Source organism: Kitasatospora sp. NEAU-69, assembly GCF_057158765.1.
On record NZ_JBWXUE010000048.1, the window covers coordinates 1 to 54,160 of the forward strand.

Here is a 54,160-nt window from a genome sequence, read left to right on the forward strand (position 1 = left end):
TCCTTCGATAAGGAAGCGATCAGGAACACCACAGGTCAGACGGCCATCCACCTGGAATTCCGGGGTTCTGATCCACTCTATGTGGAGCGATGACGGAGCGTCATTCACCTGTGGAAGGATCATCGTTCGTGTGACTGCAGCGTGCTCTGGACGGCCTTCTCCCATCTCTCGACGGTGACCGTGGAGGGGGTCGTGGTCGACGCCACCGCGGTGACCCTCTCGGCGCGGACCGCCACCGCGCGGGCCACTTGCCCGGGGTGCGGTGTGGCTTCGGGGCGCGTCCATGGCGGGTACCGGCGGCAGCTGGCGGATGTATCGGTGTCCGGCCACAAGACCGTGATCGACCTGTTGGTGCGGCGTTTCATATGCTCGGCCGTGGAGTGCCATCGCAGGACTTTCGTCGAACAGGTGGAAGGGCTCACCGAGCGGTTCGCGCGCCGCACGTCCACCCTGCGACGGGCACTGGAGCGGATCGCGCTGGCGCTGGCCGGCCGCCCTGCGGCCCGGCTGGCCGCGCACCTGTCCATCGAGACGAGCGCGAACTCCCTGCTCAGACTACTGCGGAGGCTTCCCGACGGGCCGGTCGGCACCGCGCCGCGGGTCCTGGGGGTGGACGACTTCGCGTTCAAGAAGGGCCACGTCTACGGAACGATCCTGCTGGACATGGAGACGGGCGAGCGCGTCGACGTGCTGCCCGACCGGAGGGCGGAGACGTTCACCGCGTGGCTGCGCGAGCACCCCGGCGTCGAGATCGTGTGCAGGGACCGGGCCAGCGCCTACGCGGAGGCTGTCCGCTCGGCAGTACCGGGAGCGGTGCAGGTCGCGGACAGGTTTCATTTGTGGAAGAACCTCTGCGAGGCCGCCGAGAAGTGCGTCGCCGCACACCGCGCCTGCCTGGCGGAAGCCACCGAAGAATCACCACCGGACGAACCGACGGCCGGTCCCGACAGCGATGTTCTCCCCGAACCCTCGCCGACGGCGGCAGAAGGAGCCCGTGCAACCAGGCGACGCGAACGCCACACTGCCGTACACGAGTTGTTCGACAAAGGGGTCGGGATCTACGCGATCGCCAAGACCCTGGGACTGGACCCGAAGACGGTCGGAAAGTACGCGCACGCGGCCACAGTCGAAGACGTGCCCACCAGCGACGGCCACCGTGACACCCAGATCCGGCCCTACCTCCCCCACCTGCATCAACGCTGGAACGAAGGCTGCACCGACGCCGCCCGGCTATCCGCGGAGATCCGCGAGCTCGGCTTCCGGGGCAGCGCCCGGACGGTGCGTCGCCACCTGCAACCCGTGCGCGCCGCGGGGAAGCCAGCACCAAAAGTCGCCGCGGCACTGACCGTTCGGCAGGCGACCAGGCTGATCACCCGCCGACCGACGTCGCTCGGCGAGGACGAGAAGGCCAAGCTCAAGGGCCTACTGGCGCGATGCCCCGAACTCGACGCCGTCGCTGAGTGCGTACGCACCTTCGCAGAGATGATGAACGGCAAGCGTGGAGCCGAGCTCAACGACTGGCTGGTCCATGCGGAGGCGACACAACAGTCCCCACTTCGCAGCCTGGCGCGCGGCCTCCGCCAGGACTTCGCCGCCGTGACGGCCGGACTGACCCTGGAGTGGAACTCCGGCAAGGTCGAGGGCAACGTCAACCGCATCAAGCGGATCAAAAGGGACGGGTACGGCCGCGCCGACTTCGACCTACTCCGGCTCCAAATCCTCCGCGCCGACTGACCACAGTGACCCTCCGCAACCGCTCCACATAGAGTGGATCAGAACCAATTCCGGTGGCCATCAGCCTGGACCCGGCTGGCCACACACCTGGACTTTGCCACGGCCGCCGACACCTGCACGGCGCACTGACGGCATCATGACCAGTCGCGTTGCTGCGCCTGGCCTACCTCGCCGCCACCAGCACTCTGGCGTGCGGCACCAACTGCGGTTCCTGCAGCTCCAGGTCGGCAGGCCCGCGTTCAACGACACTGACCGCCCTTGCCGGCCTGCTCCAGCAGCTCCCGACGGACAAGCTGCAGAACCTCCCGCTACTGGCCCACCAGTCACGGTCCCGCCATGGCACCGTGACCTGGTCAAGCGGCGCCACACCACCCCCACCGCCAGCTCGATCCGCGCCGTATTCCTGCGCTTTGCCCGCGAGAACAGCCCATAGGGCCACCTCCGCACGGCAGACTCGCAGTGCTTGGCATCAAGGTCACCGCCGCCACTGTCTGGGAGATCCTCCGCGAGCGCGGCATCCCGCCCACGCCCGAGCGTCAGAGCACGACCTGGGCCAGCTTCCTACGCAGCCACCGAGGCCCTGCTCGGCCCCTCATCGAGCGCCTTACCCTGGGGCGAGTCCACGCAGGCGTTGATGGAGAGTCGGGAGTACATGTTCATGACTCACCTCTTGCTCACAGCGCTGCCGCCACCGCAAATGACGGCAGCCAGCAGATCCGCGCAGAGGTCGGATACTTCGATCTGCATCACCAAGGACTACGGATCCTCACCATCCAGACCCATCCGCCCCAAACCGCCGCTGACCCCACGGGGGGGCGCACCAGTGGACAGCTACCAGCGAACACGCCTCGCACGCAACGAGTGACCTGCATCACATTTGAAGCCTCTCGCTACTCCCGCCTGACTTGCCGTAGCTGCCTCCGCCCACCCCGCCAGCAGCCATCCTTCACTCAGCCTATTGCGCAGTGTCGCTGCGCAACTGCCACTGTGAACCACTAGCCCCTCTAGGGGCCCGAGCAAACGCTACTCACCATTGCTATCGTACGAGGCGGTCGGCCACGGCGTGTAGTTAGCCGCGGAGGCCTGGCAGTAGGGGAGCTGCGCAGTAGAACTGCGCAGCTGAGAAGTAGGGGCCACCGCACAATGAAGTCGTTCATCAAACTGCTGGAGAAGGCGATGGAGAACACCGGCACTACGCTCCGGCTGTGCTTGCTGATGCTCGTCGCCGCAGCGGCCTACGCCATCAGCCAGTTCAAGTAGCCGGATCGGAAGACGAGAGGACGACGCGTGGAGACCAGTGCACCGGAAAACCGTGACATGGAGCTCACCGACCGGCTCTGGCGGGCCTACGCGCCCTACCAGCGGGGCCGGAACGGCTTCCGCGACCTCACGCTGATGCTGGCGATCCTGCTGCTCGCACGGCTTGTCGAGGCGGCGGAACAGCCGGAGGACGAGTTCGTGATGCGGTGGAACCGGGCGGTCGCGGATGCCCGGTTCCGCGGCTCGCCACTGCGCGACCTGCGTGCCGCGTTGGACAGCCTCCGCCGGAGCAGGGGGCTCGAGCTCAGCGTCGACCTGCTCGACGACGATGAGCCGGACGACGCGCCGTGGGCAGTGCCCTTCCTCGAGGCCCTGGGCCAGCGGCCGGGCGCCGAAGCCAACCTGGCCGAGGTTGCCGAGATGCTCATCGAACGCCAGGCGCAGGAGATCGACGTCTCGGCAGGCGAGTTCTACACACCGCGGGAGGTGGTCCGACTTGTCGTCGACCTGGCGGACCCACGGGCCGGGGACCGGATCTTCGATCCGGCCTGTGGGAGCGGCGGCTTTCTGACGGAGGCGGCGCAGCGGATCTCCGAACACGGTGGCCTCGCCGGCACCTCCTTCGAGGCCTACACCACGAACCTCGGCGCCCCGCGGCTGGCGACGGTGAACCTCGCTCTCCACGGGGTGGACCAGCCTGCGGTGCGCGCCTCCGATCCGGCGATGCTGCTGCAGAGCAAGGGATACGGCCTGGCCGATGTGGTGATGAGCAATCCACCGTTCAACCAGCGTGTCATGAACCTCGATCACGTCGGCCTTCCGCCCGACTCCAGCGCCAACTACGCCTGGCTGCAGCTCGCCTGGAACCGGCTGAGCGAGCACGGGACCGCTGCGGTGATCATGCCGCCAAGCGCCGCCTGGTCCGGCGGGGTCGATGAGACGAACCGTCAGAACCTGCTCGCCCGTGGTGCCGTCCTCGGCATCATCGCGCTGCCGCCAAACCTGTTCCCCGCCACCACCGTCGCCGTGCACATCTGGTTGCTCGCTCGGGACAAGTCCAGCCGACTGCCGGTGGGTGAGGCGGACTCCGTCCTCTTCGTCGATGCCAGCCGGCTCGGCTCCCCGACACCCCGGCAGCCACGCGCACTGACTCCCGCCGACATCGAGCGCATCACCAGTCGGTTCCACGTGTGGCTGCAGTCCCCGGGCACAGTGGAGGATGAACCGGGGTTCTCCCGCTCGGTCGGGTACGCCGAGATCATGGCGAACGCCGGAAACCTCGACCCCCGCCTGTACATCGCGCCCGCGCGGGAACGACCGGCCGCGGTGCTTGACCTGGAACACACACTCGACGAGCTGCACGGGCACGAGCTGGCGACCGCGGAGTCGGTCAGCGGGCTCCGCCAACTCGCCGACAGATGTGAGAGGTTGACTAGCAATGAAGAGGAACTCCCACTACTGACGCTCCGGGACGCGGTCAACGGCGGCCCCGGAAACACCAAGGCGAGCCGGCTACTCACCGGTCCCTCGGGGAGCCTCATCCGAGCCGACGACTACGTGCGGGACGGCGGTGTCCCGGTCGTGATGCCCAAGGACCTGACAGACAGCGGCTTCAGCACAGTGGACATCAGGCGCATCACCGAGACCCATGCCGAGAGTCTGGAGCGCTTCCGCCTCCGCCTCGGCGACCTCGTCGTGGCCCGCCGCGGCGAGCTCGGCCGGTGCGCCGTGGTCCGCGATGAGCAGCACGGCTGGATCTGCGGCACCGGCTGCTTCCTACTCCGCCCCCACCCCGCGCTCAACCCTGACTACCTTGCTGCCTACCTGCGCAGTGCCCGGGCACGCGAGTGGCTCGACAACCACTCCACGGGAAGCATGACCATGAAGACCATCTCGCTCCCAATCCTCGCTGACCTGCCCGTTGTCCTACCTGACGTAGGCACTCAACAGACCATCGCCGACCTGATGACCCATCTGGACACCTATGAACACCAACTCCGCGAGCAACTCACCCTGACGGGGCGGCTCCGCCGGGACGCTTTGCAGGGGTTCCTGGCGCCGGGGGACTGATGCCCCGTTCAGTGCTCGTCAGGCACAGGTGGAGCGGTCTGGGAGCCGGCGAGCTACTGCTACCCCTGCTGGCGGATGGGGCGTGGTGCCGGCGCAGATCTGCTGGATAGCCTGATCGGCTCCCATCGGCCACAGCTGGATGGTGCCGTAGTTGCCGCCCCGCTGGCCAGGGGTGCGGCCGTCCAGGCCGAACGCATCATCGATTTCATCTGCTGCCGTGGCGGGGAGCCCTGACTCGCAACAACACCCGGCCCCGCCGAGCCCATCCGGACGCCATCAGCCTGCAGACCTTCGCCCATGCCTCCCAGTTCGGTTGCCCGAACTGGGAGGCATGGCCCTGCAGCTTATGTGGCGCGCCGCTCCGGAACGAAGCTCCGCCAAGCCCCAGCGCACCAGCCGGGTGATCTGCGCTCAGCCAGACAGGAACGCCATGTCGCATCATGACCGGCCATTGAGTGCTACACGTATGGGTCGCGCAGAGGTCGGGGTTCGCGGGCTTCGCGCGTGATCTCCTCGGGCAGATCCGGGCCGGCAGTGTAGTAGCGCCCTTGAGCCTCGCCCTTCGCAGCGAGCCAGCCGGCGCGGACGAGTTCGCGGATGTCGCGTTGGGCCTGTTGTTCGCTGAGTTCGGCGTCGGCCTGGTAGGTAGCGCGGCGCAGGCGGTTGCCCATGGCGGCCGGATAGAGGGCGTAGAGCATGCGGTCGGGCCAGCCCTGCCGCTCGATGGCGCCATCAAGGGCCGTCCAGACTTCGCGGGTCGTGTTCACCTGGCGTTCGACGGTTTGCGCCTGCTGGTGGTGAGCGCGCAGGCAGAAGCGCAACCAGGGCAGTGTGTCGCGCTCCGGGGTCCAGACCGGGCCGCCGACTTCGGCGAGGATGTCGTAGTAGCGGTAGGTGTTGCGGGCGCGGCCGAGCCACTCCTCGATACTTGAGAATTCGGGCGCCATAATCCCCTCGCGGGCGAGGACCAGGGTATGCAGGGCGCGGGACATCCGCCCGTTCCCGTCCGACCACGGGTGGATGGCAACCAGATTCAGGTGCGCCATCGAGGCCCGCACCAGGCCCGGCGCATCCAGATCACCCTCGTTCAGCCACTCCACCAGTTCACTGGTCAGCTGCGGCAATTGCTCGGCAACCGGGGCAGTGTAGGCGGCGATGGTCGGATCCTCGGCCGAGGTCACGTACACCGGCCCGGTGCGCCACCAGCCGGGGCGCTTCACCAGGTGGTGGCCCTGCATCATGAAGTGCAGCGCGTTGAGCAGTCCCTTGCTGTACGCGAAGTCGTCGCCAGTCTCGGCTAGGCGCTGGATGTAGGTCATCGCCTGCCGGTAGCCCTCGATCTCGGCGGTGACGCTCTGGCTCGCCTCGATCGGTGCCTCGCCAACCATGATGTCCTCGACGTCCGACACGCTCGCCGCGTAGCCCTCGATCGTGTTGGACCCAGCGATCGCGCGTGCCGTCAGGTTGCGGCGCAGCTGCCCCTCCCACCGGCGCGGGGTGCGCAGGTGCAGGCGCAGCCGGTCCCGCATCTCCTCGATCTCATCGAGGACGGTTTGATCGATCTTCTGCAGCCTCGGCATTCCATAGAGCATGAAGCAATGACACCATGACGGTATCAGCCAGTCAATCGACGACAGCGCAACCATGACATATGAGCTCTTCGACATTCCCGCCGACACCACACGCCCCAGGATCCGCCGGGTGGCCCGCAGGTGACCTTCCGGCCCTGCCGATCGCCCACCAGGCCCGCCACCACACCGCGCCCAGTCCAAGCTGCCACCCATGACCCGCTACCGTCACCTCTGATCACCCCGGCTCAGACGCACGCCTGGGCCAGCTTTCTGGCCAACGCCGTCCACAGCGGACTCGACCCCGCGCTGGTCACCCAGTGGCTGACGATCCTCGCCGACGCCACTGGCAGCCCGATACTCCCTTCCTTGGCCTCGATGTCACTGGCGGAGTACGTCGAGCTCCGCCTCCCGATCATCCTGGCCGGCCTTGAGACCACCACCCACGTCCCCTACCTCGCTGGATGGCACCACCGGGTCGAGCCGGACCTCGGACATCTCCCCGTCCGCCTTGTCACCACCGGTGCGATCGCCGGCGCGATCGACAGCTGGATCTCGGAGGGCTGCAGCCGCTCCACCATCAAGAACACCCTCGCCATGCTCTTCCGCATCCTCGAGCAGGCCGTCGTGGACGGTCTCATCGAACGGCCTCCCGCCCACGTCACCGGCTGGCAGCGCGCGTACCAGCAGGCCGAGGACGAACTGCTGGACCCCCGAGCCCTCGCACTACGCGACTGGGACGCCCTCTCCGAACTCGCCGACGCCCTGGTCGAAGCTTCCTACAACCACTACCGCGGCTGGGGCGACGTCGTCGTCCACAGCGCCTGCACCGCCACCCGCATCGGCGAGGTCTCCGGAGTCCGGGCCCGCGACATCGACACCGCCAACTGGCTCCTGACCTGCCGCCGGCAGACCACCCCCGCCCCCGGCGGCCTCATCGACAAACACACCAAGGGCGGGACCGCCCGCTTCATCCCGATCATCGAACCGCTACGCCCGCAGATCATCCGACGCCTCCGAGCCACCCGCGGTGACCCCGACGCCCGCCTCTACACCGGCCCCCGCGGCGGCCGCATCAGCACCGCCGTCCTACGCGACGCCACGCACTGGGACGACGTCGCCCACGACCTCGGCTACGAACACCTGCGCCGCCACGACCTGCGCCACACCGGCCTGACCTGGATGGCCGACGCCGGAGTCCCGCTCCACGTCCTCCAACAGATCGCCGGCCACCAGGAGATCACCACCACCCAGCGCTACTTCCACCCGGACATCCGCGAGCTCGCCAAAGCCGGCGAAGCCCTCACCCGCCACCTCGTCGAACAACTCCGACTCAACGGGCAGATCCCCCGCCGCTGGTAACGGCAGGCCATCGCAAGAACCACAAAGCCCCATCAGATCTCGCCACCACCCGCTCGCACCCGAGCGCAAAACGATGAGCTCTCAAGCGCCTAACGGGGCGTCACTAAATCACCTGACGCTCCGCCGGAATCAGCCGCTCTCATCCAACTCACCTGACATGCAAGACAGTTGCAAAGCGGATTGCCGACGACTGCAGGTTACGATGCGATATCGGTCACCGTCAGTGGTGGAATTCCGCCCCCCATTGGGCCACTTCACGCCGACCCGCCCCCGGCAACACACCTCAAGGCGCCCTCCTGAGAGGGCATCCAATCTGACGACCTGCCAGATAGAGGCCCTCTGACCTGGGCATTCTCTACTCAGGGCAGGCACTCACCCACTTGACCCCGCCTTTCGCTCGGTCAAGTGCGCCACGGGCAGCCTCGCCAGCGATTCAAAGGAGGAAAGCGAGCAAACGGTTAGATCGCACCACAAGGACGGCAATCTTCCTTTAATTTCAAGGGAGCACGTCGGCATGTGAGACCCAAATGTCCGCTTGGAGATGTCCGAAAACCGCCAGAGGCGGCTTGCTCTTTGCGAGCAAACCGCCTCTGACCTGCGACTTTACAGTCGGGACGACAGGATTTGAACCTGCGACCCCTTGACCCCCAGTCAAGTGCGCTACCAAGCTGCGCCACGTCCCGTGGTCGAGTTGCCGGGCTACCGGCTTCTTGACCTTGTCGCCGATCACCCGGCGACGTGGAAAACAATACAGCACGACGGGGGGTGCTCGCTGCCAGGTTCCGTCGCAGGTCACGCCGCCCGGTGTGGGCGGGGCGCGGGGGCGGCGGGCGGTGTGGTGGTGGTCAGGCGGGGGTTGGGGTGGGCTCGGTGGGGTGGCGGCCGTCGTAGCGGAGGAAGGCTGGGCGCAGGAGGGCGAGGAGGAGGACCGAGGCGACGCAGGCGAGGCCGCCGGAGAGGACGGAGACGGCGGGTGTGGTGAGGGCGGCGACGGTGCCGGACTCGAAATCGCCCAGGCGTGGGCCGCCGGCGACGACGACGATGAAGATGCCCTGGAGGCGGCCGCGCATCTCGTCCGGGGCGGCGACCTGCATCATCGTGTTGCGGAAGATCATGCTGACCGTGTCGGCGCAGCCGGCGACCGCGAGGAGGGCGAGGCCGAGCCAGAGGTGGCCGGAGGTGAGGCCGAAGGCGGCGATGGCGAGGCCCCAGGCGGCGACGGCGACCAGGACGGCGGCGCCGTGGCGGTGGACCCGGGTGACCCAGCCGGAGAAGAGGGCGCCGATCAGGGCGCCGACGGCCGGGGCGGCGACCAGCAGGCCGACGGTACGGGCGTCGCCGCCGTAGTAGGTGGCCGCGAGGGCGGGGAAGAGGGCGCGGGGCAGGCCGAAGATCATCGCGGCCAGGTCCGCCAGGAAGCTGGTGCGCAGGTTCGGCTGCTCGCGCAGGAAGCGCAGGCCGTCCAGGACGGAGGCACGCTTGCCGTTGCCGTCCGGACGGACGTCCGGGCGCATCGCGGGCAGTCGCCACATCGCGTACAGGGTGGCGGCGAAGGCCACGGTGTCGACGAGGTAGGCGGACTGGGCGCCGAAGGTGCCGATCAGCAGGCCGCCGAGCATCGGGCCGACCGTCATGCCGAGGTTCATGCTGACGGTGTTCAGCGCGTTGGCGGCCGGGAGTTGGGCGGCCGGCACCAGTCGCGGGATCATCGCCGAGCGGGCCGGCGAGGAGATCGCGAAGAAGGCGCCCTGCAGGGCGACCGCCGCGTACAGCACCGCGACCTGGTGCAGGCCGAGCAAGGCCTGGGCGGCCAGCAGCGCCGAGACCACGGCGAGGCCGCCGGAGCCGATCAGGCCGAGCTTGCGCCGGTCGACGGTGTCGGCGATCGCGCCGCCGTAGAGGCCGAAGACGACCAGCGGGACGAGCGAGCAGAGTCCGACGGCGCCGGTGGCGAAGCTTGAATGGGTGAGGGCGTAGACCTGGACGGCGACCGCGACGGCCGTCATCTGCTGGCCGACCGAGGAGACGGTCTGCCCGAACCAGATGCGGCGGTAGTCGGGTATCTCGCGAAGCGGGGTGAGGTCGGCGACCGCGCCCCGCAGCATCCGCCCGATCCGCGATGACGGCGAGGTGGGCGGTGTAGAGGGCGAGGGTGCGGAGGAGGACGGGGGTGGGGAGGAGGGCGGCGGCGAAGGCTCGGGAGTGGTGGGATGAATGGTCGACACAGCGAACCATCGTCGCCCCCACCCTCTGGGCGCCCGCAACCGGGCCCTCCGCTAGGGATGAGAGGAGGGAGAGAAGGGAGGGTCAGCCGCGGAGGACTGCCTTCTCGCCCGCCCGCACCGGGATCGGCAGGCGGTTGCCCGGCGGTGGGAACGGGCAGATGAAATGGTCGGCGAAGGCGCACGGGGGCAGGTAGGCCCGGTTCAGGTCGAGCACCGTGTGGCCGTCGGCATCCGGTCCGGGGAGCGTGATGAAGCGGAACCGGTAGGTGTCCTGCCCACTGCTCGCGTCGGCGATCACGCCACTGAGCAGCCCGCCGGAGCCGCCGGGACCACCAGAGTCGGCAGAGCGGCTCACCGTGAGGGTGTACGGCTCGCCGGCCAGGTGGAACGCGATCTGGCCGCTGATGGCCAGGCCGCGCTCACGCCCGTCGGCGTTCGGGACGGTCACCGTGCGCTCGCCGGTCTCGTACGCGGTGAAGACGGCGGGGACGGACCACTCCGGTGCGTACGGGTAGACCGCGATGCCGGCGAAGCCGGTCCGGGTTTCGGCCGCCGGGTCGAAGATCCGCAGGGCCGCCTCGCCCTCGCGCTCGATCGGGACCAGCAGCAGCTCGCCGACCCGGGCGGTGTCGGCCTCGGGGTGCGTATCGGCGCGCAGCAGCAGCTCGCCGTCGACGAGCGTGCCGCCCACGGTCAGCCCGTCGGCGGCGCGGGCCGTCACCCGGACGCCGTCGGGGCCGCCGGACCAGCGGCCGGGGACGCCGGGGATCCCGACCGGCTCGGCGTCGAGCCAGTGCGTGCCGGTGAGCGCGAGCATGCCGTGGGGGGCGCTGACGGTCGCCGTCCGGGCGTCGTTCCACCGCTTCCAGTCATCGGCGTCGGTCATCTGGGACCTCCTGAAGCGTCATCGGAGCAGAGGTGGTTTCAGAGCTGGTTTCGGCCGCCGGAGGAGAGAGGCGGGCGGCGAATCAGCGTTCGCGCAGCGGGCGGAACAGTCCCTCCTGCACGACCGAGACCACCAACTGCCCACTCCGGTCGAAGATCTGCCCCTGGGCGAGGCCGCGAGCACCATGCGCGATCGGCGACTCCTGGTGGTAGAGCAGCCAGTCGTCGGCACGGAACGGGCGGTGGAACCACATCGCGTGGTCCAGCGAGGCCATGTCGAAGTTGCGCCGGCCCCAGAGCGGCTCGACGGGGGCCCGGACGGAGTCGAGCAGCGTCATGTCGCTGGCGTAGGTCAGCGCGCAGACGTGGATCAGCGGGTTGTCGGGTAGCTCGCCGTTGGTCCGCAGCCAGACGCCGCTGCGCGCCTGCACGTCGGCCAGCTCGTCCTCGGTCCAGCGCAGCCGCTCGACGTATCTGATGTCGAACGGCTGGCGGCGACTGATGAACGGGGGCAGCTCGCCGAGGCGGTTGCCGACCTCCTCCAGTGCGCTGGGCAGGTCCTCGGGGGCGGGCACGTCGGGCATCGGCTGCTGGTGCTCGATGCCGCCGGGCTCCGGGACGTGGAAGTCGGCGGTCAGCGCGAAGATGCTGCGGCCCTGCTGGATGCCGAGCACGCGGCGGGTGGTGAAGGACCGGCCGTCCCGGATCCGGTCGACCTGGTAGACGATCGGGACGCCTGGGACGCCCGGCCGCAGGAAGTACGCGTGCAGCGAGTGCACCGGGCGATCGCCGTCGACGGTCCGGCCGGCGGCCACCAGTGCCTGGCCTGCCACCTGCCCGCCGAACGTCCGCTGCAGCGATTCCTCGGGGCTGCGCCCGCGGAAGATGTTGAGCTCGATCTCTTCCAGATCCAGCAGGTCAACGAGCTGATCGACAGGCGTTCCCATGGCGTGCGTCCTTTCCGAGCGGGCGCGCCGGTGATCCCGACGGCATTCCGCTGTCGTTAGCGAGAAGTCTGCTGGCCCCCCCGGAATTCCCGCAGGCCGACGCGCGCTGGAATACGCCCTGCTGGAGCACCCGATCAGCGGAGGAATCAGGGCGGAAACCCGGGGAGCCGGGTAGACCATCAGCCCGGCAGGCCGGACTGCCGCACGGTGATGTTGAGCCGCCCGGTCAGGGCGGGGCCGGGCGAGCCGAGGTGCAGCGCGGGATCGGCCGTGCCGGGCAGCGCGCGCAGCACGCCGTGGTACGCGTACCGGGACGGACCGCCGAAGACCAGCAGGTCACCGCTGCGCAGCTGCAGATCGGTCCACGGGCCGGTCCTGGCCTCGGCCCGGCCGAGCCGGAAGACGCAGGAGTCGCCGAGCGAGAGCGAGACGACGGGGGCGTTCACCCGCTCCTCCCGATCCTGGTGCAGCCCCATCTTCGCGCCGTGCGGGTAGTGGTTGACGAGCGCGACATCCGGCTCGTACCCCGACAACCCGCTGACCGCGCCGGCACCGGCATCGGCACCAGCACCAGCGCCGGCACCCCCGTACGCGGCCGCGACGGCGCGGCGCGCGAGCGTGCCGAGCAGCGCGGGGAACGGCTTGACCGGCGCACCGTCCCCGTCCTGCACGGTGCGGGTGTAGGCGTACGGGAACCAGTGCTGCGGACACCCCTCGGCCACCTTGCGTGCCACGCCGCAGGTCGGACAGCGGGAGACCACGCCCCAGTGCCAGCCGAGGCAGAGCTGGCGGACCGACATCTCGGCGCCTCCGGGCAGCCGCACGGTGCGCAGGCCGGCCGGCGGACGCGCCCACTCCCGGCAGGCGGTGACCAGCTCGCGCTGCTCCGCCGGGGTCAGCCAGTCCGGCAGCAGCACGGCGCCGGGCGCCACGTCACGCCGCTCGCGTGGGAACAGCTCGCCGTGCGCGATCTCCGCGCCGCTCATCCGCTCACCTGCCAATCGGGCAGCGCCTCCCGCGCGGGCATCGCCGTCCGCGCACCGGTCCGCCCGACGCTCAGCGCGGCGGCCCGGACGGCGAGGCCGGCCGCGTCCAGCAGGGTGCGCCGCTCGGCGAGGCCGACCGCCAGCGCGCCGCAGAAGGTGTCGCCGGCACCGGTGGTGTCCACGGCCCGTACCGTCGGAGCGGCGATCTGCCGGACCTGGTCGCCGTCCCGGACCAGTGCGCCGGCGGCGCCCAGCGTGACCACCACGCGCTCGCACGGCAGCCCGCGCGCCAGCCGCGCGATCTCGGCCGGCGCGTCGGGGCCGTCGAGCACCGCATCGGGGACGCCGCAGAGCCGGGCCAGCTCGGTACGGTTCGGCACCAGGACGTCCACCAGCGGCCACAGCTCGGCCGGCAGCTGCCCGTCGGCCGGAGCCGGTGCGGGGTTGAGCACGAAGGTGCCGCGGGTCAGCCGGGCGGCCGCGAGGACGGCGGCGGTCGGGATCTCCAGTTGCGCGAGCACCACCGCGGCCGCACCGATCATCCCGTCCGCCGCCCGGACGGCCGCCGGGCCGACGGCGGCGTTGGCACCGGGCGAAACGACGATGGAGTTCTCCGCCTGCCGGTCGACCAAGACGACGGCGTGGCCGGGCGGGCCCTCGACGGCTGCGAGCCGCGTGACGTCGACGCCTTCGGCGGCCAGCTCGGCGCGCAGCCCGTCGCTCTCCCGGTCCGTGCCGACGGCACCGACGAGCGCCACCGAGCGGCCCAGGCGGGCGACCGCGACGGCCTGGTTCGCGCCCTTGCCGCCGCCGAGCCGGGCAACCGGCCCGCCGCGCACGGTCTCGCCGGGGGCGGGGAGCGCATCCACCTCGATCACCAGGTCGAGATTGACGCTGCCGACGACCACCACATCTGCCATGCCCCCATTCTCCGCACCGGGCCCGCCGCCCTCACCGGGTTCCGCGAACCGCTCCCCGCAGGCCGTTCGGCGACGGCCGGCCGCAGCGGGCGCCATCACGGGAGCAGCGGGCGCCGTCACGGGAGCAGACCGAGGTCCCGCGCGCAGCCCTCCCAGGCCTGCCAGCCCTGCTGACGGAGGATCTCCTCGGCGACCGTGATCTGCTGACGGCGGGTCGCCCGGTCGGGGCGGGTCGCGAAGTGCAGCCCGCCGGCCTCCCCCCAGGTGGGCGGCCAGATCTGCAGGCCGCCGTAGTAGCCGTTGCCGGTGTCGGCGGTCCAGTCGCTGTCGCTCTCACAGTCGGCGACGCGGTCCCAGGTCGGGTCCATGGCGTCCACGGTGCCAGTGCCGCCGGTGCTGCCAGTGCTTCCGGTGCCGCCGGTGCTGCCAGTGCTTCCGGTGCCGCCGGTGGAACCAGTGCTTCCGGTCGGGCCGGTGCTACCCGTGGAGCCCGCGACCGGCTGCGGGTCGGTGTCAGCCTCAGCCACTGCCCGGCCCGGCACTGCGGCAACCAGCGCCAGCGCCAGAGCCGGCCCGCATATCAGCTCGGCTATTCGCCGACGACCAGCACTGGCGGCCGACCCGGAAGCCGAACCGACCACAGAACCCGGCACACGCGATGCGCTCAGCATCCTCCGACTCTCGCCGAGTCACCGGAACCCCCGCGCGCCCACCCGGCACCCGTTGCACCGTTCGGGGCACCAGAACCGAACCCGCAGACCCCCGAAACGCGCCCGACCGCCGCCCCCGACGGGGACGGCGGTCTTGCACGTGCACGCATCAGTCCGTGCCACCCGAGCGACCTACCAGGACGATCGGACGGCCGGCAGGGCCGGGGCCCGGCCTCAGACCGAGAGCACCTGGCCCGGCAGGATCAGGTCGGCGTTACCGCCGATGACCTGCGCGTTGTTCTGGTACAGGCTCTGCCAGCTGACGCCGTGGGAGGCGGCGATGGCGCTCAGGGTGTCACCGCTCTGGACGGTGTAGGTGCCGTTGCCGGCCGCCGACTTGCCGGACTTCGGCGCGGCCGGGGCGGCCGGGGCAACCGGAGCGGCCGGCTTCGCGTCGTGCGACGTGTGCTTCGGGGTGACCGGCTGGGTGGCCGGCTGCGGCTGGGCCTTCGGCTTCGCCGGGGCGGCCGGGGCCTGCGGGGCCGGGGTCTGCGCCTGCGGCTTGGCGGCCGGGGCGGCGGGCGCGGCCGGGGCGGCGTCAACGGCGGCGGGAGCGCCACCGGCGGTCAGGCCGGCCTTGACCGAGCAGACCGGCCAGGCGCCGGGGCCCTGGGAGGCGAGGACCTTCTCGGCGACGGCGATCTGCTGCGCCTCGGTGGCCAGGTTCGCCTGCGGGGCGTAGGCGGTGCCACCGAAGGCGGCCCAGGTCGAGTTGGTGAACTGCAGGCCGCCGTAGAAGCCGTTGCCCGAGTTGATGCTCCAGTTGCCAGTGCTCTCGCACTGGGCGACGGCCTCCCAGGTGGAGACCGAAGCGGCGGAGGCCGTGGTGGCCGTGACGAGGCCCGCCACCGGGACGACCGCGACAGCGGCAGCGCCCAGGACGGCCATCCGGACGCGGCTGCGCTTCTTCGCGGCAGCGGCGTCGGTGGCGACGGTGGTGGCAGCGGCGTTCTCGTTACGGAAAGTCATGGAATCCCTCTCGACTGCCCCGGGCGGGCATGCGGAACCAGACCCTCGAAGGGTCCGATTGCGCTGACCTCGTCCATCGGGCGGCCGAGTACGTGTCCGACGTACCGCGCCGCCCCGGCCACTCCCACTCACCCGCGATCCGTTCGAGCCGATCGCGTGGCGGGCACCTCGGGGGTGCACAGGGGGTGAACCCGGGTGGTGCTCGTTGCACCGGGGAAGAAGCTACGAGGCGCGGTTGCCAAGAATCAACCAAATCTTGGTCGACCCAGGTCAGTAAGGCGTTACCCGCGGTAACGATCACTTAAATCTGAGCCAAATGTCCACTTTGGCATGTTTTACGAAGATCAAACCTTGCCTACACGTGACGCTGGTCACATTTCCGGCCCTGTGAGCCTGCGCACATCATCGACAGATAGTGATCATTCGTCCACCACGCGCAGTCGGATCGACGGCAAATACTGGCACTCGACAACCCAACCCGTGACTCCGACCACAGCGCTCCGTTGGTAATGGCGCGCGGGCCGCCCGCGCCGCCCCCCGCAATGGAACGAGGAGTCAACGTGGCGCGCATGCTCGAAGTCAGCGACGAGGTCCGAGCCGAGATCGGCGACGACGAGGCCGACCGGCTGCTCGGCGGGGCGCACGCGCCCGACACCTACGACTGCACCTCCTGCCGGGCTCCCGGCGACTCCCTTCGCGAGCGGACCAGCACCGTGCTGTTCGTCGGGGAGGAGACCGCCGTGCTGGCGTTCGCACACGCCCGGTGCATCCCCTCGCAGGTCGTCCCGGTCTCGGAGGAGCAGTTGCTCGGCGCCGTCCGCAGCATCAGCCAGGCCCAGGGCAACGGGTTCCCCGGCCAGGCCGGCCCCGGGGCGCAGGCCCAGGCCGTCGAAGCACCCCCGGCGCCCGTGCCGCCGGCGCCCGCCCCGGTGCCCGCTGCCGCGCCGGCGCCCACGCCGGCGCCCGGCGAGCCCGCCGTCCTCAGCATCACCTGCGGCCTGGTGCTCTGCGGCGACACCGGACACGCCGCGCTGGTCGTCGAGCCGACCGGCCCGGTCGGCCGACCGGGGCGGCTCACCGGCGCGGACGAGTTCCTGCCGCTGCTCGCCGAGTACGGCTTCGCGGCCATCACCGATGTGAACACGCCGCCCGCCCAGCTCCCGGGCTGGTCGATCCTGATGGCGATGGGCCGGCTGCACGCGGTGCTGCAGCCGTCCACGGTGCCGGGCAACAGCACGGCCTGGTGGCAGGCGCACCAGCCGCTGCTGGTCACCGAGGCCTGGCGCAACGCGGCGGCCCGCTACGCGCAGGTGATCATGTACCTCGCGCCGTCCGGCACGATCGGCCGCCAGCCGCGCGAGGACCTGCTGCGGACGGCGCTGGACCGTGCCGCCGCCGGCGGGCTGCTGGTCGGTGCCACGCTCCCGCTGGCCGGCACCTGATCCGGGGCCGCTCCTGTCTCCCCTCCCCCTGTGCCGCGCGCGGGCCGACACCCCACCCGGGTGTCGGCCCGCGCCGTGCCGCTCTGGGGCCCGACGACGTGGGCTGATGACGCGGCCTGATGACGGGGCCCAGCGGCGCATCCGCCCAGCGCACGGCCACCGGGACGCTTCCACCGCACCCATCCGCACCCGCATCCCCGGCCACGCTCGCTCGTTGGCCTTTACGTGTACAGCTACGACGTGACCTCAGGCTTCCGCCAGACCACCGCTACCCGGGGGATCCCGGCGATGAGGCCGTCGTACGACGGGGAGCATCCGGTCGCCCCCACCCCGACCCCGATCTACGACGAGCTGTACTCGGAGTACCGCCGCCTCTTCCGCGCGCTGCCGGGCGACCGCGCCGGCGAGGAGGACATGCGCTTCACCGGCTTCGCCGTCCGCGAGCGCACGTTCCCGGTGCCGACCGCCGAGCAGCGGGACCCTTACGGCAACCGCGAGTTGTACGGCGGCCGCGCGCCCTACGGCGCCGAGCAGTTCGGCGCACCGGCCGGGCAGTCGCCGTTCGCGGTGCACCCGGGCCAGCTGTCGGGGGCGCCGCAGTTCGTGCCGGCGCAGCAGTCGCACCCCTATATGCAGTCGCAGCAGACCTCGGCCGCCCAGCAGACGCAGCAACAGCAACAACACCAGCAGCACTCACAGCACACGCACCCTCATCACCAGCAGGCGCAGACACAACAGCACACGCAGCAGCACCCGCATCAGCAGCAGTACCAACAGCACGCCGTGCCCGGCGCGGCCCCGCAGCCGAGCACCGGGCAGGGCTGGGTGGCCTCCGGCTACCTCGCGCCCGTCCCGGTCCCCACCGGCAGCCCGGTGAACGCGCCGCACCCCGCAGCCCCCGGCCACCCGGCCACGCCGGGCCGACACCGCGGCAACCTGCTCTCGCTGCCCCCCGGCCGCGGCTGACAGGAAAGCTGACGGGAAACGGGAACGAGGAAACGAAAACGGCGACGGCCCGGCAGCCATCCAGCTGCCGGGCCGTCGCCGACTACGAACCCCTATATACAGAGATATATACAGAGGACTACTTGCGCTTGCGCTTCTCCCGCACCCGCACCGAGATCGAGATCGGCGTCCCGACGAAGCCGAACTCCTCACGCAGCCGGCGCTCGACGAAGCGGCGGTAGCCCGCCTCCAGGAAGCCCGAGGCGAAGAGCACGAAGCGCGGCGGCTTGATGCCGGCCTGGGTGCCGAACAGGATGCGCGGCTGCTTGCCGCCCCGGATCGGGTGCGGGTGCGCGGCGACCAGCTCGCCGAGGAACGCGTTCAGCCGCGCGGTCGTGATCCGGGTCTCCCAGCCGGCCAGCGCGGTCTCGATCGCCGGGACCAGCTTCTCCATGTGACGGCCGGTCAGCGCCGAGACGTTGACCCGGGGCGCCCACTGGACCTGGACGAGATCCTGCTCGATCTCGCGCTCCAGGTAGTAGCGGCGCTCCTCGTCCATCTGGTCCCACTTGTTGTAGGCCACCACGACGGCCCGCCCGGCATCGACGGCCATCGAGATGATCCGGGTGTCCTGCTCGGCGAGCGGCTCACTGGAGTCGATCAGGATGACCGCGACCTCGGCCTTCTCCAGCGCGGAGGAGGTGCGCAGCGAGGCGTAGAAGTCGGCGCCGGAGGTCAGGTGGACCCGGCGGCGGATACCGGCGGTGTCGATGAACTTCCAGGTCTTGCCGCCGAGTTCGATCATCTCGTCGACCGGGTCACGGGTGGTGCCGGCCAGCTCGTTGACGACGACGCGGTTCTCGCCGGCCACCTTGTTCAGCAGGCTGGACTTGCCGACGTTCGGCCGGCCGATCAGCGCGACCCGGCGCGGGCCGCCGACGGCCACACCGAAGGTCTGCGGCGGGGCCTCGGGCAGCGCGGCCATCACGGCGTCCAGCAGGTCGCCGGAGCCGCGGCCGTGCAGCGCGGAGACGGGGTACGGCTCGCCGAGGCCGAGCGACCAGAGGTAGGCGGCCTCCGCCTCGGTGGACTGGCCGTCCACCTTGTTGGCGCAGAGCACCACGGGCTTGCCGGCCCGGCGGATCAGCTTGACCAGCGCCTCGTCGGTGTCGGTCGCGCCGACCGTGGCGTCGACGACGAAGAGCACCGCGTCGGCGGTCTCGATGCCCATCTCGGCCTGCGCGGCGACCATGGCGTCGATGCCGAGGACGTCGAGCTCCCAGCCACCGGTGTCGACCAGCTTGAACCGCCGGCCGTTCCAGGTGGCCTCGTACTGGACGCGGTCACGGGTCACACCCGGCTTGTCCTCGACGACCGCCTCGCGGCGGCCGATGATCCGGTTGACCAGCGTCGACTTGCCGACGTTCGGCCGGCCGACCACGGCCAGCACCGGCAGCGGCACGTGCGCGCCGGCCTCGAGGTCGAGGTCCTCGCCCTCGAAGCCCTCCTCCGCGGCGAGTTGCATGAACTCGGCGTACTCGGAGTCGTCCAACTCGCCGTGACCGGCGAGGTGCTCGTTGCTCATCTTCGTCTGTCCCATTTCCCGGTCCGGCCGTCACTCGGCCGGACCGTGCGTACCTGCCCGGGCGCGAACGCCCGGGCAGCGCGAAAAACCACGGTGTCGGAACCGCGGCGGTAAGAAAATCTAGGCGGCGGTCAGGTGCCCCGCCCGCTGCTCCACCAGCTCCGCGATGGTGTCGATCACCTGCTGGAGCGTCAGATCGCTCGTGTCCACCAGCACCGCGTCGGCCGCCTGGGCCAGCGGCGCGGTGGCCCGCGAGGAGTCGGCGGCGTCCCGGCGGCCGAGGTCGGCCGCCATCGCGGCGATGGTCGCCTCGTCCACGCCCTTGGCGCGCAGCTCGGCCGCCCGCCGCTCGGCGCGGGCCGCCTCGGAGGCGGTCAGGAAGATCTTGGCGGTGGCGGTCGGGAAGACCACCGTCCCCATGTCCCGGCCCTCGGCGACGATGCCGCGCGGCGCGACCAGCGCGCAGCCGCGCTGCAGCTCGACCAGCCGGGCCCGCACCTGCGGGACGGCAGAGACCGCGCTGACCTTGGCGGTCACCTCGGGGCCGCGGATCGGGCCGGAGACGTCCTGGCCATCGACCGTGATGGTCGGGCCGTCGGCGTCGGTACCGGAGACGATCACGGGCTTGGAGCAGGCGATCGCGACGGCGTCGGCGTCGTCCACGTCCACCTCGTTGGCCAGCATCCACCAGGTCATCGCCCGGTACATGGCACCGGTGTCGAGGAAGCTGAGGCCGAGCCGGGCCGCCACCGCGCGGGAGACGGTCGACTTGCCGGAGCCGGAGGGTCCGTCGATGGCGACGACGACCGGGGCGTTCGCTCGGTCGGCAGTGTCCACGGGGGAACCTCTCTTCTCGACACCCGGGGGAGATACCTCAAGGTTAGACGACCCCGGGTACCCGTTCGGCCGAGCTCGTGGGGGCGGCAGCCGGAACACGCCAAACCGCACGGTCGAAGAGGCCGACTTCCCAGTCCCGGGGCAGCCCCATGCCACCCGGATCAGCCAGGGATCAGCCTCTGCTTCAGTCCCGGACGTCCCTGCTCAGTCCCGGACGTCCCAGCCGCGATCGCTCAGCGCCGCCTCCAGCCGGTGGACGGCCGCCGGCTCGACCTGGAGCTGCACCAGGCCGACCCGCTGCCCGGCCGAGTGGTCGATCGCCACGTCCTCGATGTTGACCCCGGCCTTGGCCACCTCGCGGAACAGCCGCCCCAGCTCGCCGGGCTGGTCGCCGATCGCCACCACCACGGTCTCGTAGCGGGTCGGCGGCGCGCCGTGCTTGCCGGGGATCCGGGCCTGGCCCTGGTTCCCGCGCCGCATCACGGCCTCGATCCCGGCACTGCCCGACCGCCGGGTGCTCTCGTCGCCGGTCTCCAGCGCGCGCAGCGCGGTGACCGTGCCGCTCAGGTCGGCGGCCAGCTCCTCCAGGATGTCGGCGACCACACCGGCGTTCGCCGCCAGGATGTCCAGCCACATCCGCGGGTCCGACCCGGCGATCCGGGTGACGTCGCGGACCCCCTGGCCGGCCAGGCGCACCGCCGACTCGTCGGCGTGCTCCAGCCGCGCGGCGACCAGCGAGGAGAGCAGCTGCGGCGCGTGCGAGACCAGCGCCACCGCCCGGTCGTGCGCGGCGGCGTCCATCACCACCGGCATCCCGCCGCAGAGCGCGACCAGCTCCAGCGCCGCGTTGAGCGTCTCGGTGGCGGTGTCCGGCGTCGGCGTGAGCACCCAGGGCCGGCCCTCGAACAGGTCGGCCCGCGCGGCCAGCGGCCCGGACTGCTCCCGCCCGGCCATCGGATGCCCACCGATGTACTGCGCGGTGTCGCAGCCGAGCGCGGCGATCTCGGCGCGCGGCCCGGCCTTCACACTCGCGACATCCGTGTAACAGCGCGCCAGCCCGCGCCGCTGGCAGTCCGCGAGCACCTTGCCGACCAGCGCCGGCGGCACCGCGACGATCGCCAGATCGACCGGCCCGTCCGGCTGCTCGGTGGTCCCGGCCCCCAGCGAGGCGGCCGTCCGGGCGGCATCCGGGTCGGCGTCCTCCAGATACACCGCTATCCCCCGCGCGGTCAGCGCGAGCGCGGCGGAGGTGCCGATCAGTCCGGTGCCGACAACGGCGGCGGTGCGCATGGCGGTGGGCTCTCCTGCGTGTCCGAGGGCGTGGCCCCTCATCCTCTCGCACCGCCCGACCGACCGCCGCCCCGGCCCCACCCCCCGTAGCCCGTGCCACGCACCGGCGGCCGCGGCCACACCTCGGCAGGGCGCACCGGCCAAAACCCGCGACAGTGTCAGTGATGCCCGGCAGACTGGCTTGCGGACAGCGGACAGCGGACGGCAGTGCGGGTGGCGGGAAGGGGCGGATCCTCCATGGCAGAGCAGACCGCGACGGCGCAGGCAGCGGGGCCACCGGCGCCGCCCGACTGGCCCAGCGTGCTCGACTCGGTGGTCGTGCACTCCGCCGGCGCCGTCTGCCGGCGGCTCGCGCACGGGGTGCTACCCGGTCGTGACGGCCCGGTGCGACTGCGGCTGACGGGGCTGCCGCAGAGCCTGGACCGGGCCTCGCTGCGGGCCCGGGTCACTGCGGGACCGGCGGGCTGGCGGGTGACCGAGGTCCGGCCGGCCGCCGAGGCGCTGCTGCGCACACCCGACGAGCTGCCCGAACTGCGCCGCCGACTGGCCGAGGCGGAGCAGCGGTGCGCTGCGCTGCGGCTGCGCGAGCAGCTGATCGGCGACCGGATCGCGGCGGCCGCCGGGCTGCGCGCCGTCCCACCGCCGCCCGGGCCGGACGCGCCGCTGCGGCGGGCGCCGGCCGAGGCCGTGCTGACGCTCGCCGAGTTCGTCGACGCCCGGCTGACCGCGCTGCACGGCCAGGCCGAGCAGGTCCGTGAGCAGCTGGAGCAGGCCGAGCGCGAGCGGGAGCTGCTCGCCGACCGGCTGGCCCGCGGCTCGGACGCCACGCCCGGCGGGCCGGTCGAGACCTCCGCCGTCGTGCTGGTCACGGTCACGCCCGACCCGGCCGGCACGCCGCTGGACACCCCGAACGGCGCCGACGGCTCTGCCGGCACTGACGGCACTGACGGCGCTCACGGCTCCTGCACGATCGAGCTGGAGTACCGGGTGCAGAGCGCGCTCTGGGCGCCGAGCTACCAGCTGGACCACCGCGGGGCCGCCGGCACCGGGCGGCTGCTGCTGCGCGCCACGGTGGCGCAGCGGACCGGGGAGGACTGGTCGGGTGTCCGGCTCGGCCTGTCCAGCGCCGACCTGCACCGCCCGGCCGAGCCGCCGAAGCTGCGCTCGATCCGGATCGGCCGGAGCCAGCCGCCGCCCGCCCCCTCGGGCTGGCGCGAGCCGCCGGCCGGGCTGGGCGGGCTCTTCACGGGCTACGACGGCGCGCCCGCGCCGCTCGCCGAGCCGAGCCCCGGCCGGGCCGCCGTCGGCGCTGTGCCGTCGATGGTCCACAGTCACAGGTACGGCACACCGCAGGGCCCCGGCGCACCGACACCGGCAGCACCTCCACCACCGGCAGCCGCCCTCGGTGCGCCGCCACCCCCGCCCGCACCGGCGCCCGCACCCTCACCCGTTGCCTACGGCGCTGCACCGCCCAGCGCGATGATGCGTTCGAGGGCCCTGCGCGCCCCCGGCGGAGCCGGCGCGCCGGGCGCGTACGCCGGCCCGCAGGGCGCCCTGGCCCCACCGCCACCCCCGCCCGCACCACCCGCGCCGCTCGCCCCCGCCGCCGAGCTGCTCGACTACGACCGGCTCACGCTGGCCGGCCCGAGCGAGCCGCCCGGCCGGCGCGGCCTGCTGCACCCCGACGGCGCGGCCGCCGCGCCCGGCAACCGGCTCGCCGCCCTCGCGCTGCCCGTGCACGCCGTACCGCCGCGCCGCTCGGCCGGCTCCTTCGACCAGCGGCACGACACCGCGACCCGGATCGACGTCCCCTCCGACGGCGGCTGGCACACCGTCACGATCGGCGAGATCCCGGTCACCGTACGGCCCGAGTACGTCTGCGTGCCGGGCATCGACCCGGCCGTCCACGCGACGCTGCTGCTCTCGAACACCTCGCAGCGCGCACTGCTGGCCGGCCCGCTGGAGGTCACCGAGGACGGCGAGTTCCTGCTGACCACCCAGCTGCCCACGCTCGCCCCGGGCGCCACCCGCCGGGTCGGCCTGGGCGTGGCGGAGAGCGTACGGGCGGTGCGCCGCACCGAGACCCAGGAGTCCACGGCCGGCCTGCGCGGCGGCACCACGGTGATCGGCCGGCGGATCCACGTCGAGCTGGCCAACCGGCTGTCCCACCCGGTCACGGTCGAGGTGCGGGAGCGGATCCCGGTCACCGCCGAGCGCGACATCCGGATCGAGGACCGCCCCGGCACCCCTGCCTGGTCGGAACCCAGCCCCGTCCAGGCCGAAGCAGGCGACTACCCGGCCGGCACCCGGCTGTGGCGCGTCGAGCTGCCGCCCGGCGGCCGGGCCGTGCTGGACGGCGGCTACGAGATCCGCATCCCGGCCGGCAAGGCCCTGACCGGCGGCAACCGAAGGAGCTGACCGAGATGCCAGACGAGATGCCAGCCGAAACGACCGACGAGACGACCGACGAGACGACCGACCGGCTCACGGTCAGCCCGCTCCCGGTGACCGCCGTGACCTGCCTGGAGGACCGCGCCCGGATCGAGCGCACCACCACCGTCCGGCTGGCCGCCGGCTCGCAGCGCCTGCGGCTGGGCCCGATCAGCCCGCTCGCCGTCGACCACACCCTGCGCGCCGAGCTGACAGCCCAGCAGACAGCCGCGCCAGGCTCGGCCACCCCGACCGTCCTCGCCGCCCGGATCACCCGCGTCTGGACCCCGCGCCCGACCGGCGCACCCACCGCCGAGGACTCCGCGCTGCGCCACCGCCTGCACGAGCTCGACGGCCGGCTGCGCGGCACCGAGCAGCAGCAGGAGCGGCTGACCGCCCGGCTCGCGCTGCTCGACCAGCTCGCCGCCGACCTGCTCCGCGAGATCGCCGAGGCCACCGGCCGCGACGAGGCCGAGCCGGTCCGCTGGGCCCGTGAACTGGACCGGGTCGAGGCCGAGCAGGACACCCACCGCGAACGGCAGCGCGCCCTGCGCGCCGAGTACGCCGAGCTCGACGAAGAGCAGGCGGCCGCGCTCGAAGCGCTGGCCGCCGCCGAGGCCGAGCCGCCGGAGCTGACCGCCCACCTCGACCTCACCGTCCACGCCGAGGCCCCGACGAACGCCGTCCTGACCGTCCGCCACCTGACGCCCTGTGCGCTCTGGCGGCCGGCCTACCGCGCCGTCTTCGCCGACGGCACCCTGCGCCTGGAGTCGGACGCGGTGCTCTGGCAGGCGACCGGCGAGGACTGGCACGACGTCCGGCTGACCCTGTCCACCGCCCGCTCGGCGCTCGCCACCGACCCGCCCCGGCTGCACCCGGACGAGCTGACGCTGCGCGAGCTGAGCAGCGAGGAGCGCCGCACGGTCGACGTCGAGCTGCGCGAGGAAGAGATCAGCGCGCTGCGCCCGGAAGCCACGGGACCGTACGGCACCGAGCCCGGCGCCACCGAGCTGCCCGGCGTGGACGACGGCGGCGAGGTCCGGGTGCTGACCGCGCCCACCTCGGTCGGCGTTCCCGGCGACGGCCGCGCCCACCGGGTGCCGCTGGCCGCGTTCAGCGTGCCGGCCACCACCGAGCGCAGCGCGGCGCCGGAACTCTCGCCGCTGGTCACCGAGGTCGTGTCGTTCCGCAATCCGTCCCCGCACCCGCTGCTGGCCGGGCCGGTGGACCTGGTGCGCGGCAGCGGCAGCACCGGCCGCGGCCGGCTGTCCTTCACCGCCGCCGGGGCGATCGCCGAGCTGGGCTTCGGCAGCCTGGACGACTACCGGCTGCACCGCGAGAGCGAGGAGTCCCGCGGCAGCAGCGGCCTGCCCGGTCTCGGCCAGCGCACCGTGCTCACCCGAACGGTCCGGGTGCACGTCTCCCGGCTGTCGCCGCCGGGTGAGACCGGGGAGCAGAGGATCACGCTGCGCGAGCGGATCCCGGTCTCCGAGGTCTCCGCCGTGGAGGTCCGGCTGCGCAAGGAGGACTGCCGCCCGGACGCGCCGGAGGTGGACGCCGAGGGCGTGGCCCGCTGGGACCTGGCGCTGCCGCCGGGCGGCCGACAGACCGTCACGCTGGTGTACGAGGTGACCGCCTCGGCCAAGGTCGCCGGCCTGTGACCGGTGCCGCCGGCCCGTGACCGGTGCCAGGGCGTGACCGGCGCCGGGCCATCAGCGGTACCGGCCGCGGTACCAGGCCGTGAGCGGTGCCGGGCTGGGCGGGGACAACTCGGGTACAACAGAGCTATGATCCTGCACCTCGCGCCCCTGGACGACTGGCTCCGCGACCCGGGCCGCCCGTACAGCGCCACCTCGCTGCTGACGGACGGCTTCCTGCACTGCTCGCCGGATGAGCCCACGGCCTTGGTCCTGGCGAACAAGCACTTCGCCAGGACACCGGATCCGCTGATGGCCCTGCTGATCGACGAGAACGCGGTCGAGCCGATGGTCCGCTGGGAGGCGGCCACCGGCGCGCTGCCGCCGGGCATCGCGCCGGAGACGCTCTTCCCGCACATCTACGGCCGGCTCAACCGCCCCGCCGTGGTCGGCCTGCTCAAACTCGAACGCGGCACCGACGGGCGCTGGGTCCGCTTCGTGCCCTGGAGCTGACCGCCCCTCACCCGCGCTCCCGTCACAGCCGGACTGCCGTCACAGCCAGCCGCGTTCCCGGGCCGCCATACCGGCCTGGAACCGGGTGGTCGCGCCCAGCTCGCGCATCAGCGCCTGGAGCCGGCGCTGCGTGGTGCGGGCGCTCCAGCCGAGCGAGCGGGCGATCGACTCGTCGGTCAGGCCCGCCGCGAGCAGCCCGAGCAGCTTGCGCTGGTCGGCCTCCGGCTCGCGCAGACCGGGCTCGGCACCGATCGCGGCCTGCAGCGGCACGGCCCGGTCCCACTCCGCCTCGAAGAGCCCGTCCAGGGCCTGGAGCAGCGCCGAGGGGTGGATGACGTAGGCGGCGTCCAGCACGCTGTCGCCGACGCTGATCGGGATGATCGCCATCCGGTCGTCCGACATGACCAGCTTCATCGGGAGCGTCGTCCGGACCCGGGCCTCCTCGCCGTCCTGCGCGCCGACCAGGATCTCGCTCTCCAGCCGCCCCGGCCAGGCCACCGCCTCCCGGTCGTAGACGGTCCGGAACTTCACGCCCTCCTTGAGCCGCTTGCGCTGCCTGGTCAGGTTGGCTGCGGCGTCCTGCACGTAGGGCGGGCGGTCGAAGCCGCGGACCTGGTGCAGCGTGGTCTCCTGCAGGTGCAGCAGCCGCTGGGCGATCGCCTCGCCACCGGTCAGCACCTCGACCGAGCGGGCCGGGTCGGTGAACCGGGAGGCCTCCCGGAACGCGTCCATCAGCCGGTGCATCTCGGCGCGGGCGCTGCGCAGCTCGGCCTCGCGGTGGCCGATCAGCGTGCCGATCGCGACGTCCGGCGCGACCGCGAGGTAGCGGTCCCGCTCGACCGGTGCGCGGGTGGCCATGCCCTGCTGGGCGAGCCGGCCCAGCGACTTGCTGCTCTGCTGGACGGACAGCCCGGAGCGCTCGGCGAGTTCCGTGGCGGTGGACTGCGGGGCGGCCACCAGCGCGGCGTAGATCTGGCCGTCGGGCTCGGAGAGCCCGAGCGCACCGAAAGCGTCAGGCATGTCGGCCCCTCCCCGGTATGGCGGTTTCACGCCACCTGGCGTGTGCTGTTTCCGTGGCCATCTTCTGCCACCAATGATCCTTGTGACAACCCCGCGCAGCTCAAGCCTGGCAGTTGGCTGGGAAAGCCGTAAGGGCCGTGCGCCCAATCCATGGATGCACGGCCCTTTAGGGCACTGAAGCCTCAGCGGCCCCGGGGCCGTCCGGTCGATGTCCGGACGGGCCCGGTGGGGTGCGGCAGGCGCTACAGGCCGACCTCACGCATGAGCTGGCCGACCTCGGGGTTGGTCAGGCGGCGCAGCCAGCCCGACTTCTGGTCGCCGAGCGCGATCGGGCCGAAGTGGGTGCGGACCAGCTTCTCGACCGGGAAACCCGCCTCGGCGAGCATCCGGCGCACGATGTGCTTGCGGCCCTCGTGCAGGGTCACCTCGACCAGGTAGTTCTTGCCGACGTTGGAGACGACCTTGAAGCTGTCGGCGCGGGCGAAGCCGTCCTCCAGCTCGATGCCCTGGGCCAGCTGCTTGCCCAGGTCACGCGGGATCGGGCCCTGGATCGCGGCCAGGTAGGTCTTGGTCACGCCGTACCGCGGGTGGGTCAGCCGGTGGGCCAGCTCGCCGTGGTTGGTGAGCAGGATGATGCCCTCGGTCTCGGTGTCGAGGCGGCCGACGTGGAACAGCCGGGTCTCCCGGTTGGTCACGTAGTCGCCCAGGCACTGACGGCCGTCCGGGTCCTCCATGGTGGAGACGACGCCGGCCGGCTTGTTGAGCGCGAAGAACAGGTACGACTGGGTGGCGACGGTCAGGCCGTCCACCTTGATCTCGTCGTTCTCGGGGTCGACCCGCTTGCCCTGCTCGGTGACCTGCACGCCGTTGACCTCGACGCGGCCCTGCTCGATCAGCTCCTCGCAGGCGCGGCGGCTGCCGATGCCGGCCCGGGCCAGCACCTTCTGCAGGCGCTCGCCCTCGGGCTCGCCGAAGGTCTTCGGCAGCTTCACGGCCGGCTTGTCATGCCGGGCCAGCACCGCGTCCTCGATCTTGGCCTGGAGCTCGCGCGAGCGCTGCGGCTGGCGGCGCGGGTCGCCGGGCGCGGCCTGGCCGGCCTGACGCGGCCGCGGGGCCGGACCGGGGCGACGGCCGGTGTAGCCGCCGCGCGCGGGGGTGGCGTTCGGGCCGCCGCCGTACTCGGGACGGTCGTAGCGGCGCTCCTCGGGGCGCAGCGGACGGTCCGGGTACTGACGGTCGTCACGGCGGTCGTCACGACCGCGGCCGCCGCTGTACGAGCTGCCGCCGGAGCTGCTGCCGCCACGACCGCCACCGCTGTACGAGCCACCGCCGCCGGACCCACCGCGACCGCCGCCGTACGAGCCGCCACCGGAGCCGCTACCGCCCCGGCCGCCACCGTACGAGCCACCGCCGGAGCTGCTGCCCCCACGACCGCCACCGTACGAACCGCCGCCAGAGCTGCTACCGCCCCGACCGCCGCCGAACGAGCCACCGCCGGAGCCGCTACCGCCCCGGCCGCCACCGTACGAGCCACCGCCGGAGCTGCTGCCCCCGCGACCGCCACCGTACGAACCGCCGCCGCCGGAACCACCCCGGCCGCCACCGCCACCGCTGCCGCCGAACGAACCACTGCCACCGCGCTGACCGCCGCGGCTACCGCCACCGCCGCCGCCGCTGTTCCTGCCGTTACCGCTACCACTGCTACGCATCAAATGTCCGTACGTCGTCGATTACCAGGGGGGAAGTGCGGGTCGTGCCGGCCGACCTCACTGCACTTCCCGTGCGCTCGCGGCGGCGACCGCGTCCGCGATCACCGTGCCTTCGAGGGACTCCGCTTCCACGTCGTCGACCTCGGGAAGGAAGGGCGCAAGCTCCGGCAGCTCGTCCAGGCCGCGCAGGCCCATCCGTTCCAGGAAGTAGTTCGTCGTCCGATACAGGATCGCACCTGTTTCGGGCTCGGATCCGGTCTCCTCCACCAGTCCTCGCTGTACCAGGGTACGCATCACACCGTCACAGTTCACACCACGTACCGCTGAGACCCGTGAACGGGACACCGGCTGGCGGTAGGCGACGACCGCCAGAGTCTCCAGTGCGGCCTGGGTCAGCCGGGCCTGCTGGCCGTCCAGCACGAACCGGTCGACCACCGGCGCGCACGCGGCCCGGCTGTAGAACCGCCAGCCGCCGGCCACCAGCCGCAGCTCGAATCCGCGCTGCTGCGCGGTGTACTCGGCCGCCAACTCCCTTAGCGCGGCCGCCACCTCGGCCACCGGCCGGTCCACGACGGCGGCCAGCCGCGATTCGGTCACCGGCTCGTCGGCGATCATCAGGACGGCTTCCAGCCCGGCCCGCAGCGGCACCGCGGGCTCAGAGCCGGGCTCGGAATCGGGCTCAGCCTCGGACTCGGACTCAGCCTCGGGCTCATGCTCGGGCTCCGCCGCCTCGGCCTCACGCGGGTGCACCACCGTCGGCACCGACACCATGACCGGCTCCGGCTCGGGCTCCAGCCACTCGTCACCGGCGAGCCCGGCCGCGAGCTCCGCCGAGTACGCCGACTCCTGCCACTCCCCCTCGCGCGCCCGTCCCGGCACACCGAGCGCCCGGCGCGCCGGTCGCGCGCCTCCATCCGCCCCGTCGGCAGCACTCATGTCGTCAGCACTCACGGCGCAGCAGCTCCCTCTCCCTCGCCCGGCGGACGGTCGAACTCGTCCGTCACCTCGATCAGCGCCCGGTCGCCCTCGGCGACCCAGCTCACCAGCAGCCCGCCGAGCGCCTCCGGCTGGTCGAAGGCGACCACCCGCTCCCGGTAGAGCTCCAGCAGCGCGAGGAACCGGGCGACCACCACGAGCGTGCCGTCCGCGTCCGCGACCAGCTCCGCGAAGTCGGCCGAGCCGCGCTCGGCCAGGTACGCAATCACCAGCGCCGCCTGCTCGCGCACGCTCACCGCCGGGGCGTGGATGTGGTCCACGTAGACCACCGGCTTCGGCTTCGGCGCCATCGTCCGGGCCGCCAGCTGCGCGAACCGCTCGGGGCCGATGTGGATCACCACCTCCGGCAGCAGCTCGGCCAACCGGGGCTCCAGGCCGACGGTGCGCGGGCGGCGCAGCTGCTCGCTCGCCCAGCGCTGCTCGAAGACGTCCGCCACCCTCTTGTACGCGCGGTACTGCAGCAGCCGGGCGAAGAGCAGGTCGCGGGCCTCCAGCAGGGCCAGGTCGGCCTCGTCCTCGACCTCGGCGGCGGGCAGCAGCCGGGCCGCCTTCAGGTCGAGCAGGGTGGCGGCGACCACGAGGAACTCGGTGGCCGCGTCCAGGTCCCAGTCCGGGCCCATCGCTTTGATGTAGGCCATGAACTCGTCGGTGACCCGGGAGATCGCGACCTCGGTGACGTCCAGCTTGTGCTTGGCGATCAGCCCGAGCAGCAGGTCGAAGGGCCCCTCGAAGTTGGCCAGCCGCACCTGGAAAGCGCCCCGAGAGCTGGTCGCCGGCTCAGCGCGGGACTGGGCTGCATCGGGCTGGGAGGAGGAGGTGCGGGCCATGGCGGTCCATCTTCACACGCCGGCCGCGCTCAGCGGCCGCGCAACCGCCGGACCAGGATGCTCGCCTCGCCGCGCTGCTCCAGATCGGCCAGCACGACCGCGATCGCCTCGCGCACCACCCGGCCGCGGTCCACCGCCAGCCCGTGCTCACCGCGCAGCACCAGCCGCGCGTGTTCGAGGTCCATCAGCTCCTCGGCGGAGACGTACACGGTGATCTTCTCGTCGTGCCGCTCGCGCCCGCTGGGGCGGCGCGGGGCCCGGCCGCGGGTGCGGCGGCGGGCGGCGTCGGCCTGCCCGTCCTCGCCCTGGGCCGCTGCGGGGCCACCGGCGCCCGCCTGCGGGGCGATCGCACCCGGCCGGGGGCCACGGGCGTGCGCCGGGCTCGCGGGCCCTCCAGGGCCCTCCAGGGCGTGCGCGGGCGTGCGCCCGGCGGGAACGGACGGGCCGGCCGCGGAGCGCGGTGCCGCGCCGCCCGGCGTGGCGGCGTCCGAGGGAGCCGAGGGAGCGTCGGCGGAGGCGGCGTCGGACTGCTGCGCAGCATCGCCGCCGCCGGCAGCGGCCGGCTCGGCGGCCGAGCGGCTCGCCAGGGAGGGCGACAGTGCCATCCCGCCGGTGCTGCGGAACAGCTCGTCGGCCCCCGGGAGGCTCACTCGACGGGGCGGCACCGGGCGAGCACCTCCCTGGCGAGCTGGCGGTAGGCGGCCGCGCCCACCGAGTTGGTCGCGTACGTGGTGATCGGCTCACCGGCCACCGTGGTCTCCGGGAACCTGACGGTCCGCCCGATCACGGTGTGGAAGACGTGGTCGCCGAACGCCTCGACCACCCGGGCCAGCACCTCGCGGCTGTGCACCGTGCGCGAGTCGTACATGGTGGCCAGGATGCCGTCCAGGCGCAGGTCGGGGTTGAGCCGCTCGCAGACCTTCTCGATCGTCTCGGTGAGCAGCGCCACGCCGCGCAGCGCGAAGAACTCGCACTCCAGCGGCACGATGACGCTGTGCGCGGCGGTCAGCGCATTGACCGTCAGCAGGCCGAGCGAGGGCTGGCAGTCGATGATGACGTAGTCGTAGTCCGGCAGCAGCGGCTTGAGCGCGCGGGCCAGCGCCGACTCCCGGGCCACCTCGCTGACCAGCTGCACCTCGGCGGCCGACAGGTCGATGTTCGAGGGCAGCAGGTCCATGCCCGGCACCGCGGTCTTCAGCAGCACCTCATCGGCCGTCAGTCCCCGCTCCATGAGCAGGTTGTAGACCGTGACGTCCAGCTCCATCGGGTTGACCCCGAGGCCCACCGAGAGCGCGCCCTGCGGGTCGAAGTCGACCAGCAGCACCCGGCGGCCGTACTCGGCCAGCGCGGCGCCCAGGTTGATGGTGGAGGTGGTCTTGCCGACGCCGCCCTTCTGGTTGCACATCGCGATGATCTGCGCGGGGCCGTGCTCGGCCAGCGGCGCGGGGATCGGGAAGTACGGGAGCGGGCGGCCGGTGGGGCCGATCCGCTCGCGGCGCTGGCGGGCTGCGTCGGGGGCCAAGGTGGCGGCGTACTCCGGGTCGGGTTCGTACTCGGCGTCCGGGTCGTCGTAGGAGCCATAGGCGAACTCGCCGTAGGCCAGACCGGTACCGGGCAGGTCGGCATCGTAGACAGCGGTCGAGGCGGCGGCCTGCCGGGCCTCGAAGGTCCGCACGGCGACCGTGCCGATCTCGCTCGCTCCTACGGTGGTGTATCCGGCCCCGGTGTCGTCGGTCGGCTGTCCGGAGACGCGCTCCGCCAGTCCTGGCTGACCACCCCCGGGAGCAAATGTCGACTCATTCACAAGTCGTCTTACCTCCTTGGGCATCCAGGGCATTATGTCGATTCGTCAGCCTGACACCATGCCGACGGTTTGCGACTCTAGGCCGTTTCGGGCGTTCGCAGCAACACAATCCACGGTAGTGGGCCCGATGTGTCGGCCACCCGACCGGGTTCTGTCAAGGGGCGGGTGACTCGACCCTCGGCGCGTTGACGCACGCCGAAGCCCCCGGTCGGCTACTGCCGACCAGGGGCCTTCGACGGTACTGCGGGGGTGTCGCGACGGTGCCCGGAGCCGTGCTCGGAGCCCGTCACGAGGACCTGGCGGAGCGTCAGGCGAGCACGTTCTCCAGCGAGATGGAGGGCAGGCCGAACGCCTCGGCGACGGCGCCGTAGGTGATCTGGCCCTCGTGCACGTTCAGGCCCTTGGCCAGCGCGGCGTCACGGCGCAGCGCGTCCTTCCAGCCGCGGTTGGCCAGCTCGACGACGTACGGCAGCGTCGCGTTGGTCAGCGCGTAGGTGGACGTGTTCGGGACGGCGCCCGGCATGTTCGCCACGCAGTAGAAGACCGAGTTGTGGACCGGGAAGGTCGGCTCGGCGTGCGTGGTCGCACGGGAGTCCTCGAAGCAGCCGCCCTGGTCGATCGCGATGTCCACGAGCACCGAGCCCGGCTTCATCCGCGAGACCAGCTCGTTGGTGACGAGCTTGGGGGCCTTGGCGCCCGGGATCAGCACGGCGCCGATCACCAGGTCGGCCTCCAGCACGGCCTTCTCCAGCTCGAAGGCGTTGGAGACGATCGCCTTGATCTTGTTGCCGAAGATCCGGTCGGCCTCGCGCAGCTTGTTGATGTCGCGGTCCAGCAGGGTCACCTCGTAGCCCATGCCGATCGCGATGGTGGCCGCGTGCCAGCCGGAGACGCCGCCACCGATGACGACGCACTTGGCCGGGTAGGTGCCGGGCACGCCGCCGGGCAGCACGCCGCGGCCGCCGGCCGGGCGCATCAGGTGGTACGAGCCGACCTGCGGGGCCAGCCGGCCCGCGACCTCGGACATCGGGGCGAGCAGCGGCAGCGCGCCGTTGGCCAGCTGCACGGTCTCGTACGCGATCGCGGTGGTGCCGGAGGCGACCAGCGCGTCGGTGCCGGCCCGGTCGGCCGCCAGGTGCAGGTAGGTGAAGAGCGTCTGGCCCTTGCGGAGGCGGTGGTACTCCTGGGCGATCGGCTCCTTGACCTTCAGCAGCAGGTCGGCGGTGGCCCACACCTCGTCAGCGGTGTCGAGGATGGTGGCACCGGCGGCCACGTACTCCTCGTTCGGGATCGAGGAGCCGACGCCGGCGCCGTCCTCGATGAAGACCTCGTGGCCGTTGCGGACCAGCTCATGCACGCCGGCCGGCGTGATGGCCACGCGGTACTCGTGGTTCTTGACCTCACGGGGGATGCCGACCTTGGTCACGGCTAAACACGTCCCTACTTGCCAGGGGAGTCCCGACCGGGGGAAGACCGGCGGGTGCCCGCGCGGGCATGCCTCCGGCACGGCCGGGGACACGCTGCACTGCGCGACTAAGTCGAGTGTAATGAAGCCCAGCGGATCCGCCAGCCTTACAAAGAGACTAAATCTGCGTGACTCATTGGCAGATTCGTAGGCTTGTCTCGGGACCTTCCTGTCAAACCGCCCCAGAACGGGCAGACTTCCCATAGCTCGTAAGCCTCACCGGAAGTCTGCCCGTGGCACGATCCACTCAGCAGTTGCACGGGCCCCGACCGCGTGCATCCGCCCAGGTCAGCGCGGCGGCTGCGGCAGCCGTTCGAGTGCGGCCGCGACCGCGCCAGCACCGCGCTGATCGCCGATCCGGCGCAGCAGCGCGAGCGCGGCGCGGTACTCGCGCCCGGCCTCCTCGTAACGGCGCTGCGCGGCATGCGCCTCGCCGGTGCGGGCCAGCAGCCGGGCCTGGCCGGCCGGATCGTCCAGCGCCCGGCGCAGTGCGAGCGCCCGGCCGTACCAGTCCGCCGCGCGGACCGGATCGCCGAGCGCCCGGTAGCACTCGGCCGCACCCTCGACCGCCCGGGCCGCGGCCGGCTCGTCGAGCGGCCGGCGGGTGTGCTCCAGCGCCGCCCGGTAGTGGCGGGCGGCGAGCTCCCACTGGCCGGCGACGGCGCGCAGATCGCCCAGGTTGAGCAGCGCGGCGGCGGCCCGGCGCGGATCGCCGTGCCGCTCGGCCATCCGCAGCACCAGCGCGTGCAGCCGGTAGCGATCGGCGGCGCGGACCGGGCCGGTCAGTGGCAGCGTGCGCAGCACCAGGCCGACCAGCCGGCCGGCCGAGCCGTCCAGATCGGCTTCGCCGATCGCCTGCTCGACGGCCGCCAGCAGCAGCTCCCGCTCCCCGAGCAGCCACTGCCTGGCCTGCTCGGCGGTGCGCAGCCGCAGCGCTCCGGGCAGCGGCTCGGGCGCGGCGGTGGCCGGATCCAGCAGCGCGCGGGCCGAGTCGGTGAGCCGCACCAGCCGCTCCAGCAGCCGGGCCCGGGCCAGCTGGAGCTCGCCGGGGCGGTCCAGCCGGGCGCGCAGCGCGGTCAGCTCGGCGAAGAAGCGGCCGGGCACCCGGTAGCGCGGGGTGCCGTCGGCGGCTGGCTCCTCCTCGTCGAGCAGTTCGTAGCCGGCCAGCGCGTGCAGCGCGGCGGCGGCCTCCGGCGCCGGGCAGCCGACCAGTGCGGAGGCGGTGCGCAGATCCGCCCGGCCGCCGGGGGCCAGCGTGAGCATCCGCAGCAGCCGCGCCTGCGCGACCGGCAGCGCCTGGTAGCGCAGCGCCAGCGCGGCGGGCAGTGGCTCGCCGCCGGCCGCCGCCTCACGCAGCGCGGCCGCGGCCTCCGGGACGGCCGCCTTGGGGCGCTCGTGCAGCCAGTCGGCCATCAGCCGCAGCGCGGCCGGGCGCCCCGCGCAGGCCTCGGCGAGTTCGGCGGCGCCGACCGGATCGCAGCCGGTCCGGGTGCCGCCGATCAGGCAGGTGAGCAGTTCGACGGCGGCGCCCTCGTCCAGCCCGCGCAGGATCACCGGGTCCACCGGGTAGCGGTCGACCAGGCCGGTCAGCGGGCCGGTCGTGACGGCGAGCACCAGGCAGCGCGGCTCGTCGGGGAGCAGCGGGAGCAACGAGTCGGCGTCGGGGACGTCGTCGAGCAGCAGCAGCGTGGACCGGCCGGTCAGCACGGCGCGCAGCCGGGCGCAGGCCGGGTCCGGTTCGGCCGACCCGGGCTCGGCGGACCCGGGCTCGGCGGACCCGGGATCGGCGGGCAGGCCCTCGCTCGGCTCGCCGAGCCGCTCCAGCAGCAGCCGGGCCACCGCACCGGGCTCGACCGGAGTGCCGTCCGGCGCGCTGAGCCGCACCGCCAGCGGCGGGTACTGCGCGGCCAGTGAACGGGCGAACCGCCTGGCCAGCGCAGTGCGGCCGGAGCCCGGACGGCCGGCGACCACGAGCACCCGGCAGCGCCCGTCGGTCGTCGGCCGCGCGGCAGCGGCCCGCAGCGCGGCCAGCTCGGCGCGGCGGCCGACGAACGGCTCGCGGGCGGGGAGCGGACCGGCCTCGGACGCACCGGCGCAGGCACCGGAAGACGCACCGGAAGAGGCACCGTGCGGTGTGCTCGCGGACGGACGTGCATCCATCGTCGCCGTCTTCCTCGCCACCAGCGCCACTCCCGACCCAGTCGCCCTGCCGCCAACGGTTCGCGGGCGACCCACGACCGCCCGTCAGCGAAGCGTAGTTCGGCCGGACGCCGGCGCCGAGCGGACACCGGTATGACGAACCGTCGAATCACCCGCCCGGCCGGTACCCCGCACCCGCAGGGATTACGCCGCGGCCGGGTCCGCGAACTCGACGCCGTCAGGTCCGCCGGTCCGACGCCGTCAGGTCGGGGAGCCCGGCGGCGTCGGACCGGCGAGCCCGGCGCCCGGCGGATCCGAGACGCCTGCGGCCCGTCAGGCCTTGAACGGCCGGGCCGGCCACGGCGCGTCCGGCCCGCGCAGCGCGTCCAGCCCGGGGCCGGTCAGCGCCGCCTGCAGCGCGAACACGCCGGTGACCAGCGTCGGGTTGTGCAGCTCGCCGGCCAGCACCCGCCCGATCAGCTGCTCCAGCGGCACCCGGGCGGTCTCGATCTCCAGCTCCTCGCCGTGCGCCGCATACCGCTCGCCCTGCGCCTCGGCCGTGCCGGTGGCCAGGAAGAGCCGCACCGCCTCGTCGGAGCCACCGGGCGAGGTGTAGAAGTCGACCAGGACCCGCCACTGCTCCGCCTGGCAGTACGCCTCCTCGAAGAGCTCGCGCTGCGCGGCGTGCAGCGGGTTCTCACCGGGGACGTCCAGCAGGCCGGCCGGCAGCTCCCAGAGCCGCCGGCGGACCGGGTGCCGGTACTGGCGCACCAGCAGCACCCGCTGCCGCTCGTCGAGCGCGAGCACCGCGACCGAGCCCGGGTGGGTCTGGTAGTCCCGGCGCTGGTAGCCGCCGTCCGGCATCAGCACCTCGTCGGTGCGCACGCCGGTGACCTTGCCCTGGAACGGCAGCTCGGTGGACCGGATCGGCCACTCCTCCGCCACGTCCGCGATCGCCGCTCCGGCCGCCGGTCCCTGATTGCCCGTCATGACACTCCCCTTTTCGTCAGTACGACACAATCTAATGCCAAACGGCGGCCCCGCGGGTGAACCGCGGGACCGCCGTCAGGCGAACAGACCGGGTGGGGTCACTCCCCGCCGGTCATGATCTTGATCGCCGCCGCGACCAGACCCGCGAAGAGCGGGTGCGGGCGGGTCGGACGGGACTTCAGCTCCGGGTGCGCCTGGGTGGCGACCAGGTAGGGGTGCACCTCGCGGGGGTACTCGACGTACTCCACCAGGTCGCCCTTCGGCGACAGGCCGGAGAAGACCAGGCCGGTCTTCTCCAGGTCCGCGCGGTAGGCGTTGTTGACCTCGTAGCGGTGGCGGTGGCGCTCGTCCACGTACTGCTCGCCGCCGTAGACCTCACGGACGATCGAGCCCTCGGCGAGCTTGGCCGGGTACAGGCCCAGGCGCATCGTGCCGCCCAGGTCGCCCTGGCCGCCGACGATCGCCAGCTGCTCGGCCATGGTGGAGATCACCGGGTGCTGGGCGGCCGGCTCGAACTCGGTCGAGTTGGCCTCCGGCAGACCGGCCAGGTTGCGCGCGGCCTCGATGACCACGCACTGCAGGCCCAGGCAGAGGCCCAGCAGCGGGATCTTGTTCTCCCGGGCGTAGGTGATCGCGGCGACCTTGCCGTTCACGCCGCGGTCGCCGAAGCCGCCGGGGATGCAGATCGCGTCCACGTCGCCGAGCTGCTCGCGGGCGCCCTCGGGTGTCTCGCAGTCGTCCGAGGTGACCCACTTGATCTCGACCCGGGCGTTGTTCGCGAAGCCGCCGGCCCGCAGCGCCTCGGTCACCGACAGGTAGGCGTCGGGCAGGTCGATGTACTTGCCGACCAGCGCGACCTTGACGATGTGCTGGGGCTCGTGGACCCGGCGCAGCAGGTCGTCCCAGATCGTCCAGTCCACGTCGCGGAACGGCAGGTCGAGCCGGCGCACCACGTACGCGTCCAGGCCCTCGCCGTGCAGCACCTTCGGGATGTCGTAGATCGACTTGGCGTCGATGGCCGCGACCACGGCCTCCTCGTCCACGTCGCACATCAGCGAGATCTTGCGCTTGATCGCCTGCGGCACCTCGCGGTCGGCGCGCAGCACGATCGCGTCCGGCTGGATGCCGATGTTGCGCAGCGCGGCGACCGAGTGCTGGGTCGGCTTGGTCTTCAGCTCGCCCGAGGGGCCGATGTACGGCAGCAGCGAGACGTGCACGAAGAAGACGTTGTCGCGGCCGACCTCGTGCCGGACCTGGCGGACGGCCTCCAGGAACGGCAGCGACTCGATGTCGCCGACCGTGCCGCCGACCTCGGTGATCACCACGTCGACGTCCTCGGTCGCCATCCGGCGGATCCGGGACTTGATCTCGTTCGTGATGTGCGGGATGACCTGGACGGTGTCGCCGAGGTACTCGCCGCGCCGCTCCTTGGCGATCACCGTGGAGTAGACCTGCCCGGTGGTGACGTTCGCCGAGCCGTGCAGGTTGGTGTCCAGGAACCGCTCGTAGTGGCCGATGTCCAGGTCCGTCTCCGCGCCGTCGTCGGTCACGAAGACCTCGCCGTGCTGGAACGGGTTCATGGTGCCCGGGTCCACGTTCAGGTACGGGTCGAGCTTCTGCATCGTCACCCGCAGGCCGCGTGCCTTGAGCAGCGCACCGAGGCTGGAGGCGGTGAGCCCCTTGCCGAGTGAAGAGGCGACACCCCCGGTGACGAAGAGGTGCTTGGTCGTCACGGCGCGGCTGTTCGCTGCCTTGCCGGAATGGGGCTGTGCCAAGAGGGGGCTCCCGTGGGTCGCGGTCGAGGATGACGCTGGTGGCTGCGGTCGCGCCGAGGTGACGAAAGCCATTGTTGCGGGGTCGTCAGTCGGCGGGTCCGGGGCGGTTGATCCCACCAGTCCACGGGATACCAGGGTATCAGCGCGCCGGACGGGTCGCGCTCGGACGCCTGCCGGACGGCCTGCGGGTGGGCCGTCCGGGTGAGCCCGGGACGGCCCGCAGCCCGGTCGCGGCATGGCCCGGCAGCGGGTGTCCCGATAGCCCGTGCCGGGGTCCGGGTGGCCCGGAACGACCAGCTCCGGATCACCCGTTCCAGCGGTTCGCTCACCCACCCGGGCTACTTTCACCACCGGTCCCCGGGCAGACGGCGGTACCTGATCGTTTCCGGGTGCTGCGGCCCACTCCGGCGTCGTATCCTGCACGGACGCATCGCCGACAGCAGAGCAGGCGAGGACGGAGAGGTCCGGACGACCCCTCTCCCGTCCCCGCGATGCGCGACCGGACTCCCCGCTCCACCCGCTTCCCTCCCGCGCCCAGTCCAGGAGCCCACGACCGGCTCCGCACGGCCCGTCCCCGGCCCACCGCCACCAGCGGACCCCGGGGGCGCCCGGTCCGGGCCCCGTGTCACCCCCGGCCCGCAGCTCCGCTCTCGCCCCCGTCGGCGACCGCCGAGCACTACCGCGAACTGGAGATTCACGTGGCCGGCCGTATCGAGGACTACGCACTTATCGGGGACATGCAGACCGCCGCCCTGGTCAGCAGAGACGGGGCCGTGGACTGGCTCTGCCTGCCCCGATTCGACTCCCCCGCCGTCTTCGCCGGCCTGCTGGGCACCGATGAACACGGCTTCTGGCGGATCGGCCCGGCCGAGGCGGCGCCGGCGGGCCCGCTGCCGACGGCTCCCGCGCAGCGCGCGCCGTTCACCGATACGAGTGAACTCAAGGTGCCGCCGATCAGCGCCGCGGCACCCGCCGTGCCCGCCGACCGGCGCAGTTACCGGGGCGATTCGCTGATCCTGGAGCAGGAGTGGGACACCCCGCGCGGCACCGTGCGGGTGATCGACTTCATGCCGCCGCGGCACCTGAGCGGCCAGGAGCCGGTGCCGCAGATGATCCGGATCGTCGAGGGCGTCTCGGGCCGGGTGCGGATGCGCTCCGCGCTGCGGATGCGGTTCAGCTACGGCAAGGTCGTCCCCTGGGTGCACCGGGTCGAGCAGCCGGACGGTACCCACCGCACCGTCGCCATGGCCGGCCCCGACTCGGTCTGGCTGGACGGCGAGGCCGAGACGTACGGCCGCGACCTGACCACGTACGCCGACTTCACCATCGAGGCCGGCGAGCGCGTCACCTTCGCCCTCACCTGGCAGAAGTCACACCTGGCCCCGCCGGAGATCCCCGACCCGGAGGGCTCGCTCGCGCTCACCGAGGACTTCTGGCTCGGCTGGGTCGGCCAGTGCACGTACCAGGGCCCGTACCGCGACGCGGTGGTCCGCTCGCTGATCACGCTCAAGGCGCTCACCTACGCGCCGACCGGCGGCATCGTCGCGGCCCCGACCACCTCGCTGCCCGAGGACATCGGCGGCGTGCGCAACTGGGACTACCGCTACACCTGGTTGCGCGACGCCGCGATCACGCTCTCCTCGCTGCTGCGCACCGGCTACCGGGAGGAGGCCCGGGCCTGGCGCGAGTGGCTGCTGCGCGCGGTCGCCGGTGACCCGGAGAACCTGCAGATCATGTACACCATCACCGGCCGGCGCGAGCTGAACGAGTCGGTGCTCGACTGGCTGCCCGGCTACGAGAACTCGGCCCCGGTCCGGGTCGGCAACGGCGCCGCCGACCAGCTCCAGCTGGACGTCTACGGCGAGGTGGTCGAGGCGCTCTACCTGGCGCAGATGACCGGCCTGTCCCGCAACGACCACGCCCACCTGCTCCAGCTGCGCCTGATCAGCTACCTGGAGGAGCACTGGAAGGCCCCGGACGAGGGCATCTGGGAGGTGCGCGGGCCGCGCCGGCACTTCGTCCACTCCAAGGTGATGGCCTGGGTCGCGGTGGACCGCACCATCAAGCTGATCGAGCAGACACCGGCCGAGGGTCCCCTTGACCGCTGGCGGGCGCTGCGCGACGAGATCCACGCCGACGTCTGCGAGAAGGGCTACGACCCGGACCGCAACACCTTCACGCAGTACTACGGCGGCACCGAGCTGGACGCCTCGCTGCTGCTGATCCCGCAGGTCGGCTTCCTGCCGCCGGACGACAAGCGGGTGATCGGCACCATCGAGGCGATCCAGCGCGAGCTCTCCACCGAGGACGGCTTCGTGCTGCGCTACCCGACGCACGACGAGTCGGGCAACAACGTGGACGGCCTGGCGGGGCACGAAGGCGCGTTCCTGGCCTGCTCGTTCTGGCTCGCGGACGACCTGGCGATGATCGGCCGGGTGGCCGAGGCGCGCGAGCTGTTCGAGAAGCTGCTGGAGTTGCGCAACGACCTCGGGCTGCTCGCCGAGGAGTGGGACCCGCGGCTCAAGCGGCAGGTCGGCAACTTCCCCCAGGCGTTCAGCCACGTGCCGCTGATCGACACCGCGCTGCGGCTCACCGCGTGCGGCGCGGCCTACCTGGCGCCGCAACCGCACACCACGCGCCCGCAGGACGCGCAGGACGCGCAGTCAGCGGCGCCGCACGAGCCGAGCCGGCAGGCGGTCTGAGGGCTGCCGCAGGGCCCGGCCCTGGTCCGGCGCGGCTCAGCGGCGCTGGACCAGTTCGTCGTACGTGCTGAGCACCTGCGCCACGGTGGCGGCCTCGTCCGGCCAGGTCTCGGCCTGGGCCGGGCCGGCCTTGGCCAGCGCCGCGCGCCGCCCCGGGTCGGCCAGCAGCTCCGCGACCGCCCGGCCGAGCACGACCGGGTCGCCGGCCGGGACCAGCACCGCGGCATCGCCGACCAGTTCGGGGATCCCGCCGACCGAGGTGGCCACCAGCGGCACACCGGCCCGCAGCGCCTCCTGGGCGACCAGCGAGCGGGCCTCCCAGCGGCTGCTGATCACCACCGCGTCGGCGGCGGCCAGCAGGTCGGGCACGTCGGTGCGGTGACCGAGCAGCCGGACCGGGAGCTGCTCGGCGGCCACCCGCTCGGCCAGCTCCGGGCCCTCGGGGCCGTCGCCGGCCAGCAGCACCAGCGGGTCGCCGGGCCCGGGCGCCCCCGCCTGCCCCGCCAGCTCCCTCTGCCCCGTCAGCTCCTTCGCGGCGTCCAGCAGCTGGCCGAAGCCCTTGTGCGGGACCAGCCGGCCGACCGCGAGCACCAGCGGGCGCTGCTGCTCGTCCGGCCCGAGCAGCCCGGCCCGGACGGCGGCCCGGTCCAGCCCGCCACCGGCCGGCGGCGGGGCCGCCACCGGGCCGAGCCGGGCGTCGGTCGCGCCGAGCTCGCGGGCCCGGGCCACCAGGTCGGAGGAGGCGCCGAGCACCAGGTCGGCCGAGCGGGCCACCCGGCGCTCCATCAGCCGCTGCAGCCGCCGCTCCAGGCCGGTGGCCAGCAGCGCGTGGTGCGAGGTCACCACCAACGGCGTCTCGGGGCGCAGCCCCGGCAGCCGGCCGGCCGTGCGCAGCGCCAGGTCGGAGAGCAGCCCGGCCCGCAGGCCGTGCGCGTGCACCAGGTCCGCGCCGGTGAAGGCGCGGCGCAGCTCGCCGATCGCGGTCGCGTCGCTGCGCGCGCCCGAGGTCGCGGTGATCTCGACCGGGTGGAAGGCCGCGCCGGTGTGCGACAGCCCGAAGAGCTCGGCCGACTCGGCCGGCGCGCACAGCGTCACCTGCACGCCGTGCGCGGTCAGCCCCTGGGCCAGGGAGCGCACGTGCGCGCCGATCCCGCCGCTGCCGGCCGACAGCACCAGCACCACGTGCAGCTGGCCCGTCTCCGGGCCGTTCGCGCCGCCCCGGGCGGAGGAATGGTCCACGTCGTCTCGCTCCGACTCGCTACTGACAGCCACTCACCGGTAAGCGGCCGCTAACTGGAAACGATAGATGGTGCCATGGCCCGGTCAGCCGACGTCCCGAGGGGCGCGGGCGGTGGCGAGGAGCTCCTCGGCGTGTGCCCGGCCGAGCTCGGAGTCCTCCAGGCCCGCCAGCATCCGGGACAGCTCGCGCACCCGCTCCTCGTCGGTCAGCGTCTTCACGCCGCTGCGGGTGACCGTGCCGTCGTTGGTCTTCTCGACCACCAGGTGCCGGTCGGCAAACGCCGCGACCTGCGGCAGGTGGGTGACCACGACGACCTGGGCGCTGCGGGCCAGCTTGGCGAGCCGGCGGCCGATCTCGACCGCCGCCTTGCCGCCGACACCGGCGTCCACCTCGTCGAAGAGGTACGTCGGCACCGGGTCGGCGCCGGCGAAGACCACCTCGACGGCGAGCATCACCCGGGACAGCTCGCCGCCCGAAGCGCCCTTGGCGATCGGGCGTGGCGAGGCGCCGGGGTGCGGGGCCAGCAGCACCTCGACCTCGTCCACGCCGTGCGAGCCGTAGCCGACCGTGCGCCCGTCCAGCTCCAGACCGGCCGGGTCGTCCACCCGGCTGAGCTCGAAGGTGACCCGGGCGTGCGGCATGGCCAGCTCGGTGAGCTCGGCGGAGACCGCCTCGGCGAACCGCCCCGCCGCCGCCTGCCGGGCGGCCGAGACCTCGGCGGCGAGCTGCGCCAGCTCGACGCGCAGCGCGCTCTCCTCCTCGCCGAGTTCGTCGATCCGATCGTCGTCGCCGTCCAGCTCGGCGAGCCGCACGGCCGAGGCCTCCGCCCAGGCGACCACCTCGGCGGTGCCCCCCTCGACCGAGCCGTACTTGCGCAGCAGCTGGGCCAGCACCGCGCGGCGCTCCTCGACGGCGGCCAGGCGCACCGGGTCGGCGTCCAGGTCGTCGGCGTAGAGCGCGAGGTCGCCGGCCACGTCGGCGAGCAGGTAGCCGACCTCGGTGAGCCGGTCGGCGATCGCGGCGAGCCGCTCGTCGTGGCCGCGCACCGCCTCCAGCGCGCGGCGGGCCTGGCCGACCAGAGTGCCGGCGTCCAGCGAGTCCGGGTCGGCGGGGTCGCCCGCCAGCGCGGCGTGCCCGAGCACCGCGGCCGAGGAGAGCGCGTCGGCGTGGCCGAGCCGCTCGGCCTCGGCCGCCAGCTCCAGCTCCTCGCCGGCCACCGGCTCGGCGGCGGCGATCTCCTCCAGGCCGAAGCGCAGCAGGTCGGCCTCCTGGGCCCGCTCGCGCGCCCGGGTGGTCAGCTCGGCGAGCGTGGCCGAGACCTCGCGCAGCCGCCGGTAGACCGTGCGGTAGCGGGCCAGCGGCTCGGCCAGCGCCTGACCGGCGTACCGGTCCAGCGCGCCGCGCTGGCGGGCCGGCCGCAGCAGGCGCTGCTGGTCGGTCTGGCCGTGCACCGCGATCAGGTCCTCGCCGAGCTCGGCGAGCAGGCCCACCGGCACCGACCGGCCGCCGACGTAGGCGCGCGAGCGGCCCTCGGCGGAGACCGTACGGCTGATCAGCAGCGCGCCGTCGTCCAGCTCGGCGCCGGCCTCCAGCGCGCGCACGGCCGCCGGTGAGCCGACCGGCAGGTCGAGGCGGCCCTCGACCACCGCGCGCTCGGCGCCGCCACGGACCAGCGCGGGGTCGGCGCGGCCGCCGAGCAGCAGACCGAGGCTGGTCACCACCATGGTCTTGCCGGCGCCGGTCTCGCCGGTCACGACGGTGAAGCCGGGTGCCAGCTCCACCACCGCGTCGTCGATGACACCAAGATCCCGTATCCGCATCTCGTCCAACACGGAGACGACCTTACGAGACCCCGGCCCCGCCGCGCGACGAAGGACGGCTGCCGGGCGCGAGTTTCATTCGTTCCAGTTCGCCGCGGCCGGGACCGTGCAGTGGCGCAGGAAGAACTGCGCGAGCGGGCCGATCGCCAGTGCGTACGCGACCGTCCCCACCCCCACACTGCCGCCGAGCAGCACTCCGGCCAGCAGCACGGTGATCTCGATGCCGGTGCGGATCAGCCGCAGCGAGACGCCGGTGCGCCGGTGCAGGCCGGTCATCACGCCGTCGCGCGGGCCCGGGCCGAGCCGGGCGCCGATGTAGAGGCCGGTGGCCAGCCCGTTCAGCACGATCCCGGCGACCAGCAGCGGGATCCGCACCGCGAGCGCGTGCTGCGCGGGCAGCAGCGAGACCGTCCAGTTCATCGCGAGCCCGAGCACGATCACGTTCCCGACCGTGCCGACGCCGGGCCACTGGCGCAGCGGCAGCCAGAACAGCAGCACGGCCGCGCCGACCAGGATCACCACCGTGCCGATGCTCAGGCCCAGGTGCCCGGCCAGGCCCTGGTGGAAGACGTCCCAGGGGTCGAGGCCGAGCGCGGCGCGGTAGATCAGGCCCATGGCGACGCCGTAGAGCACCAGGCCGACCGCCAGCTGCGGCAGCCGGCGCCCGAGTGCCCGGCCGGCCAGTGAGGGACGGGGAACGGTGAGGACGGCCATCGAGACTCCTTACACGAAGCGGTGCGGTCTGCGGAGCGGTCCGCTCTGCCATGATGGGGAGTCCACAGGGCCGGCATACAGGTCCAATCGGATTCAGGTGGACTGATCGCGATGACCGACTGGCACAGCACCGTGACCCCCGCCGCGCTCGCCCGGCTGCTCGCCACCGCCCGGCCGGTGCAGGGCGCCGGTCCGCGGCCGGCCTACCGGCGGCTCGCCGGCCAGGTCCGGACGCTGGTCGCCGAGGGGCGGCTGCCGGTCGGCACCCGGATGCCCGCCGAACGCGAGCTGGCCGGCGCGCTCACGCTCAGCCGCACCACGATCGCCACCGCGTACGAGACGCTGCGCGCCGACGGGTACCTGCGCAGCCGGCGCGGCTCGGGCAGCTGGACCACGCTGCCCGAGGGCAGCACCCCGCCCACCGACGGTCTGCACCCCGTCCCGCCGGACGAGGCCGACCGGGTGCTCGACCTGGGCGTCGCCGCGCTCTCGGCTCCGCAGCCGTTCCTCGGCGAGGCCGCCGCCCGCGCCGTCGAGCTGCTGCCCGCATACGCCTGCGGGCACGGCAACTACCCGACCGGCGTGCCCGTGCTGCGCGAGGCGGTCGCCCGGCGGTTCACCGAGCGCGGACTGCCCACCACGCCCGACCAGATCCTGATCACCACCGGCGCGATGGGCGCGCTGCACCTGCTGGAGCGGGCGCTGCTGACCCGCGGCGACCGGGTCGCGGTCGAGGCGCCGAGCTACCCGCACGCGCTGCTCACCCTGCGGGCCGGCGGCGCCCGGCTGGTCCCCGTCCCGCTGGCCCGCCCGGACGGGCCCGAGCAGCAGGCCGCCTGGGACCTGCCCGAGTGGCGCCGGGTGCTGAGCGGCGCGGCGCCACGCCTCGGCTACCTGATCCCCGACTTCCAGAACCCGACCGGCGCGATGATCGGCGAGGAGCAGCGCCGCGAGCTGCTCGCGGCCGCCCGGGTCGCGGGCACCGTGCTGCTGGTCGACGAGACGATGGCCGAACTGGACTGGGGCCGCCCGGCCGACGCGCCGCCGGTCCGGCCGACCGCGGCGCTGGACCGCGGCGCCCAGGTGATCACGGTCGGCTCGGCCGGCAAGCTGTTCTGGGGCGGGCTGCGGGTGGGCTGGATCCGCGCGACGCCCGCCCTGGTGCGCCGGCTGAGCGCCGAGCGGCTCTACACCGACATCGGCACCCCGGTGCTCGACCAGCTGATCACCGCCGAACTGCTCACCGGGCGGCTGGCCGAGACCCGCGGCTTCCAGCTCGACCGGCTGCGGGCCGGCGCCGGCGCGCTGACCGCGGCGCTGCGCGAGCGGCTGCCGCAGTGGCGGTTCGCCGAGCCGGCCGGCGGGCTGACGCTCTGGGTGGACATCGCGGGCCACTCCGGCGGCGCGCTGGCCGAGGCCGGCGAACGGGCGGGCGTCCGGCTCGCCGCCGGCTCGCGGTTCGGTGTGGACGGCGCCTTCGAGGGCTATCTGCGGCTGCCGCTGAACGTCCCCGCACCGGCTGCCGCGGCGGCGGTGGCCCGGCTGGCCGAGGTGGTCGAGACCGCCGGCGACGGCTTTCCGCGCGCGGATCCGGGGACGCCGCCGCTGGCGGTCTGAACTCTCCCTGCTGTCGGCTAGAGCTTCAGCAGTTGCCGGTGCGCCCGCGCCAACCGGTCACCGGCAGCGCGAACTTCGCGACCAGGCGATCGGTGAACGGCGCCCGGTGCAGTCTGGCCAGCCGCACCGGCACCTGGCCCCGGCGGACCTCCACCCGGGCCCCGGCCGGCAGTTCGAACGAGCGCCGCCCGTCGCACCAGAGCACCCCGTGCGGCGTCTTGGGCTGCACCTCGACGGCCAGCACCGAATCCGGCGAGGTCACCAGCGGGCGCGCGAACAGCGCGTGCGCGCTGATCGGCACCATCAGCAGCGCCTCCACCTCCGGCCAGACCACCGGCCCGCCGCCGGAGAACGCGTACGCCGTCGAACCGGTCGGCGTGGAGAGCACGACGCCGTCGCAGCCGAAGTTGGAGACCGGACGGCCGTCCACCTCGGTCACCACCTCCAGCATCCGCTCCCGGGAGGCCTTCTCGACGGAGGCCTCGTTCAGCGCCCAGTCCTCGTGCACGACGTCGCCGTTGGTGCGCACCACGACGTCGAGCGTCATCCGCTCCTCGACCTCGTACGCGCCGTCCACCACCCGTTCGACGACCACGGCGAGGTCGTCGCGCTCGGCCTCGGCCAGGAAGCCGACCCGGCCGAGGTTGATGCCCAGCATCGGCAGCCCGGTGTCCCGGGACAGCTCGGCGCCGCGCAGCAGCGTGCCGTCGCCGCCCGCGACCAGGATCAGCTCGCAGCCGTCCGCCGCGCCGTGACCGGCCTGGACGGTCTCCACGCCCTCGGGCAGGTCGAGGTCGACCGCCTCGGCGGCCAGCAGTCTGATCCTGAGTCCCGCCTTCAGCAGCCCTTCGACCAGCTGCTCGACGCTGCGCAGCGCGGTCTCACGACCGGTGTGCGCGATCAGGAAGACCGTACGTTCCTCGCTCAATGCCCTCTCCCTACGGGTCGCCTCTGGCCCATGACCGGTCCCCCCGCCGCAGCGGTGCCGGCCTCGACGCACCTGTCTGGCAGCCTAGCCGGGGCTCCTGCTAACGGGGGCCTTCCGCCACAGCCCGGTCCGCCTCGGCCGGATCCAGCTGCGGAGCGTCACGACGCAGCCACAGGAAGTACTCGACGTTACCGGACGGGCCCGGCAGCGGGCTCGCCGTCACCGCGCGCACCCCCAGGCCCGACTCCCACGCCTGGCCGGCCACCTGGCGGACCATCTCGGCGCGCAGCTGCGGGCTGCGCACCACGCCGCCGCTGCCGAGCCGCTCCTTGCCGATCTCGAACTGCGGCTTGACCATCAGCACCAGGTCGGCGTCCGACGCCGCGCAGGACGCGAGCGCCGGGAGCACCAGGCCGAGCGAGATGAAGGACAGGTCGCCGACCACCAGGTCCACCGACTCGCCGCCGATCAGCTCCGGGGTCAGCTCCCGGACGTTGGTGCGGTCCATCACGGTCACCCGGTCGTCGCTCTGCAGCGACCAGGCGAGCTGGCCGTAGCCGACATCGACGGCCAGCACGTGCGCGGCGCCCGCCCGGAGCAGCACGTCGGTGAAGCCGCCGGTGGAGGCACCCGCGTCGAGCGCCCGGCGGCCCTCGACCACCAGGCCCTGCGGCACGAACGCCTCGAAGGCGCCGGCCAGCTTGTGGCCGCCGCGCGAGACGTAGTCGGGGTCGTTCTCGTCCTTGGCCACCACCACGGCGGCCGACGTCTCCACCTGGGTGGCCGGCTTCGTCGCGGTCGCGCCGCCGACGCTCACCCGGCCGGCCGCGATCAGCTCGCTGGCGTGCTCACGGGAGCGGGCCAGGTTCCGGCGGACCAGCTCTGCGTCGAGTCGGCGTCGTGCCACTGCCACGGGGGGTTCAGCTCCTTGCGGGGGGGTGCTCGTCGGACTTCGTGTCGTACGGCCTGCGGGCCTACTCGTCCAGGGAGGTCAGGACGGCAGTCAGGCTCTGCTGGACATTTTCGTACACGGCCGCGTGTCCCGTGATCGGCACCCCGTCCAGCACCGCGAGCCCGGCCAGCGCGGCGTCGACCCCGGCCTGCCCGGTGACCGGCGGCGCGGGCAGGTCGAGGGGGGTGGGGTCGGGCTCCCAGACGGCAAGGTCATCGGGCGGACCGGGGGCCTCGGGGGGCTCCGGGGCGGGGGCCGACAGTGCGTCAGACATCGCTCCCGCCCGTCTCCGGGGAGGCCTTCGGCGCGGCGGTCTTCTTGGCGGCGGGCTTGGTGGCGGTCGCCTTCTTGGCCGTGGCGGTCTTGGCCACCGCCTTCTTGGTCGTGGCCTTCTTGACCGCTGCCTTCTTGGCCGTGCCGGTCCCGGCGGCCGCAGCGGTGCCGGCTGCGGCAGTCTTCTTCGCCGCCGTCTTCTTCGGGGCGGCCTCCGCGGCCACCGCCTTCTTCGCAGCCGCCTTCTTGACCGCGGTCTTCTTCGCCGCCGCCTTCTCCGGGGCCACCTTCTTCACCGTGGCCTTCTTCACGGTGGCCTTCTTCACGGTGGCCTTCTTCACGGCCGCGGTCTTCCTCCCCGGCGCAGCACCGCTCGCCGGGGCCCGCTTCGCCGTGGCGGCCCGCTCGCGGTCCAGCTCGACGCCGGGGTCCACGCCGTCCGCCGGTCCGGGCTCCGCGAACCGGTCCTGCTCCGGCTGCCAGTCCGCCGCCGTGTCCACCGCGTCCGCCCAGGCACCCGCCTGCGGCCGGGCCGCGCCGTCCGTCGCGTCGCCGAACTCGGCGAAGTCCGCGAACAGCCGCTCCGCCCGCGCCGCCGGCCGGGCCTTCGGCGCGTCCTCCTGCTCGGCCGCCGCCGGCTCGCCGTCGTCCTCCAGATCGCGCAGCCGGCCCTCCAGGTACGAGAGGACGACGCCGACCTTCATCACCTGGTCGCCCAGCCTGCCGACCCGCTCGACCGCCTTCTCCGCCTCGGACCGCGCCACCCCGACCGCGAGGTCCAGGCTGCCGCGCCCCGCCGCCACGACGTCCTCCGCCAGCTTCTGCAGCGACTGGACGGCCGGCGGGAGCTGCTCGGTCACGGTCCGTTCGGCCGCCGCCAGGTCCACGCCGGCCCGCTCCAGCAGCTCGGCGGCGGTCACCACCACGCGCTTGCCGGCCTCCTCCGCGATTCCGGCGGCCAACTCCACGTACCCCCGAAGCGTCTGCGCCATGTTCTCGGTGCCTCCTCCGCGCCGTCGCGCCGTCGTGGACACACCGGGTGCCCGGTCACGACGCTACCGTGTCCCTCCCGCACCGCGCGTCAGACAATCGGCATCCCCAACCCCGTGACCCGCCTGTACGGTGGCCGGAGCAGCGCAGACCACCGAAGGCGCAGACCACCGAACCCGGAGCAGCACGACGATGGCCGACACCGAGCAGTGCCGAGCGGCGCTGGAGCAGCTGAGCCGGAACATGGCCGGCGCCGAGGGCAACGTCCGGAAGGCGGCCGCGATGGACCGCTCGCTCAGCTGCTTCGTCACCGACCTCGATCTGACCTTCACCGGCACCCTGCGCGACGGCCGGATCCAGGACCTCGAAGAGGCCCCGGGTGCCCCGGTCCGGAAGGCCGAGATCCGGCTCGCGATGACCGGCGACGACCTGGTGGCCCTGGTCGGCGGGAAGCTGCACTTCGCCTCCGCCTGGGCCACCGGCCGGGTCAAGCTGGAGGCCGGTCTGCGCGACCTGCTCCGGCTGCGCACCCTGCTCTGAGCGGCGCCCGCCAGAAGCCGAGCCCGCCAGAACCTGAGCCCGTCAGAAGCCGAGCTCGGCCAGCGCCTTGCGCCCGTCCACCGGCTCGCCGCCGCGGTCGGCCGCCGCCCAGGCCGCGGCGCAGAGCGCGCGCAGCCCGTCGTAGCGGTCGCCGCCCTGCTCGCCCTCGCCGGTCAGCCGCAGCTCGCCGTCCACCACGGTGGCCCGGCGTCCCCGGCAGGCGAAGCCGTCCGCGACCGCCGTCACCGCCGGGTGCGGCTCCAGCAGCCCGCGCAGGTCGGCCGCGAGGTAGGTCGGGCGGTGCCTGGCCGGTGCGGCGAGCAGCTCGGCCGGGGTGCTCACGCCGGTGAAGACCAGCAGGCTGTCCACGCCACCGTTGAACGCGCCCTCGATGTCGGTGTCCAGCCGGTCGCCGACCACCAGCGGCCGCTTGGCGCCGGTCCGCAGCACGGTCTCCCGGTGCATCGGCGGCAGCGGCTTGCCCGCCACCTCGGGCTCGGCGCCGGTGGCGGCCCGGACGGCCGCGACCAGCGTCCCGTTGCCCGGCGCGACGCCGCGCGCGGTCGGAATCGACATGTCGAGGTTCGAGGCGACCCACGGCAGCCCGGCGGCCACCGCGTAGGCGGCCTCGGCCAGCCGGTCCCAGCCGATCGACGGGTCGAAGCCCTGCACGACGGCCGCCGGGCCGTCGGCCAGCGAGTCGACCGCGACCAGGCCGTGCTCGGCCAGCGCCTCGACCAGCCCGGCACCGCCGATGACCAGCACCTTCGCGCCGGCCGGCACCTTCTCGGCGACCAGTCGGGCGGCCGCCTGGGCGGAGTTGATCACGTCCGCCGGCTCGGCCGGCACGCCCAGCTCGGTCAGGTGCTCGGCGACCACGCGCGGCGGGCGGGACGCGTTGTTGGTCACGTACGCGAGCCGCATGCCGGCCGCCCGGGCCGCGTCCAGCGCCTCGACCGCGTGCGGGATCGCGGCGGGGCCGGCGTAGACGACCCCGTCCAGGTCGAGCAGTGCGGTGTCGTAGGCCGCGACCAGCGGCCGGTCGCTGTGGCCGGGGAGCACAGTGGCCTTGGTGTCCGTCATCTGGGTACCTCCGTGGGATACGCCGCCCTGCCGATCGCGGGAGGCCATGCACACTCTGCGTGCCCGCCGGGCGGGATGAAAAGTCGGCCGGGCCGACCGCCGGGTCTGCGGCAGGTCAAGGGGAGATCAGCCGAGGTCTTCCCCGGCACCCTCGTCGGCACCCGCCTCCGCGCTCTCGTCGGCGATCGCGGCCGGACCGTCCGCGCTCCCCGGCCCGGCCTGCTGCGGCGGCAGGTAGCCGGGCGCACCCGGCAGCAGCGGGCCGTACTTGCCCGCCCGCGCCGCCAGCGTGGCGCGGGTCTGCCGCAGCGCCGCGCGGTAGTGCTCGGCCTCCGGCCGCATCGCCACCGCCAGCGCCAGGTGCTTGACCGAGGTCTCGAAGTCGCCGAGCCTGGCCGCCGCGACCCCCCAGCCGAACTGCGCGTAGTCGTCGGACGGATCGGCCTGGGCGATGGCCTGGAAGTTCTCCGCCGCCGCCGCGTAGGACCCTGCGTCGAACTGGGCTCTGGCCAGCGCCTCGCGGATGCTCTTGGAGTGCGGCTCGGCCGCCGCCGCCCGGGCCAGCAACTGCACGGCGGCCGCCGGGTGCCCCTCGGCCAGCAAGCGCTCGCCGCGCCGGAACCAGTCGTAGACGTCCCCGTGCGGCTCGCCGTCGCCGCCGTTCACGGCCGGCCCGTCGCCACCCGCCGACTGCCCGAACCCCTGCCCACCACTCATGCCCGGCCTCGCTCCCGTCCGTGCCGACTTGACTGTTCACTGTCCGCCCGCACCCCAGTTCCGTCCCAAGATCTCGGAACAACGGCATTCCCGATTACCATGCCCAGAATGAGTGCACCCAGTGCAGGAAGCGGAGCGACGTCTTCGCCAGGCGGCCCCGGCGATCCCGGGCATGTCGCCACCGCAGGGCTCTCCCTGTCGGCCTTCCGCGGGCTGCGGTACGTCCCCGAACGGGTCGGTACGCTCGCCGCGGTCACCTCCCCTCCGTACGACGTGGTGGACCCGCACCGCCGCCTCGGCCTGGAAACCGCTGACCCGCACAACGTGGTCCGGCTGATCCTGCCGCGCCCCGAGCCCGAGGACACCGGCGAGCGGCCCGACCGCGACACCCGCTACCGTCACGCGGCCCGGCTGCTGAAGAACTGGCAGCGCGAGGGCGTGCTGGCCGCCGACCCGGTGCCGGCGCTCTACGTCTACGAGCAGCGCACGCACGAGGACAGCCCCGGCGGCGAGATGCTGCAGCGCGGGCTGATCGGCGCGCTCGCGGTCAGCGGCCGCGAGGGCGGCGTGGTGCTGCCGCACGAGGACGTGATGCCCGCGCCGGTCGCCGACCGGGTCGGCCTGATGCGCACCACCCGGGCCAACCTGGAGCCGCTGCTGCTCACCTACCGCGGCAAGGGCGGCGCGGCCGCGGTGATCGAGCGGGCGGTCGAGCGCGAGCCGCTGCTGACCACCACCACCTCGGACCGCACCCGGCACCGGCTCTGGGCGGTCACCGACCCGGCCGAACTCGCCGAGGTCACCCGCGACCTGGCCACCTGCCGGGCGCTGATCGCGGACGGCCACCACCGGTGGGAGATGTACCTGCGGCTCCAGCGCGAGCACCGGCACCTGCCGTTCAGCCCCTGGGACCGCGGCCTGGTGCTGCTGGTGGACACCGCCCGCTACCCGCTGCGGGTCCGGGCGATCCACCGGGTGCTCTACCGGCTGCCGCTGGACCGGGCGCTCGCCGCGCTGGGCTCGCCGCTGGAGGACGGCTGGCGGCTGCGCGAGCTGACCGGCCCGCTGGACGCCGCGCTCGACGCGCTCGCCGAGGCGAAGCAGGCGGACGAGCACGGCAACGCCTTCGTGCTCACCGCCGGCGACGGGCGCTACCAGCTGCTCACCGGTCCGGACGACGCGCTGCTGGACGTCACCGTGCCCAAGGACAAGCCCGCCGAGTGGCGCCGGCTGGACGCCACCGTGCTGCACGCGACGCTGCTGGAGCACACCTGGCAGGTCCCCGACGGGCCGGACGACATCGGCTACCTGCACGCCGCCGTCGCCGCCGAGCGGGAGGCCGCGCGGACCGGGGGCACCGCCGTGCTGCTCCATCCGGTGGACGAGGCGGTGGTCCGGCGGCTGGCCGAGCAGGGGGTCACCATGCCGCGCAAGTCGACCTCCTTCGGCCCCAAGCCGGCCTCGGGACTGGTCCTGCGCAGCCTGGAACTGGGCTGACGGCTCCCTGCCGGCGGTCGCGGACCTGGAACGCAGAACGGGCCGTG

Annotated in this window: 42 protein-coding genes and 1 tRNA gene; 12 read left to right on the forward strand and 31 right to left on the reverse strand. The window is 73.1% G+C overall.

Translation table 11 applies throughout. From position 1 onward, the window contains the following. The first annotated feature begins 192 nt into the window (after positions 1-192). Both AC060L_RS34360 and AC060L_RS34365 read left to right on the forward strand, forming a co-directional pair. Entirely contained in the window at positions 193-1,734 is a 1,542-nt protein-coding gene (locus AC060L_RS34360; protein ID WP_483802898.1) for an ISL3 family transposase, read from the forward strand. 1,317 nt (positions 1,735-3,051) lie between these two features. Further along, positions 3,052-5,064 (forward strand): N-6 DNA methylase, encoded by a 2,013-nt coding sequence (locus AC060L_RS34365; RefSeq protein WP_483802899.1) that lies wholly within the window; start codon positions 3,052-3,054, stop codon positions 5,062-5,064. Between the two features lie 458 nt (positions 5,065-5,522). Here AC060L_RS34365 and AC060L_RS34370 read toward each other — a convergent pair whose 3' ends face one another. Then, the gene (locus AC060L_RS34370) at positions 5,523-6,710 is read right to left on the reverse strand and encodes a Fic family protein (RefSeq protein ID WP_483802900.1); all 1,188 of its coding nucleotides are present in this window, start codon (positions 6,708-6,710) and stop codon (positions 5,523-5,525) included. Between the two features lie 300 nt (positions 6,711-7,010). Between AC060L_RS34370 and AC060L_RS34375 the strand changes: the two genes are divergently transcribed. Continuing rightward, positions 7,011-7,994, forward strand: coding sequence for a site-specific integrase (locus AC060L_RS34375; RefSeq protein WP_483802933.1), 984 nt, complete (start codon positions 7,011-7,013; stop codon positions 7,992-7,994). Between the two features lie 609 nt (positions 7,995-8,603). On the opposite strand, the gene AC060L_RS34380 is transcribed toward AC060L_RS34375, so the two are convergent. The 8 genes from AC060L_RS34380 to AC060L_RS34415 all read right to left on the reverse strand — a co-directional run bounded on the left by AC060L_RS34380 (position 8,604) and on the right by AC060L_RS34415 (position 15,636). Continuing rightward, positions 8,604-8,677, reverse strand: a tRNA-Pro gene (locus tag AC060L_RS34380). 162 nt (positions 8,678-8,839) lie between these two features. Beyond that, the gene (locus AC060L_RS34385) at positions 8,840-10,099 is read right to left on the reverse strand and encodes an MFS transporter (RefSeq protein ID WP_483802901.1); all 1,260 of its coding nucleotides are present in this window, start codon (positions 10,097-10,099) and stop codon (positions 8,840-8,842) included. Between the two features lie 202 nt (positions 10,100-10,301). Continuing rightward, entirely contained in the window at positions 10,302-11,105 is an 804-nt protein-coding gene (locus tag AC060L_RS34390; RefSeq protein WP_483802902.1) for a DUF1684 domain-containing protein, read from the reverse strand. 82 nt (positions 11,106-11,187) lie between these two features. Further along, a complete protein-coding gene (locus AC060L_RS34395) occupies positions 11,188-12,051 on the reverse strand; it encodes an acyl-CoA thioesterase (protein ID WP_483802903.1) in 864 nt (287 codons plus the stop codon). A gap of 179 nt (positions 12,052-12,230) precedes the next feature. Further along, complete coding sequence (locus AC060L_RS34400; protein WP_483802904.1) at positions 12,231-13,037, reverse strand: alpha-ketoglutarate-dependent dioxygenase AlkB family protein; 807 nt, start codon at positions 13,035-13,037, stop codon at positions 12,231-12,233. Further along, entirely contained in the window at positions 13,034-13,957 is a 924-nt protein-coding gene (locus AC060L_RS34405) for a ribokinase (protein WP_483802905.1), read from the reverse strand. Before AC060L_RS34405 ends, AC060L_RS34400 begins: the two co-directional genes overlap by 4 nt. 116 nt (positions 13,958-14,073) lie before the next feature. Further along, positions 14,074-14,484 carry a transglycosylase family protein gene (locus tag AC060L_RS34410; RefSeq protein WP_483802906.1) on the reverse strand — a complete coding sequence of 137 codons (411 nt, stop codon included), beginning with the start codon at positions 14,482-14,484 and terminating at the stop codon, positions 14,074-14,076. Between the two features lie 357 nt (positions 14,485-14,841). After that, the gene (locus AC060L_RS34415; protein WP_483802907.1) at positions 14,842-15,636 is read right to left on the reverse strand and encodes a LysM peptidoglycan-binding domain-containing protein; all 795 of its coding nucleotides are present in this window, start codon (positions 15,634-15,636) and stop codon (positions 14,842-14,844) included. Between the two features lie 569 nt (positions 15,637-16,205). Here AC060L_RS34415 and AC060L_RS34420 point away from each other — a divergent pair. Together AC060L_RS34420 and AC060L_RS34425 are read left to right on the forward strand one after the other, a co-directional pair. Next, positions 16,206-17,078: a hypothetical protein gene (locus AC060L_RS34420; protein WP_483802908.1), complete on the forward strand. Its 873-nt coding sequence runs from the start codon at positions 16,206-16,208 to the stop codon at positions 17,076-17,078. A gap of 240 nt (positions 17,079-17,318) precedes the next feature. Then, the gene (locus AC060L_RS34425) at positions 17,319-18,044 is read left to right on the forward strand and encodes a hypothetical protein (RefSeq protein ID WP_483802909.1); all 726 of its coding nucleotides are present in this window, start codon (positions 17,319-17,321) and stop codon (positions 18,042-18,044) included. A gap of 118 nt (positions 18,045-18,162) precedes the next feature. Here AC060L_RS34425 and der read toward each other — a convergent pair whose 3' ends face one another. From der to AC060L_RS34440, 3 genes are all read right to left on the reverse strand, one after another. Beyond that, positions 18,163-19,608, reverse strand: coding sequence for a ribosome biogenesis GTPase Der (gene der, locus AC060L_RS34430; RefSeq protein ID WP_483802910.1), 1,446 nt, complete (start codon positions 19,606-19,608; stop codon positions 18,163-18,165). Positions 19,609-19,728: 120 nt separating this feature from the next. Next, positions 19,729-20,445 (reverse strand): (d)CMP kinase, encoded by a 717-nt coding sequence (cmk, locus tag AC060L_RS34435; RefSeq protein ID WP_483802911.1) that lies wholly within the window; start codon positions 20,443-20,445, stop codon positions 19,729-19,731. Positions 20,446-20,649: 204 nt separating this feature from the next. Then, the gene (locus AC060L_RS34440; RefSeq protein ID WP_483802912.1) at positions 20,650-21,735 is read right to left on the reverse strand and encodes a prephenate dehydrogenase; all 1,086 of its coding nucleotides are present in this window, start codon (positions 21,733-21,735) and stop codon (positions 20,650-20,652) included. Between the two features lie 237 nt (positions 21,736-21,972). Here AC060L_RS34440 and AC060L_RS34445 point away from each other — a divergent pair, with 237 nt between their 5' ends. The 3 genes from AC060L_RS34445 (at position 21,973) to AC060L_RS34455 (ending at position 26,315) form a co-directional block, all read left to right on the forward strand. Beyond that, positions 21,973-24,153 carry a DUF4139 domain-containing protein gene (locus AC060L_RS34445; protein ID WP_483802913.1) on the forward strand — a complete coding sequence of 727 codons (2,181 nt, stop codon included), beginning with the start codon at positions 21,973-21,975 and terminating at the stop codon, positions 24,151-24,153. A 17-nt stretch (positions 24,154-24,170) separates the two neighbouring features. Then, a complete protein-coding gene (locus tag AC060L_RS34450; protein WP_483802934.1) occupies positions 24,171-25,826 on the forward strand; it encodes a DUF4139 domain-containing protein in 1,656 nt (551 codons plus the stop codon). Between the two features lie 126 nt (positions 25,827-25,952). Continuing rightward, positions 25,953-26,315: a DUF952 domain-containing protein gene (locus tag AC060L_RS34455; RefSeq protein WP_483802914.1), complete on the forward strand. Its 363-nt coding sequence runs from the start codon at positions 25,953-25,955 to the stop codon at positions 26,313-26,315. Between the two features lie 39 nt (positions 26,316-26,354). On the opposite strand, the gene AC060L_RS34460 is transcribed toward AC060L_RS34455, so the two are convergent. The 10 genes from AC060L_RS34460 to AC060L_RS34505 form a co-directional block, all read right to left on the reverse strand. Next, on the reverse strand, positions 26,355-27,335 hold the full coding sequence (locus AC060L_RS34460) for a TrmB family transcriptional regulator (RefSeq protein ID WP_483802915.1): 981 nt from the start codon (positions 27,333-27,335) through the stop codon (positions 26,355-26,357). 242 nt (positions 27,336-27,577) lie between these two features. Continuing rightward, positions 27,578-29,044 carry a pseudouridine synthase gene (locus AC060L_RS34465; RefSeq protein WP_483802916.1) on the reverse strand — a complete coding sequence of 489 codons (1,467 nt, stop codon included), beginning with the start codon at positions 29,042-29,044 and terminating at the stop codon, positions 27,578-27,580. 57 nt (positions 29,045-29,101) lie between these two features. After that, entirely contained in the window at positions 29,102-29,659 is a 558-nt protein-coding gene (gene scpB / locus AC060L_RS34470; RefSeq protein WP_483802935.1) for an SMC-Scp complex subunit ScpB, read from the reverse strand. 332 nt (positions 29,660-29,991) lie between these two features. Beyond that, complete coding sequence (locus AC060L_RS34475; RefSeq protein WP_483802917.1) at positions 29,992-30,867, reverse strand: segregation and condensation protein A; 876 nt, start codon at positions 30,865-30,867, stop codon at positions 29,992-29,994. 29 nt (positions 30,868-30,896) lie between these two features. Next, positions 30,897-31,472: a hypothetical protein gene (locus tag AC060L_RS34480; RefSeq protein ID WP_483802936.1), complete on the reverse strand. Its 576-nt coding sequence runs from the start codon at positions 31,470-31,472 to the stop codon at positions 30,897-30,899. A 41-nt stretch (positions 31,473-31,513) separates the two neighbouring features. Next, the gene (locus AC060L_RS34485; RefSeq protein ID WP_483802937.1) at positions 31,514-32,557 is read right to left on the reverse strand and encodes a ParA family protein; all 1,044 of its coding nucleotides are present in this window, start codon (positions 32,555-32,557) and stop codon (positions 31,514-31,516) included. A 421-nt stretch (positions 32,558-32,978) separates the two neighbouring features. Continuing rightward, positions 32,979-34,097, reverse strand: a complete 1,119-nt coding sequence (gene ald, locus AC060L_RS34490) for an alanine dehydrogenase (protein ID WP_483802918.1) — start codon at positions 34,095-34,097, stop codon at positions 32,979-32,981. Between the two features lie 327 nt (positions 34,098-34,424). Further along, positions 34,425-36,296: an AAA family ATPase gene (locus AC060L_RS34495; protein WP_483802919.1), complete on the reverse strand. Its 1,872-nt coding sequence runs from the start codon at positions 36,294-36,296 to the stop codon at positions 34,425-34,427. Positions 36,297-36,608: 312 nt separating this feature from the next. Continuing rightward, positions 36,609-37,265: an NUDIX domain-containing protein gene (locus AC060L_RS34500; RefSeq protein WP_483802920.1), complete on the reverse strand. Its 657-nt coding sequence runs from the start codon at positions 37,263-37,265 to the stop codon at positions 36,609-36,611. Between the two features lie 98 nt (positions 37,266-37,363). Continuing rightward, positions 37,364-39,112, reverse strand: coding sequence for a CTP synthase (locus AC060L_RS34505; RefSeq protein WP_483802921.1), 1,749 nt, complete (start codon positions 39,110-39,112; stop codon positions 37,364-37,366). Between the two features lie 626 nt (positions 39,113-39,738). Between AC060L_RS34505 and AC060L_RS34510 the strand changes: the two genes are divergently transcribed. Beyond that, on the forward strand, positions 39,739-41,742 hold the full coding sequence (locus AC060L_RS34510; RefSeq protein ID WP_483802922.1) for a glycoside hydrolase family 15 protein: 2,004 nt from the start codon (positions 39,739-39,741) through the stop codon (positions 41,740-41,742). Positions 41,743-41,778: 36 nt separating this feature from the next. On the opposite strand, the gene AC060L_RS34515 is transcribed toward AC060L_RS34510, so the two are convergent. The 3 genes from AC060L_RS34515 to yczE form a co-directional block, all read right to left on the reverse strand. Continuing rightward, complete coding sequence (locus tag AC060L_RS34515) at positions 41,779-42,981, reverse strand: glycosyltransferase family 4 protein (protein WP_483802923.1); 1,203 nt, start codon at positions 42,979-42,981, stop codon at positions 41,779-41,781. Between the two features lie 84 nt (positions 42,982-43,065). Then, complete coding sequence (gene recN / locus AC060L_RS34520; RefSeq protein WP_483802938.1) at positions 43,066-44,802, reverse strand: DNA repair protein RecN; 1,737 nt, start codon at positions 44,800-44,802, stop codon at positions 43,066-43,068. Positions 44,803-44,877: 75 nt separating this feature from the next. Continuing rightward, positions 44,878-45,516: a membrane protein YczE gene (yczE, locus tag AC060L_RS34525; RefSeq protein ID WP_483802924.1), complete on the reverse strand. Its 639-nt coding sequence runs from the start codon at positions 45,514-45,516 to the stop codon at positions 44,878-44,880. 111 nt (positions 45,517-45,627) lie between these two features. Here yczE and yczR point away from each other — a divergent pair, with 111 nt between their 5' ends. Next, positions 45,628-47,133, forward strand: a complete 1,506-nt coding sequence (gene yczR, locus AC060L_RS34530) for a MocR-like transcription factor YczR (protein WP_483802925.1) — start codon at positions 45,628-45,630, stop codon at positions 47,131-47,133. Between the two features lie 25 nt (positions 47,134-47,158). Here yczR and AC060L_RS34535 read toward each other — a convergent pair whose 3' ends face one another. The 4 genes from AC060L_RS34535 to AC060L_RS34550 all read right to left on the reverse strand — a co-directional run bounded on the left by AC060L_RS34535 (position 47,159) and on the right by AC060L_RS34550 (position 50,278). Further along, positions 47,159-48,061, reverse strand: coding sequence for an NAD kinase (locus tag AC060L_RS34535; RefSeq protein ID WP_483802926.1), 903 nt, complete (start codon positions 48,059-48,061; stop codon positions 47,159-47,161). A 100-nt stretch (positions 48,062-48,161) separates the two neighbouring features. Further along, positions 48,162-48,968, reverse strand: coding sequence for a TlyA family RNA methyltransferase (locus AC060L_RS34540; protein ID WP_483802939.1), 807 nt, complete (start codon positions 48,966-48,968; stop codon positions 48,162-48,164). Between the two features lie 67 nt (positions 48,969-49,035). Then, entirely contained in the window at positions 49,036-49,287 is a 252-nt protein-coding gene (locus AC060L_RS34545; protein WP_483802927.1) for a hypothetical protein, read from the reverse strand. After that, positions 49,280-50,278, reverse strand: coding sequence for a hypothetical protein (locus tag AC060L_RS34550; protein ID WP_483802928.1), 999 nt, complete (start codon positions 50,276-50,278; stop codon positions 49,280-49,282). The genes AC060L_RS34545 and AC060L_RS34550 overlap by 8 nt, the downstream gene beginning before the upstream one ends. A 190-nt stretch (positions 50,279-50,468) precedes the next feature. On the opposite strand from AC060L_RS34550, the gene AC060L_RS34555 reads away from it, so the two are divergent. After that, positions 50,469-50,816 carry a sterol-binding protein gene (locus tag AC060L_RS34555; protein ID WP_483802929.1) on the forward strand — a complete coding sequence of 116 codons (348 nt, stop codon included), beginning with the start codon at positions 50,469-50,471 and terminating at the stop codon, positions 50,814-50,816. Between the two features lie 42 nt (positions 50,817-50,858). Here the strand turns inward: AC060L_RS34555 and AC060L_RS34560 are convergent, their stop codons facing one another. Continuing rightward, positions 50,859-51,899, reverse strand: coding sequence for an HAD-IIA family hydrolase (locus tag AC060L_RS34560; RefSeq protein ID WP_483802930.1), 1,041 nt, complete (start codon positions 51,897-51,899; stop codon positions 50,859-50,861). Between the two features lie 126 nt (positions 51,900-52,025). Further along, positions 52,026-52,616, reverse strand: coding sequence for a tetratricopeptide repeat protein (locus tag AC060L_RS34565; RefSeq protein ID WP_483802931.1), 591 nt, complete (start codon positions 52,614-52,616; stop codon positions 52,026-52,028). Positions 52,617-52,724: 108 nt separating this feature from the next. Between AC060L_RS34565 and AC060L_RS34570 the strand changes: the two genes are divergently transcribed. Beyond that, positions 52,725-54,113, forward strand: coding sequence for a DUF1015 family protein (locus tag AC060L_RS34570; RefSeq protein WP_483802932.1), 1,389 nt, complete (start codon positions 52,725-52,727; stop codon positions 54,111-54,113). Positions 54,114-54,160 lie beyond the last annotated feature (47 nt).

What these genes read in the sequence shown, in the direction of transcription:
- AC060L_RS34405 (WP_483802905.1), bottom strand. Translation starts at nt 13,957, where the DNA reads ATGGCAGATGTGGTGGTCGTCGGCAGCGTCAATCTCGACCTGGTGATC.
- AC060L_RS34550 (WP_483802928.1), bottom strand. Translation starts at nt 50,278, where the DNA reads ATGGCGCAGACGCTTCGGGGGTACGTGGAGTTGGCCGCCGGAATCGCG.
- AC060L_RS34455 (WP_483802914.1), top strand. Translation starts at nt 25,953, where the DNA reads ATGATCCTGCACCTCGCGCCCCTGGACGACTGGCTCCGCGACCCGGGC.
- AC060L_RS34565 (WP_483802931.1), bottom strand. Translation starts at nt 52,616, where the DNA reads ATGAGTGGTGGGCAGGGGTTCGGGCAGTCGGCGGGTGGCGACGGGCCG.
- yczR (WP_483802925.1), top strand. Translation starts at nt 45,628, where the DNA reads ATGACCGACTGGCACAGCACCGTGACCCCCGCCGCGCTCGCCCGGCTG.
- AC060L_RS34475 (WP_483802917.1), bottom strand. Translation starts at nt 30,867, where the DNA reads ATGGCCCGCACCTCCTCCTCCCAGCCCGATGCAGCCCAGTCCCGCGCT.
- AC060L_RS34440 (WP_483802912.1), bottom strand. Translation starts at nt 21,735, where the DNA reads ATGCGCACCGCCGCCGTTGTCGGCACCGGACTGATCGGCACCTCCGCC.
- AC060L_RS34415 (WP_483802907.1), bottom strand. Translation starts at nt 15,636, where the DNA reads ATGACTTTCCGTAACGAGAACGCCGCTGCCACCACCGTCGCCACCGAC.
- AC060L_RS34400 (WP_483802904.1), bottom strand. Translation starts at nt 13,037, where the DNA reads ATGAGCGGCGCGGAGATCGCGCACGGCGAGCTGTTCCCACGCGAGCGG.
- AC060L_RS34460 (WP_483802915.1), bottom strand. Translation starts at nt 27,335, where the DNA reads ATGCCTGACGCTTTCGGTGCGCTCGGGCTCTCCGAGCCCGACGGCCAG.
- AC060L_RS34505 (WP_483802921.1), bottom strand. Translation starts at nt 39,112, where the DNA reads ATGGCTTTCGTCACCTCGGCGCGACCGCAGCCACCAGCGTCATCCTCG.
- AC060L_RS34570 (WP_483802932.1), top strand. Translation starts at nt 52,725, where the DNA reads ATGAGTGCACCCAGTGCAGGAAGCGGAGCGACGTCTTCGCCAGGCGGC.
- AC060L_RS34555 (WP_483802929.1), top strand. Translation starts at nt 50,469, where the DNA reads ATGGCCGACACCGAGCAGTGCCGAGCGGCGCTGGAGCAGCTGAGCCGG.
- AC060L_RS34480 (WP_483802936.1), bottom strand. Translation starts at nt 31,472, where the DNA reads ATGGCACTGTCGCCCTCCCTGGCGAGCCGCTCGGCCGCCGAGCCGGCC.
- AC060L_RS34445 (WP_483802913.1), top strand. Translation starts at nt 21,973, where the DNA reads ATGGCAGAGCAGACCGCGACGGCGCAGGCAGCGGGGCCACCGGCGCCG.
- AC060L_RS34365 (WP_483802899.1), top strand. Translation starts at nt 3,052, where the DNA reads ATGGAGCTCACCGACCGGCTCTGGCGGGCCTACGCGCCCTACCAGCGG.
- yczE (WP_483802924.1), bottom strand. Translation starts at nt 45,516, where the DNA reads ATGGCCGTCCTCACCGTTCCCCGTCCCTCACTGGCCGGCCGGGCACTC.
- AC060L_RS34500 (WP_483802920.1), bottom strand. Translation starts at nt 37,265, where the DNA reads ATGACGGGCAATCAGGGACCGGCGGCCGGAGCGGCGATCGCGGACGTG.
- recN (WP_483802938.1), bottom strand. Translation starts at nt 44,802, where the DNA reads ATGCGGATACGGGATCTTGGTGTCATCGACGACGCGGTGGTGGAGCTG.
- AC060L_RS34545 (WP_483802927.1), bottom strand. Translation starts at nt 49,287, where the DNA reads ATGTCTGACGCACTGTCGGCCCCCGCCCCGGAGCCCCCCGAGGCCCCC.
- AC060L_RS34450 (WP_483802934.1), top strand. Translation starts at nt 24,171, where the DNA reads ATGCCAGCCGAAACGACCGACGAGACGACCGACGAGACGACCGACCGG.
- AC060L_RS34385 (WP_483802901.1), bottom strand. Translation starts at nt 10,099, where the DNA reads ATGCTGCGGGGCGCGGTCGCCGACCTCACCCCGCTTCGCGAGATACCC.
- AC060L_RS34395 (WP_483802903.1), bottom strand. Translation starts at nt 12,051, where the DNA reads ATGGGAACGCCTGTCGATCAGCTCGTTGACCTGCTGGATCTGGAAGAG.
- AC060L_RS34370 (WP_483802900.1), bottom strand. Translation starts at nt 6,710, where the DNA reads ATGGTTGCGCTGTCGTCGATTGACTGGCTGATACCGTCATGGTGTCAT.
- AC060L_RS34560 (WP_483802930.1), bottom strand. Translation starts at nt 51,899, where the DNA reads ATGACGGACACCAAGGCCACTGTGCTCCCCGGCCACAGCGACCGGCCG.
- AC060L_RS34420 (WP_483802908.1), top strand. Translation starts at nt 16,206, where the DNA reads ATGCTCGAAGTCAGCGACGAGGTCCGAGCCGAGATCGGCGACGACGAG.
- AC060L_RS34390 (WP_483802902.1), bottom strand. Translation starts at nt 11,105, where the DNA reads ATGACCGACGCCGATGACTGGAAGCGGTGGAACGACGCCCGGACGGCG.
- AC060L_RS34375 (WP_483802933.1), top strand. Translation starts at nt 7,011, where the DNA reads ATGTCACTGGCGGAGTACGTCGAGCTCCGCCTCCCGATCATCCTGGCC.
- AC060L_RS34465 (WP_483802916.1), bottom strand. Translation starts at nt 29,044, where the DNA reads ATGCGTAGCAGTGGTAGCGGTAACGGCAGGAACAGCGGCGGCGGCGGT.
- AC060L_RS34495 (WP_483802919.1), bottom strand. Translation starts at nt 36,296, where the DNA reads ATGGATGCACGTCCGTCCGCGAGCACACCGCACGGTGCCTCTTCCGGT.
- scpB (WP_483802935.1), bottom strand. Translation starts at nt 29,659, where the DNA reads ATGATCGCCGACGAGCCGGTGACCGAATCGCGGCTGGCCGCCGTCGTG.
- der (WP_483802910.1), bottom strand. Translation starts at nt 19,608, where the DNA reads ATGAGCAACGAGCACCTCGCCGGTCACGGCGAGTTGGACGACTCCGAG.